The following is a 57,671-nucleotide window of genomic DNA, read 5'->3' as shown; positions in this document are numbered from 1 at the left end:
CCAGACCGCCAACCAGCCCGCCCCCGGGTTCGGGGCGGCGCCAGGAGGAACTGGAGTAGGCGTCACGGCTCCGGTTGACCTCAAGTCTGCTTCAGCATTTAGCGTCATCGTCGACGAGAGGACTGCATGATGACGACGCTGGTGACAGGTGCGACCGGCAACACTGGTCGCCATGTGGTGACAGCTCTTCGACGCCGCGGCGAGCCAGTGCGGGCGCTGACCCGCGCTCCGGAGCGAGCGGTGCGGCAACTGCCGGCCGGGGTGGATGTGGTGGCCGGCACCCACACCGAACCCGATCGGCTCGGCGGCGCGTTCGACAACGTGGAGCGGCTGCACATCACGGTGACGGCGGGCCTGGCCGAGGTCGGGCCGGACCTCGTGCGCCGGGCGGTGGATGTGGGCGTGCGGCGGATCACTGTGGTGTGGGGCGGGTACGTCGGGCCGGTCGAACAAGCGGTGGCGGACTCCGGGATCGAATGGACCCGCCTGGAGCCGCAGGAGTTCATGTCGAACACGTTGACGTGGGTCGACTCGATCCTCGCGGATGGCGTCGCTCGGGAACCGTACGACTATCCGAGCGCGCTCGTCCACGAGGCCGACATCGGCGAAGTGGCGGCAGTCGCGCTGCTGGACGATGGGCACGACGGACACGCGTACAACCTGACAGGGCCCCGGGCATTGACCCCAAGCGAGCGGATCGCCGTGCTGGCCAGGGTCCTCAACCGACCGCTGGAATTCGTCCCGATCACGCACGATCAGGCCGTCGAGCGCCTCCTTCGCACCGGAGTGTCCCGGGACGACGCCGAGTTCGTCGTCGGCTGGTACGCGGCGTCTAGCGAGGATTCCAAGACGGTCGACGACACAGTTGAACGCGTCCTGGGCAGGCCGGCGCGCACGTTCGAGCAATGGGCGGCCGAACACGCCGACCGGTTCCGGCCACACCCCTGACCGGTCAGACGACCGCCGACGACGGGCGTGGACGGCTGTTCCAGTCGGTGATTCACGCCCGATGTCGTCGCGCTCGGCGCGGCACCGGACGGCAACCCACGATGACGTGCCGGCACGCGAAGCTGTATCGACCTGGACAGGCACCAGTCGCAGGAACCCACCGTCGCCTCGGTTCGTCGATCGGTCTGCGGTCCGACGTCATCCCCGCGATCGAACGCGTCCAGGGCCACGAACGGCTGGTCGCCAGGGGCGACTCCTCCGCCACGGATCCCGTGTGGTCCGCTCGGTCGCCCGTGGTTGCTCGACGCCCACCGGATCGCCGTCCCAGGACCCGCTGACGGCCCGGCGCCCGCTCGTGGAACGACCACCGCGACGGCCGTCGTGAAGGCCGTGGTAACCCTGACCGACGAAGCCAAGGCAAACGCCACTCAGGTCGCCCATGTGTAAAGGCAGCGCGGGACGAACCCGACCCGGACCGCAGCTTTCATCTGGCCGCCCTCCGAGCCGCATGCATCAGTCAGCAACCCGGCGAAGAATCCTTTGTCGGCCTGACGCAACACGAGCGCCTGCGCGCTCAGTCTGAACCGGTCCCGGTCCGCAGCAGCGTGCGCATCGCCTGGACGAGTGCGGCGTAGTCCTGGTCGCGGCCCAGCAGGAGCGCTTCGGCGTTCAGGCCGGTGATGATGGCAACCAGCGCGTGGGACAGGCTGCGGCGCTCGTGGGCGGTGCTCTGCCCGGCGGGCTTCGCGCGGGCCGCGACGTCGTCGAAGAACGCTCGGAACCGGCGCAGCACGGGGCGCAGCCGAAGCCCCAGTTCGGGCTCGCGACGGATCTCGAAATGGGCGGTCGCCACCATCGCGGACAGGGTGGGGTCCGTCCGCATGACCTCGATCGAGCAGGCGAGCAGGCCGTCGACGGCCTCATCGAACGACGCGCCGGCCGGGACGGCTTCGCCGAACCGGTGCAGCACCTGCTCGTACACGTCCTCCACCACCGCCACGAACAGCCCGGACTTGTTCTCGAAATGGTGGTAGAGGGCCGGCGGCGTCAGCCCCGCCGCTTCGGCGATGTCGCCGGTCGCCGCGCCCCGGAAGCCCTTGGCGGAGAACTCCCGTCTCGCCGATGCCAGGAGTCGCTCGCGGGCGGACGGTCCATCGCTGGCTGGAGGACGGCCCTTGGGGCGGCTGGCTCGAACGTTCGTCGTCATCGGACCTCGACCGTACCACCGCTCTTGTCAGGCGCCGGAGTCGTTAATATAGTCCGTACTACATTACCAATGCGGGTCGGTTTCGTATCCGCGTTGAGCCTGAGGAGACAAGTCGTGGGCGAGTACGAGTACCTGAGGACGTCTGTGTCGGACGGCGTCGGGACGATCCTGTTGCACCGGCCGGAGAAGAAGAATGCCCTGGCCACGTTCGTGTGCGAGGAGATCGGCATGTGCCTGGACGAATGGCGGCGCTCGGACGACGTCGTCGCCGTCGTCATCACCGGCGGTGAGGAGTTCTTCTCCTCCGGCATGGATCTCGCCGAGTACCTCGAGCTGGAACCGACGCAGTACTACCGGCTGATGAGCAAGTACCACCGGTGCTATCGCACGCTTGCCGACTACCCGAAGCCCACGATCGCAGCCGTGGCCGGTCCCGCCTTCGCCGGCGGGTGTGACCTCCTGGCGCACTGCGACATCCGGGTGGTGGCCGAGAACGCGAAGATCGGCATGCCGCAACCCAAGTACGGCATCCATTCGCACTTCTCGCCGCTGTGGCACCTGGTGGGATTGAGCAGGGCGAAGCTGATGTTCTTCACCGGCGACCACGTGGATGCCGCCGAGGCGTACCGGATCGGCCTGGCCGACGTACTGGTTCCCGTCGGCAGTGTGGTGGAGAAGGCCACGCATCTGGCCAAGCGCATGGCGGGGCTCGGCCTCGAGACGCAGCTTCGCCTGAAGGAGATCGCCCTGCGCTCGCCCGACATGAACGCCCTCGCGGCTTGTGACTACGAGACCGCCGCCTACCGCGATGCCTGCGCCGACGTGAACGCTCGCGAACGCGTGGCGGCCGGCCTCGCCCGGCTGCGTGAACACCGGAGCCTGGCATTGTCGGGGCAGCTGTGAGCGAGCACCACGTTCCGGACCTGCTGCTGTTCGGCGTTCGGCGTACGCCGGACAAGGTCTGCGTAGCGCAGGGTGATGCCTCGCTGACCTTCGCCCAGGTTCACGGCCGGGCCGGCCGGGCCGGCGCCGTTCTGCAGGCCCATGGTGTGCGGAGAGGCGACCGGGTCGCGCTCCTCGCCGCCAACGAGTTGCAGTTCTTGGAGCTTCAGGTCGCCTGCCAACGCATCGGAGCCGCCTTTGTGCCGGTGAACTTCCGGCTGGCCCGCCCGGAGATCGAGGCCTTGGTGGCCGACTGCCGTCCCGTCGTGATGATCCACGGCCCCGGCTACGGGGCGGCCGCGGACGGCCTGGACATCCCGCACACGCTGCATCTTGGCCAGGACGGTGTCGGGACGAGTTACGACGCGGCCCTGGCCGCCCAGTCCTCGTCACCACACGACATCGGCATGTTGCCCGCCGACGGCATTGCCCAGATCCCCTACACCAGCGGTACCACTGGCCGGGCCAAGGGCGCGATCGTGCGCAACTCCGCGCTGTTCGGGCGGGTCTCGGCGCTGATGGCGACCATGGCCATTCAACGCGATGACGTCTTCCTACAGACCCTGCCGTTGTTCCACCTGGCGTCCACGGTCTCCTTCGCCTACACCGCCGCCGGCGCCTCCTGCATCACTCTGGCCAACTTCGAACCCACCCACACGCTGCGGATCATCGAGCGGGGTCAGGTCACCCACACCCTCGTCGTGCCGACGATCATCGACGCCCTCGCCCGCACGGTCCCCATCTGCGACGCCGACCTCAGCTCCCTACGGACCGTGTTCTACGGCGCCTCGCCGATTCCGGCCTCCATGCTGTCCAACGCACTCGCCACGCTGCCCTGCGGCTTCGCCCAGCTCTACGGCATGACCGAGGCCGGCATCGCCGTAATGCTCCCGCCCGAGGACCACAACCCACAGACCAAACCCGGCCTCCTGAGCGCGGCCGGCCGCGACGTCATGTTTTACCGCACCCGGGTGGTCAGACCCGACGGGACCGCCTGTGCACCAGGTGAATTCGGGGAGATCACCATGGCCGGACCGGGCCTGTTCGACGGCTACTGGAACGCGCCCGAGGCCACCGCCCAGACGCTGCGGGCCGGGCAGATGTCTACGGGCGACGGAGGCTACGTCGACGAGGCCGGCTACCTTTACCTCACCGACCGGATCAAAGACATGATCATCACCGGTGGCGAGAACGTCTTCTGCCCGGAGGTCGAGGCGGTCCTCGCGGCACACCCGGCCGTCACCGAGGTTGCCGTCATCGGCCTGCCGGATGCGACCTGGGGCCAACGGGTACACGCGGTCCTGGTCACCGCACCAGGTGCCGACACCACACCGGAAGACCTCGACGCCTGGTGCCGCGAGCGCCTTGCCGGCTACAAACGCCCTCGCTCCTACGAGTTCGTTGCGGCGCTGCCCCGCAACGCCGTCGGCAAGATCCTCAAGCGCGAGCTACGCGTCGACGTAGAGGCCCTCTGACCACTGCCAACCGAAGGGTCCAACATGGACTTCACGCTGCCTGAAGCGGCACTCGCCGTCCGGGACGGCGTCAGCCGGCTCGTCACCAAGTACCCCACGGAGTACTGGGACCGCTGCGACGCCGAACACCGCTGGCCAGACGAGCTGTGGGCCGACCTCGGATCGGGCGGTTGGCTGGGTCTCGCCGTGCCGGAGGAGTACGGGGGCGGTGGCCAGGGGCTGCTCGCGCTCGCCGTGGCGATGGATGCCATCGCCACGGGTGGCGCGGGGGTCGCCGGCGCATTCGTGCTCATGCTGACACCCACGTTCGGGACGCTGAGCGTGCAACGGCATGGAACCGCCGAGCAGAAGGCGGCCCTGCTGCCCGGTATGGCCACCGGCAAGATCCAGACCTGCTTCGCCCTCACCGAACCCGACGCCGGCAGCGACTTCTTCGCCATGACCACGCGGGCGCAGCGGCGAGGCGGCGACTACGTCGTACGGGGTCAGAAGCTGTGGACCTCGGGCGCCGACCGCGCCGACTGGATGATCCTGGCATGCCGCACCGCCGAGCACGCGACTCGGTCCACCCGCGGCTTCACCGTGCTCCTCGTCGACGTCCGAGAGGCCGTCGCCGCAGGCACGCTGGTCCTTCAAGCACTGCCGAAGATGTCGATGAACACGGTCCCGTCGTTCGCGGTCTTCCTCGACGACGTCCGAGTGCCCGCGGATCGCGTCCTTGGCGGCGTCGACGATGGGTTCAATGTCCTCTGGGACGTGCTGAATCCGGAACGGGTCATCGTCGCTGCCGCGGCCGTTGGCGCAGCTGACCTTGCCGTCCGGCTCGCTGGCGACTACGCCCGCACCCGGCAGATCGCTGGCCGGTCCCTGGGCGGCAACCAGTCTGTCGCCCATCCGCTCGCCCGGGTGAAAGCACAAACCGAACTCGCCCGACTCATGACCCACAAAGCCGCCTGGTTGTGGGATCGCGGCATGCCCGCCGCGAGCGAGGCCAACATCGCCAAACTCACGGCCGCCGAAGCCGCCTTCAATGCCGCCGACCGCGCGGTACAGACGTACGGCGGCATGGGATTCTCCTCCGAGCACCCGGTGTCACGGCTGTTCCGTGACTCGCGCGTCATGCGCACCGTGCCGGTCTCTGAAGAACTGGCGCTGTCCCACATCGCCACACAGATGCTGTCGTTGCCGCGGTCGACGTGAGCGACCGCGGCCGGCCGCTATTCAAATGGCGTCGGCGGGTCCGCGGGGCGTCGAGTCCGAGTTCGTAGTTGCCGCGCGGGCGTTTTGCATGAAGGCATGCCCGGCGATGATGTGCGTGGTCCGGTCGGTGCGCAGGCAGCGCATCGGTATGAGCCGGTGCTTCAGCCGGCTGTGATTTGCCTGGTCGGTCCCGAGCCGGTCATCCAGCCACGATCCCGCTGCCCCAGCGATCGGGATTGGGATGTTGCATCACGTCCGGGGTGAGAGCCGCGCCAAATGCCTCGATCGTCCAGCCACCCGTCCGGGTCCAGGTGGACGCGGCGGCGGGGTGCGACCATACCGTCAGCTCTGTTCCGTCGAAGGACAGTACCTGGCCGTGGAGATGCCGACTCGCATCGGACGCGAGGTAGGCGACTACCGGTGCGACTGTTTCCGGTGGCGGGAACGGCAGCCGGTGCGCCACAGTCCCGGTGTCGAAGACGGCGGTCATGTCGGTGTGGGCAACGGGCGCGAGCGTGTTGACCCGGATGCCGTGCCGAGCCAGCTCGAGGTCCATCACGCGGGACAGCCCGATGATCCCTGCCTTCGCGGCCGCGTAATTGGCCTGTCCGAAGGTCCCGAACAGCCCGGCCCCAGAGGTGACATTGACGATGCTGCCGCCGGACTTCCGCATGGCGCGTGCCGCGGCCGCGCTGCACGCCCACGTGCCGCGCAGGTGGACGGCGATGACCTCGTCGAACTCCTCGACGGTCATGCGGCTGAGCGAACGGTCCCGGGTCACGCCGGCGTTGTTGACGAGCAGTCCGATCCCGCCGAACTCCTCCACGCATGTCTCGATGAGGTGTGCGCAGAAGGCGGCGTCGGTGACCGACCCGACGCGGGGGATCGCGATGCCGCCCTCGCTGGTGATGGCATCGACCGTGGCTTGAGTTGCGTCCGGATCGGTGCCGTTCACGACGACGTGTGCGCCGGCTCGAGCCACGGCCTGGGCGAAGGCGCGGCCAAGTCCACGGGATGCGCCGGTGACGACGGCGGGCAGGCCCGTCAGGTCATCAACCATCGCGCAGCGCACTATTCGCCCGGATGCACGCGGCCTGGCCTTCGGCTGCCGCCGCGAGGCTGCGCTCGAGGCCGGCGGCGTCGACGGCGGTCTTGAGGTACGCCGGAATCGCCCGCGGCAGGCGCCCGACCGCCTCGGCGTACTCCTGCGCAGTGCTGAGTACGTCCGGCGCTGGGACCGCGCGGAGGGCGAGGCCGAGGGTGACGGCCTCGATTCCGGTGAACTCTCGGCCGGTGAGCATGAGATCGAGTGCGCGCTCCCGTCCGACGAGCCGCGGCAGCCAGGCCGTAGCGCCGAGGTCGGGCAGGAGCCCGTGGCGCACCTCGGCCAGTGCGAAGCGCGCGTCGTCGGCGACGATGCGCACGTCGCAGGCCAGCGCCAGCTGGCACCCCGCCCCGAGGGCGGCGCCGGTGATCGCGGCGACGACCAGGAACGGTGCCCGGGGGATCCAGCGGACGGACTCTTGCGCGACGGCGATGGCGGCGAGCATCGGGTCAGGATCGCCGGGCGGGTGGGCGGCCAGCCGACGGATGAAGCCGTCGGGGCGACGGATCTCTTCCAGGTCGATCCCGGAGCTGAAGGACGCGCCGTTTCCGACCAGTACCACGCAGCAGACCTCCGGGTCCGCGGAGAGCATCCGTCCCGCGGCGGCGAGCTCGGCCCACATGCGTGGTGTCTGGGCGTTGTGCCGGTCCGGGCGGTCCAGCACGATGCGTCGGACCGGGCCCAGTCCTTCGACGCGGACCTGTGGGAGGTAGTCCTCTGTGGAGTCGCTCACGAGACCAGCTCCTTGAGGACGGCCACGGACCGCACCTGCGCTGCGTGGTCCCGACCGAGCATCTGGGCGTTGACCATGGAGACGCCTGCTTCGGCGAATGCCTGCACACGTTCGGCGACGCGAGCCCGGGAACCGACCAGGCACACGCCGCGGACGAGTTCCTCGGGTAGCGCGGCTTCGGCTTCCCGCTTCCGCCCTTGCAGATACAGCTCCTGGACCTGGGCCGCCGCCGCCTCGAAGCCGTAGCGGCCGACGAGGTCGTTGTAGAAGTTGCGGCCCTGGGCGCCCATTCCTCCGACATACAGCGCCAGGTGGCTGCGCACCTGCTGCAGTGCCTGCGCCTCGGCCTCGGGGTCGTCGGTGATCAGCAACTGGGTGTCGGCCACCACCTGCAAGGCGCCGAGCGAAGGGTCGCGTTTGGCGGTGCCGGCGGCGAGCGCTTCGGCGAACGCGGCGCTGCTGCCCTCCGGGAAGAAGAACAGCGGCTCCCAGGCCTCGAACAGCTCAGCGGCGAGCGCCACGTTCTTCGGGCCCATGGCGGCGAGGACCATCGGCACCCGGTCCCGGATGGGCTTGTTGATCAACTTGAGCGGTTTGCCCAGACCGGTGCCGCCGTGTTCACGGTCGAGCGGTACGTGGAAGTGCTCCCCGTCGAACTGGAGCGATTCGCGCCGCCACACCGTGCGGCAGATCTCCACGACCTCGCGTGTGGTCGCCAGGGGAGCGGTGTAGGGCACACCGTGGAAACCCTCCACCACCTGTGGGCCCGAGGCGCCAACACCCAGGGTGAACCGGCCGCCGGACACGTAGTCCAGCCCGGCTGCGGTCATCGCGAGCAACGCCGGGGTGCGTGAGTACACGTTGAGGATGCCGGAGACCAACTCGACGGTCGTCGTCCGGGCGGCCAGGTACCCGAGCTGGCTGACCGCGTCGTAGGAGTACGCCTCCCCGACGAAGACTGCCTCCAGTCCTGCGGCCTCGAAATCCGCGATCCGGTCGGCGGTCGCCGCGAAACCGCCGCTGTAGGACATCTGCATGCCGATCCGCACGCTCGTGCCTCCGTTACGAGTTGGGAAGAGAGGCGGGCAGGTCTCAGGACCGGGCGGCGAGCCGCTCGGTCGCCTTGCTCCGGCCGGCCCGCAGACGGTCGAGGCCCTCGGCGATCCGCCGGGTGAACAGGCCACGCTGGACGAGGTCGTGGGTGACCCGCAGCTCGTAGGCGGTGGCGCCGATGTGGTCCATGTTGGAGGCCCGCAGCGCGACCTCCTTGAGCACGGTCGTCAGTTCGGTACCGTGCTCGGCGATCTGCTTGGCCAGGCGGAGCGCGCTCTCCCGTAGCCGACCTTCCGGGACGACCTCGTCGACCAGGCCGACGCGGAGGGCCTCCTCGGCATCGATCGGGTCGCCGGTGAAGAACATCCGTCGCGCCCGCTGGGTGTTCGTCTTGCGCAGCATGCCGTGGTAGAAGCCGTTCATCGCGTACTTGACCTGGGTGGAGCCGAAGGCGGCGTTCTCCGACGCGATGGTGATGTCACACATGTTGGCCACATCCATGCCGTAGCCGGGAGCAACTCCCGCAACGGCGGCGATGGTGGGCTTGCGGAAGTCGTAGATCGTCACCATGAGCTTGAGGGCGAGGTCGGTGAACCGGGTGCGGTCGTCACCGCTGGTGCCCTGCAGCACGTCGAGGGCCCACCCGGCGCAGAAGTACTGCTCGTTGCCGATGATCAGGACAGCCGCGACGTCGTCGTCGTAGGCCCAGGCGTCGAGCGCGGCGATGATCTCGTTGTGCAGCTCCCAACCCAGCGCGTTGCGCTTCTCGGGGTGGTTGAGCTGCATGATGCCGACACCGTCTTCGACGGACGTGAGGAGGTACTTGTAGTCGGGCACGGTGTTCTACCTCTCGAGGGGGGCCGCCAGGGCGGCGTGGACCAGGGTGCGGAGCACCTCGGTGATGTCGGGACGGTCGTGCCAGTGCCCGAGGCGGACGATGTCGTGGACGACGGCTCGGCCGGCATGCACGAGGACAAGGCGCTGCGGGGCGGTGAGTTCCGGCCGGACGCGCCCGAGCGCGGCGCACCAGGCGTCGATGTCGGCGTCGAGCCCGGCTCGGATTCGGCGCCCCGCCTCCGGTGGGAGGTTCACCGCCTCCCAGACGTAGACGCCGAAGAGGAGTCGCTCCCGTATCCCCAGATCGATGTAGGTGGTGATGAGTTCGTCCAGCGACGGGGATTGAGATGTTCGGGTTCGCTGCGCGGCCAACCATTCGGTGGCCCGCACGAAGGCGGCGACCAGCAGGTCGGCCTTCGTGGCGAAGTAGTAGTAGAGGCTGGGGCCGGCCATGCCGAGTTCGGCTGCGATCTCGTCCAGGCTCACCGCCTGGTAGCCCTTCTTCGCGAAGAGCCGGATCGCCGTGCCCAGCACCTCCTCGCTGCGACCGGGCGTGGGCTCGAGGGCCCGCTGCCCTCCGAACGGCCGGTCGGGCGGTGCCGGCCTGGTCGGGCTCACCCATCTCACGCGGCAGGTCGCCTCGCTGGCGGCCGCGAGGATCGCTCGCTGCTCATCCTCCGGCAGTCGCCGCCGATACACCGACGGACTCGCCAGGACGGCGAGGGCCGCCGTTGTGAGGAACTGGACCTCCGACGTACCGAGGTCGGTCCGCTCCCCTTGGATGGCCGTCGTGAAGCGGCGGACGATCGACGCGAAGCGGTCTTCGAGCGGCGCGCGCTGCTCAACGCCGAGATGGCGCATCTCACGCTGCAGGAGAATCCAGACCTCGCGCCGGGCCACCGCAACGCCGGCTGCGGCCTGCAAGAACTCGTGCAGTGCCGCGTCCTTCACTCCGGCGAGAGCCTCGTCGACCGCGTCGAGTGCTCTGCCGATCGCCGCAGCGAGCAGCTCTTCCTTGTTCCGGAAGTGTCGGTAGATCGCCGGCGCCGTGAGCTCGACCGCCGCAGCGACGCCCGCCATCGAGACCTGGTGGAACCCGTGCCGGTGAAACTGCTGCGCCGCGATTTCGGCGAGCTGGGCACGACGTTCCTCCGTGCGCCGCCAGCCCCGGGAGGGCCTGGCGGCGTCGGAGTCGCTGGAAACCATGAAGTGGCTCTATCTTTCGTCAGGCGCTGGGCTGCGCGTCGTGGCGCGGGCGGTCAGCTCCGCTCGCCCCATGTGACCAAAGCGTGCTTCTGGATCTTCCCGCTCGCCGTGGTCGGCAGTGCAGCCACCACAGTCCACTGGGTCGGGATCTTCTGCCGGGCGAGCTTGGCGTCCTCGAGGTGCTGGATGAGCCGTTCCGGGCCGGTCCACTCGACGCCCGGCGCGAGGACCACCCAGGCGCCGACGCCCTCACCCAGCCGCTCGTCGGGGATGGCCGTGACCGTGGCCGCCGCCACGTCGGGATGGGACGCGATCGCCGACTCGATGTCGAGCGTCGAGAACTTCTCGCCGCCCCGGTTGATGATGTCCTTGAGCCGGCCGGACATCCGCACCCACCCCTCGTCGTCCACCACTCCGACATCACCGGGGTAGAACCAGCCGTCGTCGTCGATCTGCTCGCGGGTGCATTCGGGGTCGGTGTAGGCCGTGAGCAGCTGCGGTCCGCGGATGCGTAGCTCGCCCTCCTCACCCACCGGCAGCGGCCTGCGATCAGGTCCCACGGCTTCGATCTCCAGGCCCGGAAGGATCTTGCCATCCCACTGTGAACGCCGTTCGACAGGGGCGTCCCCGGGCGCGGCGGCGCAGACCCCGGCCGTCTCGGTCATGCCGTAGCAGCGCATCGCGCGGACTCCGACTGCCTCCGCGCGCAGAACCACAGCGGGTGGGATGGTCGCGCCCGCACAGGCGTACAAGGTCAACCGGTGCTCCCGGCCGGCTCCGGCCTCGTAGCGCTGCACCAAGTCGGAGAGGAACACGGTCGCGCCCATCGCGAGGGTAGCCCGCTCGCGCTCGATGGCCTCGACCGCCTCGTCGGGACGCCAGGCCGGCATGATCACCGATCGGGCGCCCAGGAAGGCCGGGAAGATCACCCCGGCGACGAAACCACCCAGGTGGGACAGCGGTGTGGCGCACAGGATGACGGCGTCCTCGTCCACGCCGAGGGCAGTCTGGAAGTTGCGCAGGTGGGCGATCAGCGCTGCGCTCGTCAGCAGCGCCCCCTTGGGGGCCGACGTCGTCCCCGACGTGTACAGCAACAAGGTCGGTTCCTGAGCCGAAAGAGGCTCGGGAAGATCGACCTCCGCGACGTCACCCGGACCGGGCACCGCGGACCATCCGGGGCGTTCCCCACCGACGGCGTAGCGCACGGCAGGCGCGTGTCCGAGATCGGTGAGGATCTCCTCCAACTCCTCGACCGGTCGGCGCGTTGCCAGCTCGGCCGCGACCGCGATCACCGAGAGGCGGGCGTCGGCCACGATCTGCCGAACCTCGTGCTCCCGGTAGATCGGGATGATCGGCATGTCCACGGCACCGATCCGGAACGCCGCGACCTGGAGGACGAGGGCCTCCAGGCAGTTGGGCAGCTGCACCATGACCCGGTCACCTCTGCGGACCCCGCGGCGGACGAGGTCGGAAGCGACCGTGCGTACCCACGCGTCGAACTCGCCGTACGTGACCCGGCGCCCTTCGAAGACGAACAGCTCCCGGTCCGGGGTTCGCGCCGCCTGGTCCTTGAGCAGATCACCGACCCTTCGGTCGTCCCAGAGGCCCAGCTCGCGGTAGCGCTCGGCCCGTTCGGCCGCTGCGGTGGTGGTCATGCCGTCATCCTCTCGTTCTGATCGGAAGGCGTGGTCGATTCGAGTCGTCGGGGTCCCGTGAGGGAGAGCAGGTAGGCGCCGCCCTTCAGATCCCCGCGTGGGGGCAGGGCGCCGACTTGGCGGAGCATGTCGGTGATCTCGAAGGCGGCGGTGTAGTGGGACAGGAGCCCGTCGCGAAATTCGAGGAAGATGTCGCAGCCGTGCGTGTCGAAGCGCCGGTCCGTGCCGAGGCCGGCCGGTGCCGCGCCACGCTGCCGGAACATGAACAACGCCCGGCCGTCGTCGACCGCCGTGAACAGCTGGATCTCGGAGAGCTCGTACTCGGGCATGGCACGCCAGATCGCGTCGACGTAGCTGCGCACGGCTTCCCGGCCGTTGATTGGGTGCGGCCAGAAGATCCGTTCGTCCCACAGGACGTCGGGGTGGAGCAGTCCGAGGACGGCGTCGGTCTCGCGGCTGTTCCAGGCGGCGTGCCAGCGGTCGGCGAAGTCGCGCAGGAAAGCCGCGTCGACCGCGCTCATGACCGGCTCCGGATGCGGTCGTAGGCGCCGGAAATCCGTTCCACCACGTCGGGGTGCCAGACGATCTCGCGGTAGGCCATGGTCTCGAACGAGAGCGCCGAGATCGGGTCCATGGCCGGCGAGCGCAGCATCATCTCCTTGTTGAACATCGCCGACTTCGTTGTCGTCTCGGCGATGCTGCGCGCCAGACGGGTCGCCTGCTCCACCACCTGGCCCGCGGGGACGAGCCGGTCGACGAGGCCGATGCGCAGGGCTTCGGCGGCGTCGATCAGCTCGCCGCTGAGCGTCAACAGCTTCGCCTGGCTGAGCCCGACGATCTTCCAGAGGGGGGAGAAGTAGGGCGTGAGACCGAACTTGACTTGCGGGAACCCGAAGATGCCGTTCTCGGCACCGATGCGAATGTCGCAGAAGACCGCGATGTCGCACCCACCACCGAGGGTCGGTCCGGCGCACGCCGCGATCGTCGGCTTGGGGTAGTCGAGAAGCGTTCCGTAGACGCGCAGACACGCCTCGGCATAGGCCGCACGGGACTCTGGCGTGAATCCGGACTGGAGGTCGAGGTCCAAGCCGGCGCAGAACATCTCCTCCCCGCCGGTGAGCACCACAGCCGTGACGCTGTCGTCCCGCCGCCATCGGTCGAGGTGGTCACCGAGGGCCCCGAAGAGTTCGAGGCTCAGCGCGTTTCGACGCTCGGGCCTGTTGAACCGAATCGTTCCGACGCCGTCCGACTGCGTCGCCGTGATCGCGTGCTGAGACATCCACAACTCCCATCTGGCGTGACGGAATGTGAGCGTAGACCATAAAGTGAACGACGGCTAGACGCCCAATCCGGCGATTGCCGGAGGTCGTGGCGGGTGATGGTCGCAGGTGCGATTCATCGACCGCATGCTTCGCGGCCGGCCCGGTGGGCGGCGCCAGACAGCCATCATTCCAGGTGAGGACGCAGCGTGTAGCCGTTCATGCCTCCTGGCGGTGCAATGCGACCCTCCTCGCCGCGCTCGTGCGGACGCCATCCGAGTGGCACGCGGAAGGGTTCCGGGCTTGTCTTGTGAATGGTCACTAGATAGCCTGCGTGGTGTCACCACCGCCGACCCCTGATCGATGAGACTCCCCAGCAGGAACGGAGTAGCCGTGCCCGAATCGACTCCTCAAGCGCTCATCTACGAGGCCATCCGCACACCTCGCGGGCGAGGGAAGAGCACCGGGGCGCTGCACACCGTCAAGCCGATCTCTCTGGTGGTCGGCCTGATCGACGAGTTGCGCACCCGGCATCCCGACCTCGACCCCGGTGCCATCGACGACATGGTGCTCGGGATCGTGTCGCCGGTCGGGGACCAGGGCTCGGTGCTCCCACGCATCGCAGCTCTCGCCGCCGGACTGCCCGACACCGTCTCCGGGCTGCAGATCAACCGCTTCTGCGGCTCTGGGCTGGAGGCGGTCAACGTGGCTGCCCAGAAGGTGCGGTCCGGCTGGGACCGGCTCGTCATCGCCGGCGGCGTCGAATCCATGTCCCGGCTCCCGCTCGGCTCCGACGGCGGGGCGTGGATGAACGATCCCGAGACCAACTTCTCCACGTCCTTCGTCCCGCAGGGCGTCAGCGCCGACCTGATCGCAACCATCGAAGGCTTCGACCGTGAGACCGTGGACCGCTACGCCCTGCAGTCCCAGCAGCGGGCGGCCGCTGCATGGTCCGGCGGATACTTCGAGAAGTCGGTCGTGCCGGTCCGGGACCGCAACGGCGTCGTGGTCCTGGACCGCGACGAGCACATGCGACCGGACTCCACGCTCGAGTCGCTCGGCTCGCTGAAGCCGTCGTTCGCCGCGATGGGCCAGCAGGGCGGGTTCGACGCCGTCGCCCTGCAGCGCTACCACTGGGTCGAGCGGATCCACCACGTCCACCACGCGGGTAACTCCTCGGGCATCGTGGACGGCGCCGCGCTGGTCCTCGTCGGCGACGAGCGGATCGGGGAGGCGCACGGGCTCACCCCAAGAGGGCGGATCGTCGCCACCGCCACGTCTGGTGCCGACTCGACGATCATGCTCACCGGCCCGACCCCGGCCACTCGCAAGCTGCTCGCCACCACTGGCCTCACCGTCGACGACATCGACCTGTTCGAGATCAACGAGGCGTTCGCCGCCGTCCCGCTGAAGTACGCCAAGGACCTGAACCTCCCCGCGGAGAAGGTCAACGTCAACGGCGGCGCCATCGCGATGGGCCACCCGCTCGGCGCCACCGGGGCGATGCTCATCGGCACGGCCCTGGACGAGCTGGAGCGCCGGCAGGCGCGCCGCGCGATCGTCACGCTCTGCATCGGCGGCGGCATGGGCGTCGCCACCCTGATCGAACGCCTCTGACCCCCGCCACACCTACAGGAGTTCCAGCAGTGAGCGAGTTCGAGCACCCCATGTTCCGGTGGGACCTCGACGCCGACGGCGTCGTGACCCTCACCATGGACGACCCCGACCAGTCGGCCAACACGATGAACGAGCGGTTCCGTCGCGAGCTGCCCGTCGTCGTCGACCGCCTCTGGGCCGAGCGCGACCAGATCGGCGGCGTCATCATCGCCTCGGCCAAGAAGACGTTCTTCGCCGGCGGCGACCTCGGCATGATGATGCGCGCCCGCCCCGAGGACGCCCCCGACGTGGTCGCGATGCTCGACGGGGTCAAGGCGGCGCTGCGCCGGCTGGAGACCCTCGGCCTGCCGGTCGTCGCCGCCATCAACGGCGCCGCCCTCGGCGGTGGCTACGAGATCGCCTTAGCCTGCCACCACCGCATCGCCGTCGACGCCCCCAACGTCACCGTCGGTCTGCCGGAGGTGACGCTCGGCCTGCTGCCCGGCGGCGGCGGCACCACCCGCACGGTTCGTATGTTCGGCCTGCAGACCGCGCTGCAGGACATCCTCCTGACCGGCACGAAGTTCCGCCCCGGCGCAGCGCTGGACAAGGGCCTGGTCGACGAGGTGGTCACCGACGCTGAGCAGTTGGCCGCGGCGGCCCGCCGGTGGATCGCGGCCAACCCCGGGCCGAGCCAGCCCTGGGACCGCCCTGGGTACAAGATTCCCGGCGGTGCCCCGGCCAGCCCCGCGCTGGCCGCGATGCTGCCCAGCCTGCCGGCGCTGCTCCGTAAGCGGTCACAGGGTGCGCCCACTCCGGCTCCGCGCAACCTGCTGGCCGCTGCGGTCGAAGGCGCCCAGGTCGACTTCGACAACGCGCTGACCATCGAGTCCCGCTACTGCGCGGAGCTCATCTGCGGGCAGATCTCGGCGAACATCATCCAGGCGATGTTCTTCGACCTGCAGGCGATCAACCGCGGCGCCAGCCGGCCCGACGGCTATCCGCCGCACCGCGCGCAGAAGCTGGTCGTGCTGGGCGCCGGGATGATGGGGGCCGGCATCGCCTACGTCAGCGCGCTCGCCGGGCTGGACGTCGTCCTCAAGGACGTGTCGCTGGATGCCGCCGAGCGGGGCAAGGGGTACAGCGCACGGCTGCTGGACAAGGCGGTCGAGCGCGGGCAGACCACGCCCGGGCAACGCGACGCGGTGCTCGCCCGGATCCGACCGAGCGTCGACCCGGCCGACGCCGCGGGCGCCGACCTGCTGATCGAGGCGGTCTTCGAGGACCCGCAGTTGAAGAAGCACGTCATCGCGGAGACCATCCCGTACCTCGCGCCCGGCGCGGTGATCGCCTCGAACACCTCGACGCTGCCCATCACCGAGCTGGCCGAGGGCGTGCCTGATCCCGAGAACTTCATCGGGCTGCACTTCTTCTCCCCGGTGGACAAGATGGCGCTGCTGGAGATCGTCGTCGGGCCGAAGGCCAGCGACGCGACCCTCGCCAAGGCCGTCGACATCGCCCGCCAGATCGGCAAGACGCCGATCGTGGTCAACGACAGCCGGGGCTTCTTCACCAGCCGGGTCATCATCGAGTTCGTCCACGAGGCGGTCGCCCTGCTCGGCGAGGGCGTGCCCGCCGCGTCGGTGGAGCAGGCCGCCACCCAGGCCGGCTACCCGGTCGGTGCGCTCGCGCTGCTCGACGAGCTGTCCCTCACCCTGCTGCGCAAGATCCGCGAGGAGACCATCGCGGGCTATCGCGCCGCCGGGATCGAGAAGCCCGTGCACCCGGCGGCCACGGTCATCGACCGGATGATCGACGAGTTCGGCCGCCGCGGCCGGGCGGCAGGCGCCGGCTTCTACGACTACGCCGACGGCCGCAAGGTCGGCCTCTGGCCGGGGCTGGCCGCGGCGTTCGGTGGCCCGAACACCGACGTGCCCTTCGAGGAAATGCAGGAGCGGATGCTCTTCGCCGAGGCCCTCGACACCATCCGCTGCCTCGACGAGGGGGTTCTGCGCTCGGTGGCGGACGCCAACGTCGGCTCCATCCTCGGTATCGGCTTCCCCGCATGGACCGGCGGCGTCCTGCAGTACGTCAACCAGTACGACGGTGGCCTGACTGGCTTCGTCGCACGAGCCCGCCAGCTCGCGGAACGTTACGGCGACCGGTTCACACCACCGGAGTCGCTCGTGCGCAAGGCCGACCGCGGGGAGGAGTACCGGTGAGCATCGCGACGGGTTCACTCAATGGGCGCACCATCCTCATGTCCGGCGGAAGCCGCGGCATCGGCCTGGCGATCGCGCTGCGGGCCGCGCGTGACGGCGCGAACGTCGTCCTGCTGGCCAAGACCGACCAGCCCGACCCGCGGCTGCCGGGCACGGTCCACACCGCCGTCGCGGAGATCGAGGCCGCGGGCGGCCGGGCAGTGGCGGTCGTCGGGGACGTCCGCATGGAGGAGTCGGTCACCGCGGCGGTCGATCGCGCCGTCACCGAGTTCGGCGGGATCGACATCGTGGTCAACAACGCCTCGGCGATCGACCTGTCACCGATCGGCAAGGTGTTGCCCAAGCGTTACGACCTGATGCTCGACATCAACGCGCGCGGCACGTTCCTGCTGACGAGCGCGGCATTGCCGCACCTCTACGAATCGGAGAACCCGCACGTCCTGACGCTGTCCCCGCCGCTGAACCTCGACCCTGGGTGGTTCGCGGCCCACGCCCCTTACACGGTGAGCAAGTACGCCATGACGATGCTCACCGTCGGGCTGGCCGGTCAGCGCCATCCGCGTCCGGTTGCCGCGAACTGTCTGTGGCCGCGCACCACGATCGCCACGGCCGCCGTGCAGAACATCGTCGGTGGAGACGCCGCGATGGCGGTCTCCCGCCGCCCGGAGATCATGGCCGATGCCGCACATGCGCTGCTCGTGCGGCCGGCCGCTGAGGTCACCGGCCAGTGCCTCATCGACGAGGACGTGCTGCGCGCGGTAGGCGTCACGGACTTCGCGTCGTACCGCTACGGCGCCGCAAGGGAAGCCGACCTCAAGATCGACCTGTTCCTTCCCGGAGGGCAGCATGGCTGACCGCATCCCGCGCACCGTCTACGACGACGATCACGAGCTGTTCCGCGAGACGGTCCGCTCGTTCATCGCGGCCGAGGTGGCGCCGCACGACGAGGAGTGGGAGCGGCGTGGGATCGTCGACCGCTCGCTCTTCCACGCCGCCGGCGACGCTGGCCTGCTCATGTTCCCCACCCCGGAGCGGTACGGCGGGGCCGGCGTCGACGACTGGCGGTTCAATGCCATCGTCGACGAGGAGTTCGGCCGCGCGGGCTACGCGTCTGCCGGGCTGAGCCTGGCCTTGCAGAACGACGTCGTCGGCCCGTACTTTCTCGACCTGACCGACGACGAGCAGAAGGCCCGCTGGCTGCCCGGTCTCACGTCCGGCGAGCTGGTCGGGGCGATCGCCATGACCGAACCCGGGACGGGCAGCGATCTGTCAGGCATCGCGACCACGGCGGTCCGCGACGGTGATCACTACGTGCTCAACGGCGCGAAGACGTTCATCTCCAACGGGCAGAACGCCGACGTGGTCGTCGTCGCGGCGCGGACTTCCCCGGACCGCCATCGAGGGCTGACCCTGTTCGTGGTCGAGCGGGGCATGCCCGGCTTCAAGCGCGGGCGCAACCTCGACAAGCTCGGCCTGCACGGCCAGGACACCAGCGAGCTGCACTTCTCCGACGTCCGCGTCCCCGTAGCGAACCGTCTGGGCGCTGAGGACGGTCAGGGTTTCTTCCAGCTGATGCGCAATCTGCCGCAGGAGCGGCTGTCGCTGGCGGTCACGGCCGTCTCCGCCGCTGAAGGGGTTCTCGCCCGTACGCTGGAGTACGTCACCGAGCGCACGGCCTTCGGGCAGCCGATCGGCAGCTTCCAGAACAGCCGGTTCCTGCTTGCCGGGCTGTTCACCCAGGTTGATGTCACGCGGGTCTTCGTCGACCGGTGCGTCGAGCTGCACGCCCGCGGCAAGCTCACTGCGGTGCAGGCCGCCGAGGCGAAGTGGTGGGCCTCCGAGCTGCAGGTGAAGGTGGCCGATCGCTGCCTGCAGTTGCACGGGGGCTACGGGTACATGCGGGAGTACCCGGTCGCTCGTGCCTTCGTCGACGCCCGGATCCAGACCATCTACGGCGGGACCACCGAAATCATGAAGGAGATCATCGGCCGGGACCTGGGTCTGTGAGCGTTCTCTGCCGACTGCCGAGGGAGGAGTACCGGTGAGCCTGGTGGCCTACGAGGAGCGGGACGGCGTCGCCCGGATCCGGCTCAGCGATGGGGAGCGCGGCAATCCGCTCGACCAGTCCCTGGCGGACGCGCTCGCCCGGGCCGTTCGCCGCGCTCGCGCCGACGACGTCCACGTCGTCGTGCTGTCCGCCGAGGGCCGGGCCTTCAGCGTCGGCGGCAACATCTCCGCCTTCGCCGCCGCCGAGGACATCGAGCAGATGGTCGACGACTTGGCTGAGACCCTGCACCGCGTCGTCAGTGACCTGCATCGGATGGACGCGATCATCGTCTCGGTCGTCCACGGGGTGGCCGCCGGCGCCGGCGTGGCGCTTGCCGCGGCCGCCGACCTGGTCATCGCCGGTGCGTCCGCTCGGTTCACGCTGGCGTACACCGGGATCGGCTTCTCGCCGGACGGCGGTAGCTCATTGCTGACCGCGTCCGTCGGCCTGCATCGCGGGCTGCACCTGGCGCTGCTCAATCCGCGGGTCACCGCCCACGAGGCGCACGCGATGGGGCTGGTCGCCCAGGTCCATCCGGACGACGAGCTCGAGGCCGCCGTCGACCGCGTGGTCGACGACCTGCGGTCGGGGTCACGGACGGCGCAGGTGGCCGCGAAGCGGCTGATGCGGGAGGCTGCCGTTCCGGGCGCGGAGGCGGCGTTGCGCCGGGAGACCCTGTCGATCAGACAGCGCGCGGCCGATCCTGACGGTCGCGAAGGCGTCGCGGCGTTCCTGGCGAAGCGGCCGCCCCGGTTCCCGAGTGCCCGCCACACCTTCGCCATCGAGGAGGGGAGTTGACAACAGCACACCACGGACCGCCCGCCGGTCCATGCGTCGTGGAATTGGCCGGCGTCGGGCCAGGTCCGCATGCGGCGACGCTGCTCGCCGACCTGGGTGCTGACGTGGTCCGGATCGACGATCGTCGCGCCCGCCGGTGTTCGGCAGGTCGCGCCGGGGCCCAGGTTTTCGCGTACCGCCCCGCGCTCCGGCCACCACTCGAGGAGGCAGAAGACATCGATGCCGTCCTCGCCCATTGGCGCTGACTCCGGTGCGGTCGGACAGCCCTCTGGTGACGCTCCAACCGACCACCGAGCAGGTCGGGACCGCCGAAGCGGAGCATTCCGTGCCCGGCTCGTGCAGGCAGGGCCGGGCGAGCGGGCCATCCAGGTCCGATACGGTTGATCATGGGTTCGGGGGAAGTTCGCGAAGGCGGGTTGGGGACGGCAGATGGTAGGTGCAGCAGCAATGCGGGTCGAGCCCGATGATGTGAGGTCGGACTGGACGCGTCCGGGCGTGTTCGAGGTGGCCGCCGGGGTGTATCGCATTCCGCTGCCGTTACCGCACGACGGTCTGCGATCGGTGAACGTGTACGCCCTGGCCGCCGATGACGGCCTGGTGATGGTCGACTCGGGCTGGGCCATCACGGAGGCCAGACAGGCACTGGATGCGGCTCTGGCCGCCCTTGGCGCGGGCCTTGGGGACGTACGGCGGTTTCTCGTGACGCACGTGCACCGGGACCATTACGCGATGGCGGTGGCCGTGCGGCGCGAGTTCGGCACGGCAGTGAGCCTCGGCGAGGGTGAGGAATCCGCTATCCGTGCGCTGTCGACTCCCGGCAATCGACCGATGTCCGGATTCTGGCAGACGCTGGTTCGTTGCGGCGCAGACGAGATCGTCGAGGCGCTCCGCGCCCGGGCTGAGCTGGCGCCGCATGATCCGGCGGACTGGGCGGCGCCGGACGACTGGCTGGCTGGGGGGACGGACGTCGCCTTACCGACCAGGACCCTCCGGGTGGTGGCGACCCCTGGACATACCCGTGGGCACGTCGTCTTCATCGATCGCGACGCGCAGCTGATGTTCGCCGGCGACCACGTCCTTCCCCACATCACGCCGTCCATCGGCTTCGAAGCGGTGGCCGCGGCGCTCCCGCTGGGGAACTATCTGGACTCGTTGCGGCTGGTCCGGTCGCTGCCCGACCATCGGCTGCTGCCGGCGCACGGTCCGGTCGGCCCGAGCGTCCACGCGCGTGTCGACGAACTCCTACACCATCACGCCGAGCGACTGGACCATGCTTGCACGGTCGTGCAAGACGGAGTGACGGCTTACGAGGCGGCGCGTCGGCTGACCTGGACCAGGCGCCAGCGTTCGTTCACCGACCTCGACCTCTTCAACCAGATGCTCGCCGTCGCCGAAACGGCGGCCCACCTCGATTTGCTTGTGGCCCAGGGGCGGCTGAAGGCCACCGACGCCGATGGAGTGCGCCGTTACGACCCGGCGTGACCGCCCGCGGACCGACATGCGTTCCAGGAGGCCGCCTTTCATGACTTGGACACTTCGTTACTCATGAACACAGGACCGAGGCTGATGATCAACACTCCGGCCGCGAGGTTCCCGCCCCACAGCAGCAGTAAGCCGGCGCCGATACTTCTGGACCGCAGCCGATGATCATTGCACGGAGCAAGAGCCTGCTGTTCCTCACTGCGGACGCCCCGAAACCGATGACCAATCCGCCAGCAAAGTGGTCACCACTCCGCAGCACGGATGCCCCGCGGCAGACAACCCGCCAGCCCGAAGCCAGTGAATGCTGCGCCGGTCAGGACCATCGGCTCGGCTCGGTCCATGCCGGTCGGTAGCCGAAAGAGTGACTGGCGGGTGGCTCGCACAAGCCGTGCGTCGCCAGGTTCGTCGATCGGACGTGAATCGACAGGGCAGCAACTCTTGCCCGTCGATCGGAGCGGCTCAACGATCCCGACCTGTTGACCCACTGGATCAGTCGAACTCGGCGGATGAAGAGGTCGCGCCGCCGACGGCCGGACGAGCTCGGCGCGTTGCGGTTCGCCTTCTACGGGCGGGTGTCCACGGCTGATTTCCAGGAGCGCGATTCGTCGCAACGCTGGCAGGGGATGTCGCCGAGGACCTTGTCGCTGGTCATGGCCGGATCATGACGGAGTTCTTCGACGCTGACCAGAGCCGGCGGTTGCCGTGGCGGGACCGGCCGCAGGCGTCGCTGTTGCTGGCGTCGGTCGCCGATCCCGGCCGGGACTTCGACGCGGTCGTGGTGGGGGAGTACGAGCTGGCGTTCTGCGGCGATCAGGTGTTGTCGCTGCTGCCGTTCCTCGAACAGCACAACGTGCAGTTGTGGCTGCCGGAAGCGCACGGTCCGGTCGATCCCGCCGAGCCGGCGAATCGGGCGTTGCTGATGCTGCTCGGGGCGCAGTCGAAGCGGGAGGTGTTGCGGGCGCGTTCGCGGGCGCTGGCGGCGATGCGGGCGCAGATCCGTGATGAGGGCCGGTTTCTCGGTGGCCGGCCGTTGTACGGGTACCGGTTGGTGGACGCGGGTCCGCATCCGAATCCGATGCATGCGAAGTGGGGCCGGCGGTTGCAGCGGTACGACGTGGATCCGGTGACCGCGCTGACGGTGCGGCGGATCTTCGCGGAGCGGTTGCGTGGCCATAGCGTGTCGCGGATCGCTGCGATGTTGAACGCCGAGGGTGTGCCGAGCCCGTCACAGGCTGATCGGGTGCGAAATCGGAACAGGAATGGCTGCGGGTGGGGCCTGACGACGGTGCAGTCGAAGCCGGCGCCGCGGGCCAGCTCCAGGCCCCGGAGCAGCGCCTCGTCGGACGGGGCGGTGTGGCCGCCCTCGGGCCAGAAGCCCTGGTCGAGCACGCCGCGCAGGAAGGCGGGCGGCCGTTGAGGCGCACGTGGGTGTCGTGCCACTCGACCCGGCGCAGGCTGGTGTAGCCGGCGACCACGTCGACGCCGGCGGGCGAGGTCAGGGTGGCGGTGAGGTGGTACAGGTGCGCGTCCTCGGGCGACCATGTCCGCGGCTGCGGGATCGGCAGCGTCGCGACCGGGCCCGCGTGTTCGGCACCGTCCACTGTGAACAGCACAATGGCATCCGACGGGCCTGCGACGGTCACCGCGGCCTCGATGGCATCGAGGCGCGGGGATGGACGCAAATCAGATCGGTGATGTAGGGTGATCGGCCGTGGCTTGGGTCACACACTCTGCCAGATGCCACTGGAAGGCGCGAACACGCAGCCGTCGTGGTCGTCGCGGGGGAGTCTGTGCTGCTTGCTGTGCGGGATGAAGCGCTTGTCGACCGGCGCGTCGACGCGCACGACCAGCGAACCGGCCCTACCTCGATATCTGGATGGCCAGCCGGGGGCACCCCTCGGCGGCTCGCTCCACGAGCGGCCGATGCTCGTCCGGCACCGAGCCGTCAGGAGCGACGACGTCGTCGATCACCCGTGCCTGGGCACGGTCGTCGAGTTCGAAGACCATCGGCGCCAGGGCCTCGCAGACGGCGTTGCCCTCGCAGGCGCCGGGGTCGATGCCGATCCGCATGCCTCAGGCCTCCTGGGGAAGGCTCGCCGGGACCGAGAGGTAGAAGTACCCGAGTCCCATGTGGTCCGAGCGCACGGCGGCGTCGAGGTCGATGCGGTACCCCGGCAGCAGGTCGAGCACGGCTTCGACCTCCAACCGCAGAATCAGCCGGGCCAGGTGCAGCCCCAGGCAGCGGTGGACGCCCCAGCCGAAGGCGACGCTCTTGGCCCGGTTCCGGTCGAGGTCGACCCGCTCGGGGTCGGGGAAGGCTCCCGGGTCGTGGTTGGCCGCCATGTTGACGAAGAGCGTCCAGTCGCCCTGCTTCATCGTGACGCCGCCGAACTCCGTGTCCTGGGTGACCTTCCGAGCGTGGGCGGTGGCGGGGGAGTAGATCCGCACGATCTCCTCGATCGCGTGCGGGATCAGGCTGCGGTCCTGGTCGAGGCGCTGCTTGTCGTCGGGGTGCTCCTCCATGTGGACCAGCAGCGCCGTGAGGGCACCGCTGGTGGTGTGGAAGCCGGCGAGAATGAGCAGGACGACCATGTCGGCGAGCTCCTCGTCGGTGAGCGGCTGGCCGTCGACGACGGGGTCGTTCGCGAGCACCGACATGAGGTCGTCGCGCCGGTTGGCCCGTCGTTCATTCGCCTCGCGCAGGATCTGCTCCCGGAACCACACATTCCGTTGGGCGTTCTGCTGCTGGACCTCGGGGTCAGGGTTCGCCTGGTTGCGCAGGGACTGGGTCATCACGTCGAGCAGTTCGAGGCGTTGAGCGACATCCCAGCCGAGGATCCCGAGGGTGACCGCCCCCGGGGAGACGTTGGCCAGGTCGGAGACGAAGTCCCAGCTCCCTCGCTCCCGCAGTCCGGTGACGATCTCCGCGACCATGGCCTTGATCTCGGGCTCACGCCGGGCGATCTCAGCCCTGCTGTACCACTCGTTGAGCACCTTTCGGTACAGAGCGTGCAGCGGGGGATCGAACGCCACCGGGATGTGGCGGGTGCCGAACGGGTTGGCGGGGATGGCCGGGCCCGCTGTGGAGGAGAACGTGGCGTAGTCGGCCAGGCCCTCGACCACGTTCCCGTGGTCGGTGATCACCCAGAAGCCGCCGTGCGCCGTCGACCAGGCCACCGGGGCGGCGTCGCGCAGCTCCGCCAGGACCTCGAACGGACGGGCGGCGAACTTCGCCGAATGGTGATCGAAGTCGGTGACGACGACGTCGGTCGGCGCGCTCATGCCAGCTCCTCACTGCCGGGGGACCGTAAGCATGTTCGCACACGACTGTGGCACAACAAAGACGCGTCGTCAATCTAGAAAGTCCTGGCCAGAGTGGTCCATCTTGTGGTCTTGGATTACTGTGTTGTCTTCTTGTCCAAAGGCTTTCAACGACCACGGAGACCACCGCCGATGACGTTCGTGATCTCGAAGGGCTGCTGCAACGACGGTTCGTGCATCACCGTCTGCCCGGTCCAGTGCATCCGTCCGAGGCCTGGGGACGCAGACTTCAACACCACCGAGCAGCTCTACATCGACCCGGCCACGTGCATCGACTGCGGGGCGTGTTTCGACGAGTGCCCGGTCGAGGCCGTGCACACGGACTGGGGTCTGCCGGAGCATCTCTCGGAGTACCTCGAGATCAACGCCGAGTACTTCGCCACCAACCCGCTGGTCGGCGTCGGCACGCCTTCGTTCACCCGCAGGGTGTTGCCGGCCCACCGGCCCGAGCTGCGCGTCGCGATCGTCGGCACCGGGCCGGCGGCCTGCTACGCGGCCGGGGCCCTGAGCGACATCAAGGGCGTCTCGGTGACCATGCTCGAGCGTCTGCCCACGCCGTTCGGTTTGGTCAGGGCCGGCGTCGCCCCCGACCACGCGACCACCAAGAAGATGGCCGACCGGTTCGGCAGTGTCCTGTCCCGGCCAACCGTGACGAGCTATTTCAACGTCGAGGTCGGCCGGGACCTCACCATCGAGGAACTGCTGCGGTACCACCACGCCGTGCTCTGGGCCGGCGGCGCCCCCGACGACCGCAAGCTGGGCGTCGACGGGGAGCACCTCGCCGGCGTGCACGCCGCCCGGACCTTCGTGGCCTGGTACAACGGGCATCCGGACCACGTCGGGGAGAGCTTCGGGCTGGACGGCGACCGAGTCGTGGTGATCGGTAACGGCAACGTCGCCCTGGACGTGGCCAGGATCTTGCTGCGGCCGGCCGACGAGCTCTCCGCCACCGACATGGCCCAGCACGCCGTCGACGCTCTGGCCTCGAGCAACGTCTCCGAGGTGGTGGTCGTCGCCCGGCGGGGCCCGGAGCACGCGGCGTACTCGCAGGGCGAGCTGCTGGCGCTCGACCAGGTCGAGGGGATCACTGTGCTCGCTGAGGCCGACGAGGTCGGCGAACACGACGGCGATCGCAAGCAGGCGTTCCTGCTGCGCGCGGCCGGTCGTGGCGGCGCCGCGGGCAAGGTGATCCGGTTCCGGTTCGGGCTGGAGCCACTGGCGATCGAGGGTGAGGAGCGGGTCGAGGCGGTCGTCTTCCGCCGTCCAGACGGTGGCACCGAACGGCTCGAGACCTCGGTGGTGCTACGGGCCATCGGGTACCGCGGCGCCCGCGTCGACGGCCTGCCGTTCGACGAGGTCACCGCCACGCTCCCGCACGAGGCCGGCCGGGTGGTCGACCCGGAGCGTGACGAGGCGGTGGACGGGGTCTACTGCTCCGGATGGATCAAGCGAGGCTCGCGGGGCGTCATCGGCAGCAACAAGCAGGACGCCGAGGAGACCGTGGACAGCATCCTGCAGGACCTGGGGGCGGACCGGCTGGCCGACCCGACCGGATCGGCCGAGGACTTCGGGAAGCTGCTGCGCGACCGCGTCGAGGATCTGCTCGACAAGACCGGCTGGGGCCGGATCGACCTGGAGGAGAAGCGCCGAGGGCGGGAGGCTTCGCGGCCCCGGCAGAAGCTGGTGACGATCCAGGAATTGCTGAACGCCTCGCGACCCGCATCGTGAGAGCCGTTCGATGACGCTCGCCGCCGACGGCGGGGCGGCCGGGACAACGATTCGCCGCGGCGACCGGTACAACGGTCGCCGCGGCTTTCGTTGTGGCTCCCCAGGTGTCGCCGCACGAGACCACCTACGGCACAGAAAGGTCCGCATTCTCCTGCTACGTGCAGGAAGAACACGGACCCTTGTGCGGTGCGAATTGGGCGCCCGGAGAGGCACCCAGGACGATCGGAGCGTCAGTACCCAACGCAGGTGCTGCCCAGGTCCCCGCTGGCGTCGTTGCCCGGCTTGCCCTTGTTCGCAATGCTCTTCGGGTTCTTGTCCCCGGCGTTGTAGGTGAACAGCCAGCTGCACGAGACGGGCTTGGACGGCTTGCCCTTGGTGAAGGTGACCGGCTCAGGCAGCAGACCACCCAGCGTCTCGTCCTTGACCGTGTACATGGCCTCCAGGATGCTGGCTCGATCGATCGTCGCCGGCTTGGCGGTCTCCATCGCCTTCTTGAACAGTTCGAGCATCGCCCAGACGGAGGTGGAGTTGCCACCCTGCCACTGCACGTCCGGCGAGTACTTCTGCATCGCGCTGCGGTACGCCTCGACCTTCGGGTCGTCGGCCCACCACGGGAAGCCCTGGGTGCTGCCGGCGGTCTGAGCACCCGAGACCGCGGCAACCTTCGCCTGGTCGAAGCCGGAGTTCATCATCGACCAGGTGCCCCGGTAGCCCTGCTGCAGGCAGTCCGCCATCACGCGGGCGCCGGTCGCGATGCCGATGTTCATCGCGATCACGTTGACGCCTTTGTTGACGTACGACAGGCACTCGGCGGTGTAGTTGGCGGCCGATGCGGAGAAGAGCTGCACGTTCTCCGTGTCCAGTCCGATCTGTTTGGCGTACGCGATCGCCTTGCCGCCGTTCTCCTGGCAGACGGCCACCTCGGCGCAGGCGGCCCAGGCGAACTTGGTGCCCCCGGCGGCCTTGGCGACCTCGACGTACGCCTTGACCGTGTAGTTGGAGCCGGAGACGGGCTGGAACACACCTGGCACGGTCGACCAGAGCAGGTCGCTCGAGCCGCCGCCGCTGAGGATGGGGGTGTTGACGTCCGTGAGCATCTTGCCCATCGCGCCCTCGGCGACCAGGTCGGTGAGCAGGATCGCGTCGATTGTCTTGTCGTTGAGGAACTTCTGCACCACCGAGGTGGCTCCCGGAACGGTGTTCTTGGTGTCCACGATGTCGAACTCGACCGGGTGCCCGGCGATGCCGCCGTTGGCGTTCGTGTACTTCGCCCAGGCCTTCGCCACGCCGGCGCCGGTGAGGCCGTTGGTCGCCTGCGCGCCGGACTGCGAGGCGGCATAGCCGATCTTGATCGGTTCCCCGGTGAGGTTGCTGCCGTTCCCCGCGTCGTCGGACGACGCGTTGCCGTCGTTGCCGCATGCGGTCAATGCCAGACAGGCGGCTGCACCGAAAGCGGCGAGCCGCGTTGCCCGCTTGTGAGCGTGAAGACTGCGTAACACCTGTGTGCTCCTAGTGTGATGCCGAACCCCGCCGTCTGACGGGCAGCTGACCGAGCAAGTACACCAAGCGCCACAGCATTTGTCCATTACTAGGCCAAGGTTAGAACACGAGAGCAACGCAAACGAGACCCGGCGGGTCAGGACCCCGCGCCAGAATGACCGGTGACCTCCGCCGAGGGTCGCCCGCCACCGGGTCCTGGGAGGGTGCTGCCGCGCGCGGGCTCGGTCGAGGAGCGCCTCAGCCGCGCGGACTTATGGGCGTGTGCACAGACGGAACGGACGGCTCTCGCCAGTTCCTAATTGTGCTGGAATTCTGGGTAGATGATGCTAGGCGCCGCAGGCTCAGCGCATGAACGTGCGGATCTCCTCCGTGGCGAGCGCGAGGCTCTCGTCGCGGGGAAGGGCCTGCCCGCCATGCTTGACGACACGCGCGACACCGCGGCGGATGTCGTCGCGGTAGCGGGCGTCGATCACGTCGAACTCGAGGTTCTTGACGTAGATACGCAGGCGGTCGCGCAGCGAACCGTCGGAGTCGGCGGCCTCCACGACCTCGGGCAGCATGCTGGTCTCCACGAGCAGCGCGTGTGCCGTCCGGCGGGAGCGTTCGTCGCGCAGACCGATCAGGATCTCCCGTGGCGAGGCCCGGATGATGTGGTCCTTCCACCAGTCGAAGTGCTCCTGCTCGTCGATGACGGCGAGCTCGATGTGCGGCTGGCTGAGGGTGCGGGCCAGCGTGTCGACCGCGCACTGGAGGTACGTCCTGCGTTCGGCCGCCGACAGCGACCGCGCGTAGGACCGCAGCTCCTGGCCGGCGTCGACGGCCGGGAAGCAGTAGCGCCGGATGCCGTGGATGGTGGTGTCGAGCAGTCCGTGCTCGTAATGGAAGGCGCGGAACGGGCTCTCGCCGCTGGGTAGTTGCGCCGGCCGGCCGGTCGTGGCGGCCTTCTGGGAGAAGCGCCACGTCGTCGAGTCGTCGCGGCGCCCGTCGAGGATGTCGCGCAGGATCGGCGCGCCGTAGCAGCGCTGCGGAAGGATCACGCCGGGGCCACGGGCGTACGCGATGGTGACGCCGGACGACTGCGCCTGACGCAGGAACCGGTTGTAGTCGAGGTAGGTGAGCGACGCCGTGTAGCGGGTCAGCGGCGTCGGGCGCAACTGACCCACGTGGAAGGCGACGTCGTACAGCCGCAGCGGCCACTCGTGCCCCCACACCTCCTGCGCGGCGTGGGCGATCTCCCGCCCGCAGTCGGCGTCTTCGCCGTCGTAGAGCGCGCCGACGGTACCGGCACCGAGCAGGCCCAGCACCGCGGCGGCCGGGGAGTCGAATCCGGCTGCGCCGTGTGCCGATCTGATCAGCAGGCCGAGCGACTCGGCGAGCCGGCCGAACGGGCTGGTGCGGTCGACCTCGAACCGCGGATCCAGGTCGGCCAGCAGCTTGACCCCGGCCGCGTTGAACTCGTGCTGCTGGTCGCCGACACCCATCGAGGCGATGACGAACTCGCGCAGGACCCGCAACTGGTCCTGCGACCGGCCGGAGAACGAGTCGTCCTCGATGGAGTCGCGGATGTCGCGGACGATCGACGCGGTCGAGGCACGCTCGATCAGCCCGAGGAAGTCGAGCAGCTCGCGGCGGCGGCCCTGCGCAAACGGGACCTCACGCGATCGGCGGTTGGCCGCGATGGCGACCTCCGACAGGGACACCTCGGGCCCGTAGCGGCTGCTCGCGCCGGACCGGACGTATGCGCGCAGCACCCCGTTGCGGACCCATTGGTTCACCGCCTGGCGGCTCACCCCGATCGCCCGGGCGGCCTCCGCCTGGGTTACCAGATCCGTGGGCGCTTCTTCGCTGACGTTACGGGTGCGCAGCCGCTCCGCCGCGCGCTCCAGCGCCCGTACGAGCTCCGGCACCGGCACCGCTCCGCTCTCGCCGAGTGTCAGGGCCAGCCGCTCCAGCGCCGTGGAGATCGAGTCCTCGGGATTGCTCGTCATAGTGCCCCAGAGTGTACGGGCATCGTCAATAGCATCGCTTGACGTACCTCCCGACCGCGGGCCTCATTCCGGGTTTCGACGGCCTGGAGCGCGAGCTGCTGGCGGGAACGCTCTGTCCACCAAGGGTAGGCCGACGTCGAGGGTACGCAGGCCCGTGACCGAGGCGAGCTGCAGAACCTCGAGGATCGCACGGGGCGCGACGCCGATCTGGAGCGCCTCATGGATGTGCTTCCGCAGACCGTCCACGTAGTGCTGAGGGCTGACGGCGTCGATCGCGATGGATACAAGGTGCTTGACTGCCGGATCCAGCACCTCCAGCCGTTCCCACGGCAGGTCGATGAAGCGGATGCGATGCGCGAAGTAGTCCGGGTCCATCCGTAGGATCGCCGCATAGATCGAGTTGAGCGGGCGTGGCCGCGGGCCGGTCGTCTCGATGCGCTCCTTCAACTCGGCATGTCGCGGCGTCTCGGCAGGCAGGTCGATACCCTGCTTCGCCATTTCCTCGAGGAGGATCGGGAGACCGACCGACACGGTGTGCAGACCGATGGAGCAGGCGATCTCCAGAACGCACATCACCTCGTCGACGGTTGCGCCCTCGGCCGCCGCCCAGCCGATGGCGGCCGTCATCCGATCCTCGTCGGCCTGCGGGATGACGGCCTCAGCAGCCAGGACGACGAGCGCTCGTACACGGCCGCTGAGGGATGCGTTGCGGTGCGGATGCCCGAACAGTGCTTCGGCGGACGCTGTGAACTCCGGGTCGAGCGCCCGGCAGCGCTCGATGGTCCGCAGGTGCCAGCCCAGGCGGGGCTCGGCCGATCCTGCATGAACGACCACAGGATGCTCCTTTCGGCTGATGACGCGCCAGCCAGCAGGACCACACGCGACCAGGTCAGAGATCGAGGACCGGGCGAGGTGTGATCGACCGCCGCGCGCGGATCAGCGTCGTGGCTCTTCAAAGACGGCGAGGATCGATCGGCGAGTGCCGGCCCGCAACAGCAGTTCCCCCCACGGCAACGCACCGGGCGAGCGAAACACATTAGTAACACGATACTAGCGGCTGGTGGCGACCCGGCAAGCGGAGCCCGGTCCGGGAACGGTCGGCATGAGCGGGTCGAGGGTCTCGCCGGAGCTGACAGGCACCGCCCAGGTCGCCCTTGACATGTGACCTGGGCCATTCCTACCATAGCGATTTCATAGGAGTGCCATAACTTCGACACTATTGCGGGATCCTTTGGCGACATGATGCCGACGTTCGGCCTCAACGGTCGCGCCATCATCACCGCTGCACCCTGGCGCGCAGACCATCCTGGGGCGCTACCACCGCCGCAAGCTTTCAACTCGACGAGCTCATCCCGCGGACCTTCGCGCTCGCCGAGATGACCATCAAGGAGAATAGTGATCACAACCAGCCCCAACCTTCTTGACCCGGCCCTCTACCTGGATGGCGTGCCACACCGCCATCTTCGGTGGTTACGCGAGCACGATCCGATCCATTGGCATGAGGAGCCAGATGGTGGCCCGGGCTACTGGGCGCTGACCCGGCACCGGGACGTGAAGGCAGCGGAGGTCGACTCGGAGACATTCTCGTCCGAGCCCTCGACCGTCATCGTCGACACGGTCTCGATGTCCGACACCGGGACCGCCAAGCATCTGCTGATGTCCGATCCTCCGCATCACACGGCACACCGCAAGACCCTGGGCGTGGAGCTCAACCCGATCCCGGTCCGCGGCATGCGCGACCAACTCCAGATCCTCGTCGACGAGATCATCGACGAGGTTGTCGAGACCGGCGAGTGTGACATCACCAGCGACCTGGGCCAGAAGCTCGCGTCGTACGTGACAGCCGACCTGCTGGGTCTTTCCCGGCCCGAAGCCATCGAGCTCTGCGACGCGGCGGACATCCTCACCCGCGGCGGCAGCAAGGAGGAGGGCCCGGGGCTGGAGGCGGTCCGGACGATGTTCCGGCACGCCTCGGCCGCGTGGGAGCAGCGGCGGACCGCGCCCGCCGACGACCTGCTCGGCCGGCTGGCGTACGCCACCGTCGGCGACATTCCCATGGATCTCACGCAGTTCTCGATGGACTTCCTGCTCCTGGTCGCCGCGGGCAGCGACACGACCCGCAACGTGGTTGGCGCGGGCATGGCGGCGTTCTTCGAGTTTCCGGAGCAGCGAAGGCTGCTGCTCGACGACCCCAGCCTCATCGCCGGCGCGGTCGAGGAGATCCTGCGATGGTCGACCCCGATCCTCTACCAGCGTCGGACAGCGACCAGAGACACCGAGATCGCCGGCCAGAAGATCGGCAAAGGGCAGAAGGTCGTCTCGTACTACGCCGCGGCCAACCGCGACCCCGAAGCCTTCGTGCATCCGGATGTCTTCGACATCCGCAGGTCGCCGAACCCGCACCTGGCGTTCGGCGCGGGCCGGCACTTCTGCCTCGGCTCGCACCTCGCGCGGCTCGAGCTCACCTTGATCTTCCAGGCAATCATGCAGAGGATGCCGGACATCCAGCTTGCCGGTCCGGTACAGTATCGGCGCTCCCCGATTGCGCCTTCGGTGCTGGGGCCGGCGTCCGTGCCGGCGACCTTCACGCCAGGACCGCGCGTTCGGTCGTAGGCCCGGGGCGCTGATCAGACGGATCACACCAACCCTGCGCCACGTCAGCGCATCAGCGTGCGGATCTCGTCGGAGGCCCGCTCCAGGGCCTCGCCGCGGCTCAGCGCATGCCCACCGGGCTTGACCAGCCGGGCGACGTTGAGCCGCAGGTCGTCGCGGTAGCGGGCCTCGATGACATCGAACTCGAGGTTCTTGACGTAGATGCGCAGCCGGTCGCGCAGCGAGCCGTCGGCGTCGGCGGCCTCGACGACCTCCGGCAGGATGCTCGTCTGCACCAGGAGAGCGTGCGCGGTCTTGCGGGCCTGCTCGTCGCGGAGGCCGATCAGGATCTCCTGCGGCGAGGCCCCGATGATGTGGTCCTTCCACCAGTCGAACCGGTCCCGCTCGTCGATCGCGGCGAGCTCGATGTGCGGCTGGCTCAGCGTCCGGGCCAGCGTCTCGACGGCGGTCTGCAGATAGGTCTTGCGTTCCCGCGCCGACAGCGAGTGTGCGTACGTCTGGAGCTCGTGCCGGGCGTCGGTGGCGGAGTAGCAGGAGCGCCGGATGCCGTGGATCGTGCTGTCCAGCAGTCCGTACTCGTAGTAGAAGGCACGGAACGGGCTCTCGCCGCTGGGGAGCTTTGCCGGCCGGCCGATCGCGGCAGACTTCTTCGAGAACCGCCAGGGCGCCGATGCATCCCGGCGATTCGCCAGGATGTCCCGCAGGACCGGCCCGCCGTAGAAGCGCTGGGGGAGGATGACCCCCGGCCCACGCGCGTAGGCGATCGTCACGCCGGACGACTGTGCCTGGCGGAGGAAGCGGTTCTTGTCCAGATACGTCAGCGAGGCCGTGTACCGCGTCAGGGGAGTGGGCCGCAGCTGCCCGACGTGGAATGCCGCATCGTGCAGCCGGATCGGCCACTCGACCCCCCACACCTCGGCGGCGGCGTGTGCGATTGCCCGGCCCGCGTCCGCGTCGTCGCCCTCGTAGAGCGCGCCGATGGTCGCGGCCCCGAGCAGGCTCAGGATCGCCGTCGCCGGGGAGTCGAACCCGACCGCACCCTGCGCGGACCTCACCAGCAGACCCAGCGAGTCCGCCAGCTGACCGAACGCGCCGGCCCGGTCGACCTCGAATCGGGGATCCAGGTCCGCCAGCAGCTTGACGCCCGCGGCGTTGAACTCGTGCTGCTCGTCGCCGATCCCCATCGACGCGATGACGAACTCGCGCAGCACGCGGGACTGGTCCTGCGAGCGGCCCGAGAACGACTCGTCCTCGATGGCGTCGCGGATGTCACGCGCGACTCGGCCGGTGGGGCCCTTCTCGATCAGTGCGAGGAAGTCGGTCAGCTCTCGCCGGCGGGTGTTGGAGAAGGGCACCTCCCGCGAGCGCCGATTCGCCGCGATGGCCACCTCGGACAGCGAGACCTCGGGGGCGCCACCGCGGACGTAGGAAGGCAGTACACCGCTGCGTACCCACTGGTTGACGGCCTGACGGCTCACACCGATGGCCCGCGAGGCCTCCGCCTGGGTGACCAGATCGGTTGGGAGCTCGACGTTGACGGTTCGGGTCCGCAGCCGCTCGGCGGCGCGCTCCAGCGCCCGGACCAGCTCCGCGACGGGCACAGCGCCGCTCTCGCCGAGGGCCAGGGCCAGGCGCTCCAACGCCTCGGAGATCTTGTGTTCGTCGGGGCTGGTCATAGTGCCGAGAAGTGTATCGCGGTCGCGTCAATAGCGTCGCTTGACGACGCTCGACGGAGCGCCTACGGTGTCGTGACGGGAGTAACACAAGAAGGCTCGGGAGGATCGAAATGCTGAACGTGCATGACGCGACCGAACTAGCCAGACGTGCGGCAGACCTGCTCCCCGAGCCTCCCCGCGCCGGCGACGCGGACGGCTACCGGGCCTGGCGCGACCTCGTCCTGTCGACCGCGGCGAGGATCGCCGCCGTCGCCGACCTGCGTGGTCTCGACATCCCCGCGTCACACGCGGGACTCAGCCGATACTCCCGCGTTACATGGCAGACCCTGCTCGCGCTCGCCGCGACCGCTCGCCCGTCACAGCACCAACCCGCATGCGTGCACGCCCTGACGCTGCTCTCACCGCGACGTCCGGCGATCGGCCGCCGGGCGCCACGACACCCCGGCGCGGTTCGTCGCACGCCGACCGTCGCAGTGGAGCTCACCCCGACGTCGGTCGCGGCCCGTCGGACGGACTGACCAGCAGAGCCCCCAAGCTAAGAACACCCCCAAGGTAAGAACACCCCAAGGTAAGAACACCCAAACAACTCGACTGATAGCGCGCCCACAACTTGTGGGTGCGCTATAGTGGTTGGCGAAGAGAGCGGGCCAGGTCCACAGGACTGACGACGATTGTGGCCCGCCGTCAACGGAGCACGAACACAGTTTGGAGTGGGTGGACACCGTGGCTCGCGATCGCACCGCCCGGACGCGCATCCGTCGTTACCTGGTGTCCGCCGGTCCCATCGAGGATCCGTCGGGCTACGCGACCAGCGTGCTGAAGGACGCCATCGACTACGAGGGGTCCCAGGTGGCCTTCATCCAGCTCATCGCCGCCATGGACCGGGAAGGCGAGATCGTCCGGGACATTCGGGGCAAGCGGACCTACCGGATCGACGCGGGGCCCGCGATCGACGCCGCCGCCGTCGCGCCGGTGACGCAGGCGGCGCCCGCCGTCGACGCCGCCGTCGTCCCGGCCGGTGCCGGCAACGTCGTCATCGACTACGACCGGCTCGCCCGCGCGGTGGTGCGCGAGTTCTGGAGCTTCGCCATGACCCAGAACGTCCCGCCGGCGCCGCCCGCCGAGCGCAACGTCGAGACGTTGAAGGCCGACCGTGACCGGATCGCCGCCGAGCGCAACGACTACGCGCAGCGGCTCGAGCAGGCGCGGGCCAAGCTCGACGAGCTCCTTGGCGGAGCGTCGGTGCAGCAGGCGGCCACCAGCGACCGCTGAGCGGCGCCGCGGCGGCCCAGGGTCCCGCGTGGAGTGGGGCCGGAGTGAGCGGCGTTGGCTGGGGCTCGGAGCGCTGCGAGGCGGCCTCCAGGGTCACCCGATTTCGCGCGTGATGCGGGCAGTGTCTGCCCGGGGGCCGGCGCGGCCGCGGCCGGAACGTAGTCCGCCGCGGAGCGCTTGATGGAGAAGCCGGCGACCTCTGCTCCCGCATCGCGCGGGCCGGTGCCTGTTCATGCCTGAATGCCGTGCGCGGGTCCGCCACGACCGCGCCATGGAGCTTGCTGGCGACGAAGGCCGCCTCCCACTCCGCGATGTACCGGGGTCGCTGAAGCTGAGTGGGTCCACGGCCATGCCACGGGCCGGGACCTGTGGGTGGTCGAAGACCTCCGCGATGGTCAGTACCTTGCCGGCCACCACGCCGGCCCGAGGAACGCGGTCCGGGGCTCATCCGCGCCACGGTTGAGGAACTCCTTCTGGTGGCCCACGGGCACGAGATCACCCGGTGGTCGAACACCAACACAATTATCAAACACCATATAGCGCGCGGGCGCTGAAGACCATTATGGGCAGCGCGCCGGGAGTTCGCCGTGCCGTGATCCAGCGCCGCGCCGGTCGGCCGGGAGGCGAGCCGCGCAGGGCAATGTGGTCCTGGACCATTACAGAGTAATGCTGATACGTTGTCCGTAACACAATTTGGGAGCGCCATCAGGCCTGCCGCCTGGCGTGGGAAGGCGTCATCTGACACCCCGAAAGGACGGACATGAGCACTGCCGACACGGTCGCGGACAAGATGGAGCTGACCGAGCTCGTCGCACGCATCGCGCGCGCCGTCGACCGGACCGACCGCGACGCGATCGTCGCCTGCTACGCGGAGAAGTCGTTCGACGACCACGGACGGTTCCGGGGCAGCGGCGTGGAGTTCGCGGAGTACATCTGCAACTCCGACTTCACGAACGCGTCGCCCTTTCTGTACCACCTGCTCGGCCAGTCGATCTGGGACGTCGAGGGCGACGAGGCGTTCGGCGAGACGTACTTCGACTTCTACATGCAGTCCGAGGAGTCGTCCCTGGTGCGTTCGTTCGGCCGGTACCTCGACTACTGCCAGCGGATCGACGGCAAGTGGCTGCTCACCTACCGACGCGTGGTCATGGACTACCGCGGGACCCATCCGTCGACGAACGCGCCGGCCTCGGCAGGCCACTTCGAGGGCACGCGCGATCGCAATGACCCTGTGTACAAGCGGCTGCGCTGGCCCGAGCATCCGTAGGCGTGCAGCTGTCAGCCGCCGCCGGGTAGCTGCGGGTGGACCCGGCAGCCGCGGGTGACGGCCGTGCGGAGCCCTCTGCCGCGACTGCGGACGTGTGGCGTCGACGGAGCGGCCACGATCAGGGCAACCTCGAGCAGGGTCCGCGAGATCGGATCGACACCACCGTTGTGCTCGACACCGACCGCTCGGCGCAGGAGGTCGCCATCGAACCTGGCGGCGGCGGCGATACCGGAGCCGGCGTCGAGCATGAGATCCGCCCAGGCCCGCCTCGAAGGGGCGTCGCCGTGCAGTGGCTCGCCGGGAAGCGGGATGATGGACGCTACGTGCCTGGCGAGTTCGATCAGTGTCTCGATGGCGCCGTTCGGGGAACCCACCGGGTGCCGGCCTTCGGGGCATTCCGGAGCTCGGTGTCCAACATCCCTGTCCCGATCCGTCACGGTTCGCTCCTGTGTCGTCCTTGTTACGTGATTGCTAAGGCTCGACGAACGGGCCTCCGGAGGCATGCGTAGAACTACCGATGCCGGTACCGACGTGGATTGCGTCACAGTGTGTTCGGAACGTGACGCAGTGCCGCCGGTGGGTCCGGTGCGGCAAGCCGTGCCCCTTTCTACCTGCCCAATCGCGCTGATCACGGCTTAGGATGAGCGCGGATCTGCTCGGTGGTCGCTGCTTGCACCATCACCGTGGATGTGGCCGGGGCGAGGCGGTTTGTATGGTTCGTGGAGCGTCGCGCGGGGTCGGGAATCTGCCGGCGGAGGTCACCAGCCTGGTCGGGCGACGATCAGAGGCCGTGGGGGTCAAGCGGCTGCTGTCGCGGTCCCGGCTGGTCACATTGACCGGGCCCGGAGGGGTCGGCAAGACCAGGCTCGCACTGCATGTGGCCCGCAGTGCGCAGCCGCCGTTTCGAGACGGGGTATGGCTGGTGCCCCTGGCGGAGCTGACGCAGCCCGACCTGCTCGTCTCGACCATCATGTCGACGTTCGGAACGCCGGGCCCCGCCAGCGCTGCGATCGCGGAGCTGGTCAAGCACGTCGGCGATCGGCAGATGCTACTGGTTCTGGACAATTGCGAACATCTTGCCCTGGCATGTGCGGGTGTGACGACAGCGCTCCTGCGGCACTGTCCGAACCTGCGCGTGATGGCCACCAGCCGTGAACCCCTGCGCATCGAGGGCGAGGCGCTGTTCCCGGTGCCGCCGCTGTCGCTGCCGGAGCCCAGCGAGGGGCCGCGCCCCGGAGCGGCCCAGCGGTACGACGCCGTTGCCCTGTTCGTGGAGCGGGCCTCGATGCTCAACCCCGACTTCGCTGTTCCTGAGGCAGACGAGCAGGCGGTGATCGAGCTGTGCCGGCGTCTGGACGGCCTGCCGCTGGCGATCGAGCTCGCGGCGGCCAGCACGCGCTGGCTCCCGATCGAAGCCCTGTCGATGCAGGTGAGCAGCCCACTGACGCTGGAGTCAGGCAACCGTACCGCTCCGTCGAGGCAGCAGACCCTGCGCGCCACCATGGACTACAGCTACGAGCTGTGTTCCTCACGCGCGAGAACCCTGTGGGCGAGGATGTCGGTGTTCCGCGGCGGCGCGGATCTCGACGCCATCGAGCACATCTGCGCCGGCAAGGATCTCCAGGTCGACGACGTGTGGCCCGCGTTGGCGGAGCTGGTCGACAAGTCCGTCGTCCGGCTCGACGGCCGGCGGTACCGAATGCTCGAGACGGTCCGGCACTACGGCGAGGACCTTCTCCGTGCCCGTGGCCAGGAGCAAGCCGTGCGCCGGGCCTACCTGCGCCACTTCGCCGGGCTCGCCACCGCTGTCGAGACCGGCTGGTTCGGCCCGGACCAGCAGGCATTGCTCGGTCGGGTGCTCGACGACCAGGCCAACGTACGGGCAGCACTGGAGTTCTGCCTCACCGAGCCCGGTCAGATCCGCGTCGGGTTGCGCATGGCCAGCGCGCTGTTTGGCTTCTGGATCGGCAGTGGTCGTCCAGGCGAGGGGCGGCACTGGCTCGGCCGGCTGCTCGCCGCCGATGACGAGCCGGCCCCGGAACGCGTCCCCGCATTGTGGACCAACGGCTTCTTCGCTGCCGTCGGCGGCGAAACGTCGGCCGCCCGGGCACTGCTCGGCCAGTGCGTTCAGCTGGCCCCACTGTTCCATGACGAGGCCAGCATCGCCCATGCCACCGTGAGTCGTGGCGTCGCCGAGCTGTTCGAGGGCCGGATCGAGGAGGCCATTGCCCACCTCGAAGAGGGGGTCCGGCTGGAACGCCGGCTGGGCGGCATCAACCCGCACCTGGCCGACGCGTGTCTCAAGCTCGGTCTGGCGTTGTGCTACTGCGGCCAGGTGGACCGTGCCGTGGCCGTTCTCGAGGAGGCACAGGCGCTGTGTGCCGGGCAGGGCGAGCATCTGCTGCGGTCGTGGTGCTCGGTGTTCCTCGGGCTGGCGGCGCTGCTGGACGAGCGCATACCCGACGCGGTGGTACTGGTCAAGGCCGGACTCGCCGGCAAGCGCGAGATCGAGACCGAGCACGGCATGATCTGGGCCGTCGAGATCCTCGCCTGGGCAACCCTTGCCGGCGGCGACGCCGAGCGCGCAGCACGGCTGCTCTCGGCGTGCGAGACCAGGTCCGACGAGGTCGGTCCGCTGCTGGGCGGCAGCAAGGGCCTGCTCGAGTGGCACCACCGGTACCTGGGCCAGGCCCGCGAAGCGCTCGGCCGGCGCGCCTTCGACGCTGCCGTGGAGCACGGGTGGCGGCTCACCATCGACGAACTCGTCGCCTACGCGCTGGGCGAGAAGACCACCGAACCGGCAACGACGACCGGGCCTGCGGCGGATCTGCCGCTGACCCCACGTGAACGCGAGGTCGCACAACTCGTCGCCAGTGGCAAGAGCAACAAGGACATCGCCGCGGAGCTGGTGATCGCGGCGCGAACGGTCGACTCCCACGTCGAGCACATCTTGATGAAGCTCAACTTCACCTCGCGCACCCAGGTCGCCGTCCTGTTCGCCGCACAACAAGCGTCGAGCTGAACATCGGCGCCCAGGAAGATCAGGGTGCCGCCTGGACCGGGCAGACCACCATGTCACGCCGCCGCAGGCGCCAACCGGTCTCGTCGCGGACGAACACGTCCTCGTAATGGCCCATCGTGTACGGGTGCATGCTCGAACCGGTGAAGCGGTAGGCGACGAACTCGGCAAGCCCCGAAGCGGTGTCGCCGTGGACCTCGATGACGTGGTTGCCGGCGAGTCGCAGGTTGCCGCCGCGGTCCGGAGTTGACGGAGCCCTCCCCGGCCGGCTGTCGTAGTACGCCAGAATGGCTGCTTTGCCGACGAGTTCCAGACGCAGCTCGGCACAGAGCCACACCGCGTCCTCGGACCAGACGGACGCGAACCGGGCGCGGTCGCCTCGGTCCATGCCGATCGCGTAGTTCGAGTACAGGTCCAGGATCTCGAACCTGTCCTGTAGCGCCCGTAGGTCTGTCATGCCTTGCACCCCTCCGCGCCTGGCGAAGCCGCCTCGGAACCATCCGATACTACGACCACTGCGCTCTGCTGTTGTGGCTGTATTATGTCACGACATAACTAGGCTACGGCAATACATGGGGGCCGGGCGGCCCGCTTCGTGGAGCGCAGCACAGAGGGGATCCGCATGGCGGGCTCGAACGACAACCAGCGCGTGATCGCCGTGGTGGGAGCCGGGCTCGCCGGGCTGCGGACGCTCGAGGCGCTGCGCCGGCAGGGCTGGCAGGAACGGGTCGTCGTGGTGGGTGAGGAGACCCACATGCCGTACACCCGCCCTCCGCTGTCGAAGAAGCTGCTCATCGACGGGGGCACGCACGCCGATGTTGCGCTGCGCATGCGTCCGTCCGAGCACGAGACGCAGTGGCGGCTGGGTCGCGGCGTGGTCGCCAGCGACCTCGCGAACCGCATGCTGCGGCTGGATGACGGAACCACGCTGAGGTACGACGGGCTGGTGGCGGCCTCGGGCGTCCGTCCCCGGCGGCTGCCGGACTCGGTCGGAGGCCCACGCCAGGTGATCCGCACGGTCGACGACGCCCTTGCCGTGTCGGCCCGGCTGACCCCGGGGACGCGGGTCGTCGTCATCGGGGCGGGATTCATCGGCTGTGAGGTCGCGGCGGCCGCCACGGTGCGTGGCTGCGCGGTGGCCGTCGTCGCCGTGGACGCCGTGCCGATGCAGACCCCGCTGGGCCGTCTCCTCGGGACCGAACTGCGTCGGCGGCATGCCGCGGCCGGGGTCGAGTTCCATCTGGGCACCGGCGTGGCACGGGTGGACGGCGAACGGGTTCGGCTCGCCGACGGGTCCGTGCTCCGCGCCGACGTCGTCGTGGAGGCCATCGGCTCCGTCCCCAGGACCGAGTGGCTCGCCGGCAACGATCTCGACCTGACGGACGGGGTCCGCTGTGACGGCTGGCTGCGGATGGGCGGCCGGCGGGGCGTGGTCGCCGTCGGCGACGTCGCCCGCTTCCCCAACCCACTCTTCGGCGACGATGCCCGCAGGGTGGAGCACTGGCAGGTCGCGGCCGACTCCGCGGCGCACGCCGCGACCACGCTGGTCCACGACCTCGAGGGGGTCGCCCCGGCGCCGGGCCCCTTCACCACAGTGCCGACGTTCTGGTCCGACCAGGGCGTGGTGCGCATCCGCGCGTTCGGGCTGCCGAGGCTGGGTGACCGCTGTGCGGTCCTCGAAGGCGACCTGACCGGCGAGGCGGCCATCGGCTACCACAGCAACGACGCGCTCGTCGGGGTGGTGCTGCTCGGCATGGCCCGGCAGAGCAGCACCTACCTTCGCCACCTGACCGAGGAACTGGCGAAGGCGAAGCCGGGCAGCGAGGCGCAATGATCCGGCCCTTGTCGCGTTTGGAGGAGACAGCATGGTGACCGAGCAGACGGTTCTGGACCGCGTCCCCCGGGGACTGTTCGTCGCAGGGACGTGGCGTGCGTCCGCGTCCGGCGCCGCCATCGCCGTCGAAGATCCGTCGACGACGAAGACCCTGGTGGACGTGGCTGACGCCACGGTCGACGACGGGCTGGCGGCGCTCGACGCGGCGGCCGGCGCGCAGACGCAGTGGGCGGCCACGCCGCCTCGCATGCGCGGCGAGCTGCTGCGCGCGGCGTACGAACTGCTCATCCAACGCGCCGAGGAGTTCGCGCTGCTCATGACGCTCGAGATGGGCAAACCCCTGGCGCAGTCCAGGGGAGAGGTCGCCTACGGCGCCGAGTTTCTGCGCTGGTTCTCGGAGGAGGCTGTCAGGATCGCCGGTCGATGGTCCACCGCGCCGGACGGCGCAACACGGTTGCTGACGATGAAGCAGCCCGTCGGCCCGACGCTCATGATCACGCCGTGGAACTTCCCACTCGCCATGGGGACCCGGAAGATCGGACCGGCCATCGCCGCGGGCTGCACGATGGTGGTGAAGCCCGCGCGACAGACGCCGCTGACCATGCTGGCGCTCGCCGGCCTGCTGCAGGAGGTGGGCGTACCTTCGGGCGTGCTCAACGTCGTGACCACCACGCGGACCGGTGAGCTGGTGCGAGCGCTCATGAGCGACCCGCGGCTGCGGAAGGTGACCTTCACCGGCTCCACCCCGATCGGACAAGGCCTGGTGCGGCAGTCCGCCGACCAGATGCTACGGGTGTCGATGGAGCTCGGCGGGAACGCCCCGTTCCTGGTGTTCCCCGATGCCGATCTCGACGCCGCCGTCGACGGCGCCATGCTCGCCAAGATGCGCAACATGGGGGAGGCCTGCACGGCTGCGAACCGGTTCATCGTGCACGAGTCGCTGGCCGACGACTTCGCGTCCAGGTTCGCGGCGCGCATGGCGAGCGAGGTCGTCGGCCGTGGTACCGAGGATGGCGTGACCGTCGGCCCGTTGATCGACGGCCAGCAGTTGCGCAAGGTGTCCGACCTCGTCCACGACGCGACGTCACGGGGCGCCACCGTCGTCACCGGCGGGTCGACCACCCGCGACACCGGGTACTTCTACGAGCCGACCGTCCTGACCGGCGTACCGGCGGACGCCGACCTGTTCCGCGAGGAGATCTTCGGCCCGGTGGCACCCATCACGACGTTCGCCGACGACGAGAAGGCCGTCGAGATGGCCAACGACACCATGTACGGCCTCGCGGCCTACGTGTACTCCGCCAACGTCAGCCGCGTGATCCGGGTGTGCGAACGACTCGACTTCGGGATGGTCGGGGTCAACCAGGGGATCGTCTCCAACCCCGCTGCCCCGTTCGGCGGCGTGAAGCACTCCGGCTTCGGGCGCGAGGGCGGCCCGGAGGGCATCGAGGAGTACCTCGACGTCAAATACGTCGGCATCGCTCCCTGAGCCGGAGGCGAGCGTGGAGGATCTCAACACCCGGATCGTGCTGGCCAGCCGGCCCTCCGGAGCGCCGACCGCCGACAACTTCGCCGTGGAGACGGTGCCGGTGCCGTCTCCGCGTGCCGGCGAGGTGCTGCTGCGCACCGTGTACCTGTCGCTCGACCCCTATCTGCGCGGGCGGATGGGCTCGTCGGCCTCGCACAGCTCGTCCACGCCCCCGGTGCCGATCGGCGCCGTGATGGAGGGCGGTACGGTCGCCGAGGTCGTGGCCAGCGAGGATCCCGCCGTGCGACCCGGCGACATCGTCGCGGCGGCCACCGGTTGGCAGCGGTACGCCGTGGCCCCGGCGGACGCCGTGCGCCGCCTCGACCCGACGCGCGCTGCAGTGTCGACCGCGCTGGGCGTGCTCGGCATGCCCGGGCTGACGGCGTACGCGGGCCTCCTCGAGATCGGCCGGCCGCGGCCCACGGAAACCGTGGTCGTCGCGGCGGCGACCGGTACTGTCGGGGCGACCGTCGGCCAGCTCGCGCGGATCAAGGGAGCCCGTGCGGTCGGGATCGCCGGCGGCGGGCGGAAGGTCGCCTGGCTGCGAGAGGCCGGCTTCGACGCTGCCGTCGACCACCGCGCCCCGGACTTCGAGGACCAGCTCGCGGCGGCGACGCCCGACGGCGTCGACGTCTACTTCGAGAACGTCGGCGGCAAGGTGTGGCGGGCCGTCGAGCCCCGGCTCAACCGGTACGCCCGGGTCCCGGTCTGCGGCGTGGCCTCGGCGTACAGCGCCACCGGTGCCGACAGCGGCGGCGACATCGCCGCGCTGATGTCCGGCATCCTGACCCGCAGCATCACGGTGCAGGGCTTCGTGTACCGCGACTACGAGCAGCTGCGGCCGAGGTTCGAGGAGGAGATGAGCGCCTGGGTGCGCTCGTCCGAGATCGTCTACCACGAGGAGGTGCTCCCAGGCCTGGAGCAGGCGCCCGCAGGCCTGGTCAGCCTTCTCGAGGGCCGGCACCTCGGGAAGCTGCTCGTCCAGGTGTAGGTGCAGGTGCAGGGGCAGGGCCGACGCGGCCCGGCACCTGGCGGTCGTCAGCGCACGGCCTGCCCCACCCGCTCGTACACACGGTGGCTCAGCCGCCACCGGCAGGCTGGAGGATGCCCGCGACCTGCATCTGCTGGGCGATGTCACGCTTGACGATCTTGCCGCTCGGCGTCCGCGGCAGCATCGAGCGCGAGAGCGCGATGCGGGCCGGGACCTTGAACCCGGCGAGCCGGTCGGCGAGGAACGAGCGCAGCTCGTCGGGCTCGACCGTGCTGGCGTCGTGGACCCGGACGATGGCGACGAGCTCCTCGCCGAGCGTCGGGTGCGGTGCGCCGAACGCGGCCGCCTCCACGACGTCCGGGTGCGCGTTGAGCGCCGCCTCCACCTCGGCGCAGTTGATGTTCTCGCCGCCGCGGATGACGATGTCCTTGAGGCGGCCCACGATGTAGATCAGACCGTCCTCGTCGATCCGCCCGAGGTCGCCGGTGCGGAACCAGCCGTCGCGGAACTCCTCGGAGTCCGGCATCCGGTAGTAGCCGCTGACGACCTGAGGGCCGCGGATGGCGATCTCGCCCTCCTCGCCCTGGCCCAGCACCTGTCCGTCCTCGCCGAGCAGTGCGACCTCGGCCGTTGGAAGCGGACGGCCGACGCTGTCGGGGTGCGCGGCGAACTCAGCCGCGGAGATCGACACGACACCGGACGTGGTCTCGGTCATGCCGTATCCGGTCCGCGGGGTGACGGCGGTGCCGAACCGGTCCGCGATCTGCGTGATCAGCCGTACCGGTGCCGCGGAACCGCCCATGCCGAGGATGCGCAGGGAGCCGAGGTCGCGCGTTGTCGTCGCCGCCGCGGCCAGGAACGTCTGGATCACGAACGGGGGCCCGGCCAGCTCGTTCGCTCCCTCGGCCTCGATCAGCCGCAGGGCCTCTTCGGCGTCCCACTTGTACATCAGCACCAATGCGTGTCCGGAGTACGCCGCCGTGTAGAGCGTGTTCAGCCCCGCGACGTGGAAGAACGGAAACGTCACCAGCTTGACCGAGGGCGCGGGCGGGGCCACCCGGGGCGCGCCGCCGTCGGTGGACGGGATGATGCGCACCGCGCGGATGTACTTGTTCAGCAGGGACGCCGTGTGGTTGCGGTGGGTGTGCACGGCACCCTTCGGGCGTCCGGTCGTGCCCGAGGTGAACAGGAGGGTCGACGGATCGTCGGGGCTGATCGTGCAGGCGGGCGGCTCGACGAACGCGCCGACCCCCGTGAGCAGGTCCGCGAAATCCACGAACGAACCGTCGTTCGCTGCGCAACGGACTCCGACGACGCGGCGCACACCGCTTGCGGCGAGGTCCACGTCCCGCAGGAGCGCGATGCGCTCGCGGTCCGCGAAGAGCACGGTCGGCCTGGCCTCCGCGACGAGATCCGCGAGCTCAGGGGTCTTCAGCCAGCCGTTGAACGGGACAACCACGGCGCCGAGCAGCTCCAGAGCCCAGAACGCGAAGACGAACTCCGGGTAGTTCCGCATGGCGATGCCGACATGGTCGCCCTTGACGACCCCGAGATCGTCACGCAGCGCGTGGGCCAGGGCGACCACGATGTCCCACTGCTCCGCGTAGGTCCAGCGTTCGTCTCCGTACACGACCGCCGGCCGGTCCCCGTGCGCGAGCGTGGCGAGGAACGCATCGCGCATCGTCCTCGGGTCACGGTCGAACATCTCGAGCCGGATGCCGTCGACGACCCGCTCGGTGAGGGGAAAGGGACCGCCCGGAGCGGTCAGGATGCGGAGCCGGGACGTCTCGTCCAGGGGCATGAGCGCTCGTACCTTCCGTCGTGTGCTCACGAAACGTGAGAAGTCGCGCGGCTCTGTGCTTGAGCGCTGCGATGGTGTTCCATAATAGCAAGACAAGTTCAACCTCGCTGCGGACTGCCTCACAGGCGAGCCGTGGGACGAGACGAGAGGAGTGGCGCGCCGTGGGTTCATCGGACCTGATCGTCGTCGATGCACAGATCCACGTCTGGAAGGCCTCCACGCCCGAGCGGCCGTGGCCCGCCGACGCGATCGAACCCCAGCGCGCCGAACCCCTCGAGGTGCCCGAGGTCCGGCGCCGCATGGATGCGGCCGGCGTTTCCGGCGCCCTGATCCTGGGCCCGACGTGGGAGGGTTCCCGCAACGACTACGTGCTCGAGACGGCGGCGGCGCAGCCGACCCGCTTCGGCGGGATCTGCCGCTTCCCCACGTCCGACCCTGCCGAGGTGGAGCAACTCGCGCACTGGCGCGAGGTCGAAGGGATGCGTGCGATCCGGCTGTCGCTCAATCGCGGAGACGTCGACGGCATGGTCGCCGGCGCGGTCGACAGCGGCTTCTTCACGACAGCCCAGGCCTGCGGCATCCCGATCTGTGTCTATGCCCCGGGGCGGTACGCCCTGTACCAGCGGCTGGCGGAGGACTTCCCTGGGCTCAAGGTCACCGTCGACCACGCGGCCGTCGACAGCGACGAGCTGCCGCTGCCGGAGGCGGTCAAGCCGCTGCTGGCGCTGGCCAGGCATCCCGGCATCGCCGTCAAGGTCTCGGCCCTGCCCTGCTTCGTGCGCGAGACGTACCCCTTCCCCTCGATCGCGGAAGCGGTCTACCGGCTCGTCGAAGCGTTCGGCCCCGAGCGCGTCTTCTTCGGCTCCGATCTCTCCCGCCTCCCGGTGCCGTACCCGGACCTCGTCGACGTGTTCGTCAACCACCTGCCCCGGCTCGACCACGCAGAGCGGGCCCTGGTTGCCGGCCGGGCGCTCGCGGCCTGGATCGGCTGGCCCGAGGTACTCGGCGGCGGTACCGCCTCATGAGCGGGACTTGCGGTCCCAGGTCTGGTGACTGTTGCCGCGTTCCCGCAGGACGTGCTTGGTCACCTTCTGGGTCGCCGTCACCGGCATCTCGTCCACCAGCTCGAAGTAGCGCGGCACCATGTAGTGCGGCATGCGCCGGGCGAGACTGCTCGCCATCGTCTCGAAGTCGATGCTCGTGACGCCCGGGGCCGGAAGGATGAAGACTTTGACCTCGACGCCCACGTCGTCGTCAGCCTCGACACCGACGCACGCGACCGAGGAAACCCCGGGCTCGAGGAGCACCTCACGCTCGACCTCGAAGCTCGAGATGTTCTCGCCGCGACGGCGAATCGTGTCGCGGTCCCGGCCGGCCCAGAAGTACTCCCCGTCGGCGTTCCTGCGGAAGAGGTCGCCCGTGTGGAACCAGCCGCCCTCCCAGGCCTGGGCGGTGGCGTCGGGATCCTTGAGGTAGTGTCCCTCGAACACCGCGGGGTGTGATGGTCGCAGCAGCAGCTCGCCGACCGCACCGTCGGAGACCTCCGCACCGTCGCCGTCCACCAGCTTGTAGTCGCCGTAGCCGGGGCGCGCTCGCCCGGCGGAGCCAGCGGTGGGCAGTCTCGTGTCGGCGCCGGACCCGATGGGCCCACCGGTCTCGGTGCTGCCGAAGGACGTGAGGATCCGGGGGATGCCGAACCGCTCGACGAACCTGGGCAGGTCCGGCGGCAGCGGCGCGGCGACCATGACCCGCATGCGATGCCGGCGGTCGTCCGGTGTCTCCGGCGTGGCGAGCAGCTTCGCGGACATCGACCCGACGAGGAAGCCCGCGGTCACGTCCAGCTCTCGCGCGATCTCGAAGTACCGGGACAGGGAGGGGCGGGCGCGCATGACCGCGACGGTGCCCGAGCGCATGCATCCCGCCGTGACTCCCAGACCGGCTGTGTGAAACAGGGGAAGGTCGATCAGGAACCGGTCCGCCCCGGTCAGGTTCCCGTCGCGGACGTACGCCCCCGTGGTGGACGCCTGCATGACCGTGGATGACCAGACCTTGGAAGGTCCGGTCGTTCCGGAGGTCATCAGGATCACCTCCGGGTCGGTGACCTCGATCGGTCGCCGTAACGGCGGTTCCTCAGCGACTCCCTCGCGCAGAGCGGCGGCCTCGAGCTTCCGGTAGGGGTGGAACTCCTCACGGAGGGCGGTCATCTGGTCGGGCGTGGTCACCACCACGTCCGGCCCGGCCAGGCTCAGGGGGTGGACGAGCATCTGACCCTTGAGCGCCGGGTTCATGGGCATGATGGCGGCCCCCAGGCAGCGGGCGCCCAACCAGGAGCGCACGAAGTCCGGCCCGTTCGGCAGCATGATGCCGACCCGGCCGCCCTGTCGGATGCCGTGCGACGCCAGGACGTTGGCGGCCCGGTACGCCTCCGTCATCACCTGGACGCTCGTCCAGGTCTCGCCGTCGTCGAATTCGATGACAGGGCGGCTGGGGCGCTCGACGGCGTTGCGCTCGATGACGGTGCGCAGCACAGCGCTGTCGCGGTCAAGCCACATGGGCGCCTCCGGCTGGTCGGTACACGTCTGCGCCACCGCGGCTGGGAGCGCGTTCGAGGAGCCCTCGGCGGACGAGCACCTCGAGATGGGCGGCGGTCTCCGTCGAGGCGAGGAACCGGTGCCACGGGTCCAGGTCGCGGAAGGGCCGGTCGTGGTTCGTCCAGGTGAGCCGGCGGGCGACCTCGAACGGGGTGGAGCCGCGGTCCCGTACCGCGTCGAGGGTGTCGGCCAGACGGACCTCATGATGCTCGATCAGCTCGCGCGTCCGGGCATGCAGCGAGGCCGAGGTCGGTCCATGGGCCGGCAGCAGCATGCCGTCAGGCAGCGTGAGCATGCGACCCAGGGAGTCGAGGTAGTCGCCGAGCGCGGTGCTCACGGGCGCGGACTCGAACCCGATGGACGGCGTGATGTGCGGGAGCACGTGATCGCCGCTGAAGTGGAGGCCCTGTGCCCGCTCGTGGTAGACGAGGTGTCCACGGGTGTGCCCCGGCGTGGCGATCGCGGTCACGACGCCCTGCCCGGCGCGGATCTCAGCACCGTCGACGGTCCATACGTCCGGTTCCTCGAGGACGTCGCCGCGCCGGGACACGCTGAGCCGCGACGGATCGAGCTCCTCGGCAAGGGCGGTGGCGCCGACTCGTTCGAGGTCGGCGACGATCTGCACCTCCCGCTCACCGCGCAGCAGCCGGTTCAGCTGCCGGACGTTCTCCTGTTCGCCGCTGCCCAGATGCACCGTGGCGTGCGAACGGCTCCGGATCGGCGGCGCCAGGGTGTAGTGGTCGGGATGCACGTGTGTCACGAGCACTCGACGTACGTCGTCGACACGGGAGCCGATCCCGCGCAGCGCATCGTCGAACGTGGCGACGTCGACCCTGCTCGCGTCTCCGGCGTCGATGAGGTCGACGGCACCGTCGCTGTCCCGTAGGACGTAGACGTTGACCGCGTGCAGCTCCTTGACACCGACCGGCATCGGGATCCTGAAGACCGTCGGGGCGACTTGCTCGGGACCGTTGCGGTACCAGGACTGACGCTCTGCTGTGGTTGTCACGGTGTCTCAGTACACCCCGTCGAGGCGGCGGTGGTCCCAGCTGCGGAGGCGGACCGGCTCGATGTAGACAGCGACGCGCCTGGGGGCGTGGCGCGCGATGTCGATCTCCGGCGTGCCTTGGTGGTCGCTCATCTCGGCGTGCTTCGCCCGCATCCGCGTGGTGACGTCGACAACGGTGTCCACATCGGACACGATCCTGGTGTTTCCCGTGATCATGACGCCCTGGATCTGATGGTACGGCCAGGGGATCTCGACGAGGAACGTCGCGACCGCTGCGCGCTCGAGGTTCTTGACCTTCTGCGCAGCCGCGAAGGACGTGACCACGATGCGCCGGTCATCGACGAGGTAGCCGACGTTGACCATGTGCGGTGCCCCGTCGGGTCCGACCGTGCCGAGCACGCCGAAGCGCTGCGACTCCAGGAAGGCGTAGGCCTCTTCCGCCGTCATTCGGATCTGGTCACGTCGCGACACTGCGGCTCCCGCCTTTCTTCGTGCCCACTGTTCGCCGGGAGAGGCGGCGAAGCCCCATTTCCACCCCGCCCGTCGCCGCTCAGCGGTAGCCGACGCCGACGACGGAGTACATCGGCTCGCCGACCACGACCGCACCCGAGGAGATCAGCTGCTCGATCTCCTCGCGGTCCAGGCCGGCCGCGGCCAGGATCTCCCGGCTGTACTCCCCGTGGCCGGTCGCGGTCATGATGTCGGGTCGGCGGCGCCGGCTGAACGTCGCGAGCTCATGCGGCAGGAAGGTCGAGTTGCCGTCCGGCCAGACCAGCTCGCAGATGTGGCCGCCGGCATGCGTGAGCGGGTCGGAGACGAGGTCGCGGTAGTCGCGGGCGCGCGTCGCCACCCCACCGGCGGACGCGGCCAGCTCGCGAACTCGGTCCCGGGTCAGCCCGCCCAGGGCCCTTTCGAGCCGCGCCGCCAGCTCCTCGTCCGGCGCCGCGGCGTCGCCGATCAGCCCGGCGGCAACGGCGTCCTGTGCCGAGCGGAGGTGGATGCGTACCCAGCCGTCCGTGCAGCGGTAGAAGCGCGACAGTGCCGAGGGCCCGGGGTGGTCGCGGCCGCCGATCTCGGCCGGCGGGCGCCCGGCGTACCGGACCAGTTCGCCGCTCTGCATGAAGGTGGCGGCGGTCGCAAGGGACGACGAGACGCGCTGGCCGCCCCGCCCCACCGCGCGCTGGTAGAGCGCCGCGCAGGTACCGAGGGCGGCGAGGCAGGCAACCGTCACGTCGTTGATCGCCAGGGTCGAGAACACCGGCTCGGCCGGGCCCCCCTGCCCCTGCATGATCCCGGCGAGGGCCTGGACCACCGGATCGTAGCCCGGGTGACCGCCGAGCGGGCCGCTGTCGCCGTATCCGGTGATCGACGTGGTGACGATGTCCGGCTGCGCCCGCCGCAGCGTCGCGTCGTCGAGGCGGAGCCGCTCCAGCACGCCGGGCCGGTAGTTGTCGAGCACCACGTCGCTGGCGCCTACCAGTCGCAGGAACGCGTCGTACCCCTGTGGGTCGCGCAGGTCGATCCCCAGGCCGCGCTGGCCGCGGGCGATGCCGTAGCCGCGCACTCGCAGTTCGTCGCCCTTGACGGTCTCGACCTTGACGACGTCGGCGCCGAGCGCGGCCAGCAGCATGCCGGAGTAGGGGCCTGCCAGGACCGTGCCCAGGTCGAGCACGCGGAGCCCGCCGAGCGGTCCGCCCCCGGAGGTCGCCGTCGCCTGCGCGGGAGGCGTCTCGTTGCCCGGCCGCTCCTGCCACGTCGCGCTCGACGCGAACGTGCGAGCCCGGTGTACCGGCCGGGCACCACGGGAAAGGTCGACCGGCACACCGACGGTGAGGCTCGGTCCGACCACCGGGTCGTCGAGCTCCATCCGCTGCCCGAGCGCGGCGACCTGGGGATGGTCGAGCCAGTCGTCGCGGTCGCCCACCGGGCTCGCCGGGCAGCCGGCGTCCGCGAGCGCCGTGAGCCATTGCTCGCGCGGCTTCAGCAGGAATGCCTCGGTCAGGCGGGCCCGCACCCAGTCGCGGTTGCCCGGTGCGTAGAGCTGCTCGCGGACGCCGGCGATCCGGGGGTCGTCCAGGATGTCGGTCGTGCCGAGCAGCCCGAAGGCGATGTCCTGGAACTTCGAGCCCAGTGCGCCGAGGAACAGCCACTCGTCGTCGGCGCAGCGGTACGTGCCGAACGTCGGGTTCGGCCCTCCCGGCCCGACGGTGGTCGACGGCAGCGGCTCGGTCGGGCTCACCATCATCGTGGTGATCGCGGCGACCATGGTGCCGTGCAGCGCGTCGACGACGACCCGCTGGCCGTGCCCGGCGCGGGCGCGCTCGACCAGGGCGGCGATCCCGCAGGCCGCGCCCCAGGCTCCGTGCATGTAGGAGAGGAACGGGTAGACCGAGTCGATCGGCCCGCCGCCGAACGACGTCTGCCGTCGCGCCACACCGTAGTCGGCCGCCACCATCCGGTCCCGCGTCAGCGGGTCGAGGTCGAGTTCCTCGTGCCAGTCCGGCAGATGCAGGTGGACGAGCCCGGCCGGCGGCTCGTGCCGCAGGCTCAGACCGATCGCCTCGGCCGTCGCGGTGTCGGATGTCAGCACGACGTCGGCCGACGCGACCAGCCCGGCCGCCTCGGATTGCGGGACGATCGTCTTGTTGCGGTGCCACACGACCGCGCCGGGCAGCTCGTCCGCCCAGTCGCCGGGCTCCTGGACGCGGATCACCTGTGCGCCGAAGTCCCCGAGCAGCATGGCCGCCACCGGGCCGGCGATGCCCGTGCTGGCGTCCAGGACGCGGACGGAGTCGAGGGCCGGCCGTTCGGTCTGCTGGTCCACCTGGTCTCCGTTCCGGCAAGCGTTGCTCTGGTGTGGGGCGCTTTGGGATCGCGCCTCCAATGGTGTTATATCAAAGATGGGCGCCGTCAGCACTGCTCTAATTATGGTAGTGGTCGATTGCATGATCGTTTGGGGCCCTGGCGGGGCCGCCCGGAACCGGTCTTTGGAGGCAGGCATGGTGCGCGAGCTCGATCACTGGATCTCGGGAACGTCGATCCCGCGGGACGCTCAGGAGACGCTCCTTGTCGAGGGCCCGCTCGACCGCAGACCGGTGGCGCGGGTGACGCTCGGCGGCCGCGAGCACGTTGCCCTGGCCGTCGCGGCGGCGAGGTCCGCGGCGCGTGACTGGGCGGACCGGGCGCCCGTGCAGCGCGGCCGGCTGCTCGCCGAGGTGGCCCGGCGGCTGCGCGACCGCGCGGAGGAGTTCGTCGCGGTCGAGGTCGAGGAGACCGGGAAGCTCGTGGCGGAGATGCGCGGCGGACTGCACGTCGCGGCCGACTACTTCGAGTACTACGGCGGCGTCGTGCGCGCCCTCTTCGGCGAGACGATCAACCTCGGCGCGGGCGACCATGCCTTCACCAGTCGCGAGCCGTACGGCGTCGTCGGCATGATCACACCGTGGAACGGACCGCTGACCCAGGCCGCGCGCGGCATGGCCGCGGCCCTGGCGGCCGGCAACACCGTGGTGGTGAAGCCGTCGGAGTTCACGTCCAGCACCACCGTCATGCTCGCCCGGCTCTGCGAGGAGGTCGGTGTACCGCCGGGCGTGGTCAACGTCGTGCTCGGCACCGGTACCGAGGCAGGCAAGGCCCTGGTCGACCACCCCGGCGTTCGGCTGGTGGCCTTCACCGGGTCGGTGGTGACCGGCCGCACCGTGGCCGAGGCGGCCGCCCGGCGGCTGGTCCCGACCATCCTGGAACTCGGCGGCAAGTCCGCGAACGTGGTGTTCGCCGACGCCGATCTCGACCGCGTCGTCGACAGCGCGCTCACCATCTGCACCGGCGCCGGCCAGCAGTGCGCGGCGCTCAGCCGGCTGCTCGTCCAGACCGACGTGTACGACGCGGTCCTGGCCCGTGTCGGCGAGGCGATGGCCGCGCGCACGCCGGGCGAACGGCTGGCCCCCATGACGACCGAGGCCCAGTTCGAGAAGGTGGTCGACTACTTCGAGGTCGCCAAGGACGAGGGAGCCCGCGTGGTCACGGGCGGCCGCGCCGTGACGGGGGAGCTCGCGGCCGGCCGGTACGTCGAGCCGACCGTCTACGCGGACGTCACCCGCGACATGCGGATCTTCCGCGAAGAGGTCTTCGGCCCGGTCCTCGCGGTGACCCCCTTCGAGACCGAGGCGGAGGCCGTCGAGCTGGCGAACGACTCGGAGTACGGCCTCGTGGCGAGCGTGTGGACGGCGGACTCCGCGCGTGCGCTGCGGGTCGCGTCCCGCCTCGACGCGGGCCAGGTGATCGTGAACGGCGGCCGCACCGGCATCGAGACGCCGTTCGGCGGGTACAAGTCGAGCGGTATCGGGCGCGAGAAGGGCTTCGAGTCGCTGCTGTACTACACCCAGCTCAAGACGACGGTGGTCAGCACCCGGTGACCGCGGCCTCGCGACGGCGCGCGGTCAGGCCTCGCGGCGGGCCTCGGTGAGCAGCGGCCGATCGTAGGAGGTGTCGGTGCGATCGCGTGCGATCGTGCCGTTGCGCTTGCGGTCGACCGGTGCCAGATCGGGCTCGGTGACACCGCCGACCCACTCGAGCATCGACACCCGGTGGGCGATCCGCCACGTGCCGTCGCGCCGCTCGAACTGGTCGATGTAGCGGCCGCCGTGCAGGGTCACCGGCGTGCCCGCCGTGTTCTGCCCGACCATGACGAAGTAGGTCTCGGTGTGCGCGACGTCGCCGTCGATCTCGCAGGTGTGGTTGGTGACGTAGTGCTGCTCGCCGTGGTGGTTCCTGCGGTGGCCGTCGAACGCCCACCGGATGAACTCCTCGACCCCGCCCCGGAAGATGCCGTGGTCGTCGATCGCGTCGGGGTGATACGCCGAGCGCAGCAGGTCCTCGTCGAGACGGTCGACGCCGCGGGTGTAGCGCAGGAGGCAGTCGAGGATGTCCTGCCGATCGATCAGCTCCCGCACTCGCAGCGGGTCGGGAGTCCATGCCTGGTCACTCATGAGCTACACGCTAACGATGCTTCAGTTGTCATGCAATGATGGCCAGGAATGCGCTGCCGGCCGCTCGGTCGCAGTGGCGTGCGGGTGTCCGACCTCGGCCTTGTTGCCTGCGATCTGTGGTGACGTCGGCGCGTGCGGGGTGCGGTCGCCGGCTGCGCAATGAAGTTCGTCTCGGATCCCGCCGCCGGAGGACCGTTGGGCGGTCTTCAAGTTATGGTAGAACTATGGTTGAGAACCGTTGTGGTGGAGCGGAGGTCGTCCGGTGAGAGTCGGCATCATTGGCGCGGGCATGTCGGGGCTGTTTCTCGCCCACCACCTCGCCGAGGCCGGCATCCCGTACCGGATCTTCGAGAAACGCGCGGCCGTCGGCGGCACCTGGCACGACAACACGTACCCGGGCCTGCATGTCGACGTCATCACCCGCAGTTACGAGTTCCCGTTCGCGCGCAGGAACTCCTGGTCGAAGCGCTACGCGCCGGGGGAGGAGATCCGCCGGTACCTCGTCGAGTTCGCCCGCGAGCGCGGCATCCAGCCGAACATCCGGTTCAACACCGAGGTCCGGGCCGCGACCTGGAATGACGGCGCCTGGACCCTGACCCACGACGGTGGCACCGAGGACTTCGACGTCGTCGTCGCCGCCACCGGGTTCCTGCACGTCCCCAAGCGCCCGGCGTTCCCCGGCACCGACACCTTCGCCGGCGCGAGCTTCCACTCCTCGGAGTGGAACCACGCCGTCGAACTCGAGGGTCAGCGGATCGGTGTGGTCGGTACCGGGTCGAGCGGCATCCAGATCGTGAGCGAGCTCGGCAAGCGCGGCCACGACGTCAAGCACTTCATCCGCACGCCGCAGTGGATCCAGATCAAGGAGAACCCGAAGATCTCGGCGATCGAGCGGCTGCTGCTGCGCGTCCCGGCCCTCGCCGGCTACTGGGACCGGCGCATGGCCCGGCTGCGGCTGACGACCGACGGTTCGGAGACCTGGCGCCTCGTGCCCGGTCGCGAGCGCGAGGAGATGAACGAGCGGTTCCTCCGTACGCTGCGCGAGGAGATCCCGGACCCGGCACTTCGGGAGAAGCTCACCCCGAAGGAGCCGCTGGGCTGCAAACGCATCCCGAAGTCGCCCGACTACTACCGGGTGGTCCAGCTCCCGAACGTCGAACCTGTCTTCGGCGGCGTGGGGCGAGTCCAGCCGGAGGGGATCGTCGACCAGGACGGCAAGCTGCACGAGCTCGACGTGATCGTCTACGCGACCGGTTTCGACACCCACGCCTACATGCGTCCGATGAACGTTGTCGGACCCGGCGGGAAGACCGTCGACTCGGTCTGGAACGAGGGCGTCTACTCCTACAGGGGCGTTGCGTTGCCGCACATGCCGAACTTCTTCCTGCTCAACGGCCCGTTCGCGCCGGTCAACTCGATCGCGATCCCGACCTGCCTGCGCGACGAGGTCGGCTTCCTGATCCGGCTGCTGCGCGTCATCGCGGAGGACCGGCACGCACTGGCGCCGACAGAGCGGGCGACTCGCGAGTTCTGCGACACCGTCCGGGCCGCCCTGCCGGACACGACGTACTCCCTCTGCGACAACTGGTACACCGACCAGGGCGGGACGCCGATCATCTGGCCGTTCACCCGGCAGCGGCACGTCGACCAGTACGCCACGCTCGACCTGGCCCACTTCGACCGGTACCCCGCCCGCAGCGGTGACGTGCTCGCCCAGTCCTCGGCCGGCGACCCGGCATGAACGCGTCGTGCAACTGACCGACGCCGCCCGCCGTTCCGACCCCCGAAGAGAGCTGAGTTCGTGATGGACGCATCGGAAGACAACCTGAAGCCGGGGGCGCTCGCCGGCGTCCGGATCGTCGAGTTCGGCGACCGGATCGGTGAGTACTGCGGGCTCGTGCTCGGCGGACTCGGCGCCGAGGTGATCAAGGTCGAGCCGCCGGCGGGCAGCACCAGCCGCCGGATGGCACCGTTCGTCGATGATGTGCCCGATCCCGAGCGTTCGCTGCACTTCTGGGCCTACAACCGCGGCAAGAAGTCGATCGTTCTCGACCTCGACACCGGCGACGACCGGGCGGCCTTCGAGGATCTCGTGGCCGGCAGCGACGTGCTCCTGGACGCGAGCGTCCTCGGTTACCTCGACGGGCGCGGCCTCGGCAGTGCCGAACTGCGCGGCCGCCACGCTCACCTCGTGTACGCCCGCATGACGCCGTTCGGGGAGGAGGGCCCGCGCAAGGACTGGAAGGCGTCGGACCTCGTCCACCTGGCACTCGGCGGCCAGGTCATGAACAACGGCTACGACCCGGACCCCTCCGGCCGCTACGACCTGCCGCCGATCGCGGCCCAGCTCGACCACTCCTACGCGGTCGCCGGCGAGCAGCTGGCGTTCACCATCATCGCCGCCCTGATGGCGCGCCGGCGTACCGGACGCGGGCAGCACCTCTCGTGCGCCGTCCACGAGGCCGTGGCGAAGAACACCGAGGGCGACCTCATGTCCTGGGTCTGCCTGCGGACGCCCTTCCACCGCCAGACCTGCCGGCACTCCGCGCCGGAGGTCTCGCTACACCGGTCGATCTTCCAGACCAAGGACGGTCGCTGGATCCTCGCCTCGACCCGCAACGCCAAGCTCCTCAAGCCGTTCCTCGACCGGTACGGCCTCGGCGGCGACGTCAGCGACGGCAGCGACGAGGTCGGCACGAAGGACTCCCGCGTGCTCCCGGGCATGGAGGGCGGCGCGGCCCGCAACATGGACGCGGTCGAACACACCATCCGGCGCTACC

General features: G+C 69.6%; 48 protein-coding genes and 2 pseudogenes (1 of these 50 running past the window's edge). 25 read left to right on the top strand and 25 right to left on the bottom strand.

Annotation, left to right across the window (positions count from 1 at the left end; genetic code table 11):
• Window positions 1-129 precede the first annotated feature (129 nt).
• A complete protein-coding gene (locus ABZS66_RS00925; protein WP_354753865.1) occupies window positions 130-948 on the top strand; it encodes an NmrA family NAD(P)-binding protein in 819 nt (272 codons plus the stop codon).
• Window positions 949-1,522: 574 nt separating this feature from the next.
• Here ABZS66_RS00925 and ABZS66_RS00920 read toward each other — a convergent pair.
• Window positions 1,523-2,155 carry a TetR/AcrR family transcriptional regulator gene (locus tag ABZS66_RS00920; RefSeq protein ID WP_354753863.1) on the bottom strand — a complete coding sequence of 211 codons (633 nt, stop codon included), beginning with the start codon at window positions 2,153-2,155 and terminating at the stop codon, window positions 1,523-1,525.
• Window positions 2,156-2,269: 114 nt separating this feature from the next.
• Between ABZS66_RS00920 and ABZS66_RS00915 the strand changes: the two genes are divergently transcribed.
• Genes ABZS66_RS00915 through ABZS66_RS00905 form a run of 3 tightly spaced genes read left to right on the top strand, consistent with a single transcriptional unit; the run spans window position 2,270 to window position 5,772 of the window.
• Window positions 2,270-3,058, top strand: coding sequence for an enoyl-CoA hydratase/isomerase family protein (locus tag ABZS66_RS00915; RefSeq protein WP_354753861.1), 789 nt, complete (start codon window positions 2,270-2,272; stop codon window positions 3,056-3,058).
• Entirely contained in the window at window positions 3,055-4,572 is a 1,518-nt protein-coding gene (locus tag ABZS66_RS00910; RefSeq protein ID WP_354753859.1) for an AMP-binding protein, read from the top strand. The genes ABZS66_RS00915 and ABZS66_RS00910 overlap by 4 nt, the downstream gene beginning before the upstream one ends.
• Before the next feature lie 24 nt (window positions 4,573-4,596).
• Entirely contained in the window at window positions 4,597-5,772 is a 1,176-nt protein-coding gene (locus tag ABZS66_RS00905) for an acyl-CoA dehydrogenase family protein (protein WP_354753857.1), read from the top strand.
• A 199-nt stretch (window positions 5,773-5,971) separates the two neighbouring features.
• Here ABZS66_RS00905 and ABZS66_RS00900 read toward each other — a convergent pair whose 3' ends face one another.
• Genes ABZS66_RS00900 through ABZS66_RS00865 form a run of 8 tightly spaced genes read right to left on the bottom strand, consistent with a single transcriptional unit; the run spans window position 5,972 to window position 13,640 of the window.
• A complete protein-coding gene (locus ABZS66_RS00900) occupies window positions 5,972-6,832 on the bottom strand; it encodes an SDR family NAD(P)-dependent oxidoreductase (RefSeq protein WP_354753856.1) in 861 nt (286 codons plus the stop codon).
• Window positions 6,825-7,610, bottom strand: coding sequence for an enoyl-CoA hydratase/isomerase family protein (locus ABZS66_RS00895; RefSeq protein WP_354753854.1), 786 nt, complete (start codon window positions 7,608-7,610; stop codon window positions 6,825-6,827). Before ABZS66_RS00895 ends, ABZS66_RS00900 begins: the two co-directional genes overlap by 8 nt.
• On the bottom strand, window positions 7,607-8,659 hold the full coding sequence (locus ABZS66_RS00890; RefSeq protein WP_354753853.1) for an LLM class F420-dependent oxidoreductase: 1,053 nt from the start codon (window positions 8,657-8,659) through the stop codon (window positions 7,607-7,609). Before ABZS66_RS00890 ends, ABZS66_RS00895 begins: the two co-directional genes overlap by 4 nt.
• 43 nt (window positions 8,660-8,702) lie before the next feature.
• The gene (locus ABZS66_RS00885) at window positions 8,703-9,500 is read right to left on the bottom strand and encodes an enoyl-CoA hydratase/isomerase family protein (protein ID WP_354753851.1); all 798 of its coding nucleotides are present in this window, start codon (window positions 9,498-9,500) and stop codon (window positions 8,703-8,705) included.
• 6 nt (window positions 9,501-9,506) lie between these two features.
• Window positions 9,507-10,706 (bottom strand): helix-turn-helix domain-containing protein, encoded by a 1,200-nt coding sequence (locus tag ABZS66_RS00880; protein ID WP_354753849.1) that lies wholly within the window; start codon window positions 10,704-10,706, stop codon window positions 9,507-9,509.
• Window positions 10,707-10,759: 53 nt separating this feature from the next.
• A complete protein-coding gene (locus tag ABZS66_RS00875) occupies window positions 10,760-12,361 on the bottom strand; it encodes an AMP-binding protein (RefSeq protein ID WP_354753847.1) in 1,602 nt (533 codons plus the stop codon).
• Complete coding sequence (locus tag ABZS66_RS00870; protein WP_354753846.1) at window positions 12,358-12,882, bottom strand: nuclear transport factor 2 family protein; 525 nt, start codon at window positions 12,880-12,882, stop codon at window positions 12,358-12,360. Before ABZS66_RS00870 ends, ABZS66_RS00875 begins: the two co-directional genes overlap by 4 nt.
• Window positions 12,879-13,640, bottom strand: coding sequence for an enoyl-CoA hydratase/isomerase family protein (locus ABZS66_RS00865; protein WP_354753844.1), 762 nt, complete (start codon window positions 13,638-13,640; stop codon window positions 12,879-12,881). Before ABZS66_RS00865 ends, ABZS66_RS00870 begins: the two co-directional genes overlap by 4 nt.
• A 373-nt stretch (window positions 13,641-14,013) precedes the next feature.
• On the opposite strand from ABZS66_RS00865, the gene ABZS66_RS00860 reads away from it, so the two are divergent.
• The 8 genes and pseudogenes from ABZS66_RS00860 (at window position 14,014) to ABZS66_RS00825 (ending at window position 23,182) form a co-directional block, all read left to right on the top strand.
• Window positions 14,014-15,237, top strand: coding sequence for an acetyl-CoA C-acetyltransferase (locus tag ABZS66_RS00860; RefSeq protein ID WP_354753843.1), 1,224 nt, complete (start codon window positions 14,014-14,016; stop codon window positions 15,235-15,237).
• Window positions 15,238-15,266: 29 nt separating this feature from the next.
• On the top strand, window positions 15,267-17,438 hold the full coding sequence (locus ABZS66_RS00855) for a 3-hydroxyacyl-CoA dehydrogenase NAD-binding domain-containing protein (RefSeq protein ID WP_354753841.1): 2,172 nt from the start codon (window positions 15,267-15,269) through the stop codon (window positions 17,436-17,438).
• Window positions 17,435-18,292 carry an NAD(P)-dependent oxidoreductase gene (locus ABZS66_RS00850; RefSeq protein ID WP_354753839.1) on the top strand — a complete coding sequence of 286 codons (858 nt, stop codon included), beginning with the start codon at window positions 17,435-17,437 and terminating at the stop codon, window positions 18,290-18,292. Before ABZS66_RS00855 ends, ABZS66_RS00850 begins: the two co-directional genes overlap by 4 nt.
• A 4-nt stretch (window positions 18,293-18,296) precedes the next feature.
• Window positions 18,297-19,445, top strand: coding sequence for an acyl-CoA dehydrogenase family protein (locus tag ABZS66_RS00845; protein WP_354753929.1), 1,149 nt, complete (start codon window positions 18,297-18,299; stop codon window positions 19,443-19,445).
• A 34-nt stretch (window positions 19,446-19,479) separates the two neighbouring features.
• Window positions 19,480-20,283 (top strand): enoyl-CoA hydratase-related protein, encoded by an 804-nt coding sequence (locus tag ABZS66_RS00840; protein WP_354753837.1) that lies wholly within the window; start codon window positions 19,480-19,482, stop codon window positions 20,281-20,283.
• Window positions 20,280-20,402 (top strand): annotated as a pseudogene (locus ABZS66_RS00835) (CoA transferase); the annotation flags it as partial. The gene ABZS66_RS00840 and the pseudogene ABZS66_RS00835, both read left to right, overlap by 4 nt.
• 328 nt (window positions 20,403-20,730) lie before the next feature.
• Window positions 20,731-21,765 (top strand): MBL fold metallo-hydrolase, encoded by a 1,035-nt coding sequence (locus tag ABZS66_RS00830; protein WP_354753836.1) that lies wholly within the window; start codon window positions 20,731-20,733, stop codon window positions 21,763-21,765.
• Window positions 21,766-22,426: 661 nt separating this feature from the next.
• The gene (locus ABZS66_RS00825; protein ID WP_354753834.1) at window positions 22,427-23,182 is read left to right on the top strand and encodes a recombinase family protein; all 756 of its coding nucleotides are present in this window, start codon (window positions 22,427-22,429) and stop codon (window positions 23,180-23,182) included.
• Window positions 23,183-23,264: 82 nt separating this feature from the next.
• Here ABZS66_RS00825 and ABZS66_RS00820 read toward each other — a convergent pair.
• From ABZS66_RS00820 to ABZS66_RS00805, 4 genes and pseudogenes are all read right to left on the bottom strand, one after another.
• Window positions 23,265-23,366 (bottom strand): annotated as a pseudogene (locus ABZS66_RS00820) (hypothetical protein); the annotation flags it as partial.
• Between the two features lie 120 nt (window positions 23,367-23,486).
• Complete coding sequence (locus ABZS66_RS00815) at window positions 23,487-23,609, bottom strand: hypothetical protein (RefSeq protein WP_354753832.1); 123 nt, start codon at window positions 23,607-23,609, stop codon at window positions 23,487-23,489.
• 16 nt (window positions 23,610-23,625) lie between these two features.
• Window positions 23,626-23,835 (bottom strand): ferredoxin, encoded by a 210-nt coding sequence (locus ABZS66_RS00810; RefSeq protein ID WP_354753830.1) that lies wholly within the window; start codon window positions 23,833-23,835, stop codon window positions 23,626-23,628.
• A 3-nt stretch (window positions 23,836-23,838) separates the two neighbouring features.
• Entirely contained in the window at window positions 23,839-25,047 is a 1,209-nt protein-coding gene (locus ABZS66_RS00805) for a cytochrome P450 (RefSeq protein WP_354753829.1), read from the bottom strand.
• Window positions 25,048-25,218: 171 nt separating this feature from the next.
• Here ABZS66_RS00805 and ABZS66_RS00800 point away from each other — a divergent pair, with 171 nt between their 5' ends.
• A complete protein-coding gene (locus ABZS66_RS00800) occupies window positions 25,219-26,814 on the top strand; it encodes an FAD-dependent oxidoreductase (protein WP_354753827.1) in 1,596 nt (531 codons plus the stop codon).
• A 230-nt stretch (window positions 26,815-27,044) separates the two neighbouring features.
• Here ABZS66_RS00800 and ABZS66_RS00795 read toward each other — a convergent pair whose 3' ends face one another.
• The 3 genes from ABZS66_RS00795 to ABZS66_RS00785 all read right to left on the bottom strand — a co-directional run bounded on the left by ABZS66_RS00795 (window position 27,045) and on the right by ABZS66_RS00785 (window position 31,136).
• A complete protein-coding gene (locus tag ABZS66_RS00795; RefSeq protein ID WP_354753825.1) occupies window positions 27,045-28,241 on the bottom strand; it encodes an ABC transporter substrate-binding protein in 1,197 nt (398 codons plus the stop codon).
• Between the two features lie 414 nt (window positions 28,242-28,655).
• Window positions 28,656-30,302, bottom strand: coding sequence for a hypothetical protein (locus ABZS66_RS00790; RefSeq protein ID WP_354753823.1), 1,647 nt, complete (start codon window positions 30,300-30,302; stop codon window positions 28,656-28,658).
• A gap of 63 nt (window positions 30,303-30,365) precedes the next feature.
• The gene (locus ABZS66_RS00785) at window positions 30,366-31,136 is read right to left on the bottom strand and encodes a hypothetical protein (RefSeq protein WP_354753822.1); all 771 of its coding nucleotides are present in this window, start codon (window positions 31,134-31,136) and stop codon (window positions 30,366-30,368) included.
• A gap of 717 nt (window positions 31,137-31,853) precedes the next feature.
• Between ABZS66_RS00785 and ABZS66_RS00780 the strand changes: the two genes are divergently transcribed.
• Window positions 31,854-32,915, top strand: coding sequence for a cytochrome P450 (locus ABZS66_RS00780; RefSeq protein WP_354753820.1), 1,062 nt, complete (start codon window positions 31,854-31,856; stop codon window positions 32,913-32,915).
• Window positions 32,916-32,959: 44 nt separating this feature from the next.
• Here the strand turns inward: ABZS66_RS00780 and ABZS66_RS00775 are convergent, their stop codons facing one another.
• Window positions 32,960-34,591 carry a hypothetical protein gene (locus tag ABZS66_RS00775; RefSeq protein WP_354753818.1) on the bottom strand — a complete coding sequence of 544 codons (1,632 nt, stop codon included), beginning with the start codon at window positions 34,589-34,591 and terminating at the stop codon, window positions 32,960-32,962.
• A 110-nt stretch (window positions 34,592-34,701) separates the two neighbouring features.
• Between ABZS66_RS00775 and ABZS66_RS00770 the strand changes: the two genes are divergently transcribed.
• The 3 genes from ABZS66_RS00770 to ABZS66_RS00760 all read left to right on the top strand — a co-directional run bounded on the left by ABZS66_RS00770 (window position 34,702) and on the right by ABZS66_RS00760 (window position 37,130).
• Window positions 34,702-35,109, top strand: coding sequence for a hypothetical protein (locus tag ABZS66_RS00770; protein WP_354753816.1), 408 nt, complete (start codon window positions 34,702-34,704; stop codon window positions 35,107-35,109).
• Window positions 35,110-35,359: 250 nt separating this feature from the next.
• Window positions 35,360-35,863, top strand: coding sequence for a hypothetical protein (locus ABZS66_RS00765; protein ID WP_354753814.1), 504 nt, complete (start codon window positions 35,360-35,362; stop codon window positions 35,861-35,863).
• A 760-nt stretch (window positions 35,864-36,623) separates the two neighbouring features.
• On the top strand, window positions 36,624-37,130 hold the full coding sequence (locus ABZS66_RS00760; protein ID WP_354753812.1) for a nuclear transport factor 2 family protein: 507 nt from the start codon (window positions 36,624-36,626) through the stop codon (window positions 37,128-37,130).
• Window positions 37,131-37,141: 11 nt separating this feature from the next.
• On the opposite strand, the gene ABZS66_RS00755 is transcribed toward ABZS66_RS00760, so the two are convergent.
• Complete coding sequence (locus ABZS66_RS00755; RefSeq protein ID WP_354753810.1) at window positions 37,142-37,504, bottom strand: hypothetical protein; 363 nt, start codon at window positions 37,502-37,504, stop codon at window positions 37,142-37,144.
• 416 nt (window positions 37,505-37,920) lie between these two features.
• Between ABZS66_RS00755 and ABZS66_RS00750 the strand changes: the two genes are divergently transcribed.
• Window positions 37,921-40,152: a LuxR C-terminal-related transcriptional regulator gene (locus ABZS66_RS00750; protein WP_354753808.1), complete on the top strand. Its 2,232-nt coding sequence runs from the start codon at window positions 37,921-37,923 to the stop codon at window positions 40,150-40,152.
• Window positions 40,153-40,171: 19 nt separating this feature from the next.
• Here the strand turns inward: ABZS66_RS00750 and ABZS66_RS00745 are convergent, their stop codons facing one another.
• Window positions 40,172-40,606: a nuclear transport factor 2 family protein gene (locus ABZS66_RS00745; protein WP_354753807.1), complete on the bottom strand. Its 435-nt coding sequence runs from the start codon at window positions 40,604-40,606 to the stop codon at window positions 40,172-40,174.
• Window positions 40,607-40,771: 165 nt separating this feature from the next.
• Between ABZS66_RS00745 and ABZS66_RS00740 the strand changes: the two genes are divergently transcribed.
• From ABZS66_RS00740 to ABZS66_RS00730, 3 genes are read left to right on the top strand one after another with little or no spacing between them, the layout of a single operon-like run.
• Window positions 40,772-41,983 (top strand): FAD-dependent oxidoreductase, encoded by a 1,212-nt coding sequence (locus ABZS66_RS00740; protein WP_354753805.1) that lies wholly within the window; start codon window positions 40,772-40,774, stop codon window positions 41,981-41,983.
• Between the two features lie 31 nt (window positions 41,984-42,014).
• Entirely contained in the window at window positions 42,015-43,472 is a 1,458-nt protein-coding gene (locus ABZS66_RS00735; protein WP_354753803.1) for an NAD-dependent succinate-semialdehyde dehydrogenase, read from the top strand.
• A gap of 13 nt (window positions 43,473-43,485) precedes the next feature.
• Window positions 43,486-44,502 (top strand): NADP-dependent oxidoreductase, encoded by a 1,017-nt coding sequence (locus ABZS66_RS00730; protein WP_354753801.1) that lies wholly within the window; start codon window positions 43,486-43,488, stop codon window positions 44,500-44,502.
• 88 nt (window positions 44,503-44,590) lie between these two features.
• Here the strand turns inward: ABZS66_RS00730 and ABZS66_RS00725 are convergent, their stop codons facing one another.
• Window positions 44,591-46,303: a class I adenylate-forming enzyme family protein gene (locus ABZS66_RS00725; RefSeq protein WP_354753799.1), complete on the bottom strand. Its 1,713-nt coding sequence runs from the start codon at window positions 46,301-46,303 to the stop codon at window positions 44,591-44,593.
• 161 nt (window positions 46,304-46,464) lie between these two features.
• Here ABZS66_RS00725 and ABZS66_RS00720 point away from each other — a divergent pair, with 161 nt between their 5' ends.
• Window positions 46,465-47,328 (top strand): amidohydrolase family protein, encoded by an 864-nt coding sequence (locus tag ABZS66_RS00720; protein ID WP_354753797.1) that lies wholly within the window; start codon window positions 46,465-46,467, stop codon window positions 47,326-47,328.
• Here ABZS66_RS00720 and ABZS66_RS00715 read toward each other — a convergent pair.
• The 4 genes from ABZS66_RS00715 to ABZS66_RS00700 all read right to left on the bottom strand — a co-directional run bounded on the left by ABZS66_RS00715 (window position 47,323) and on the right by ABZS66_RS00700 (window position 52,727).
• Window positions 47,323-48,855, bottom strand: a complete 1,533-nt coding sequence (locus ABZS66_RS00715) for an AMP-binding protein (protein WP_354753795.1) — start codon at window positions 48,853-48,855, stop codon at window positions 47,323-47,325. The two genes, ABZS66_RS00720 and ABZS66_RS00715, sit on opposite strands and share 6 nt — an antisense overlap.
• Complete coding sequence (locus tag ABZS66_RS00710; protein ID WP_354753793.1) at window positions 48,845-49,903, bottom strand: MBL fold metallo-hydrolase; 1,059 nt, start codon at window positions 49,901-49,903, stop codon at window positions 48,845-48,847. The genes ABZS66_RS00715 and ABZS66_RS00710 overlap by 11 nt, the downstream gene beginning before the upstream one ends.
• A 6-nt stretch (window positions 49,904-49,909) precedes the next feature.
• Entirely contained in the window at window positions 49,910-50,350 is a 441-nt protein-coding gene (locus ABZS66_RS00705) for a pyridoxamine 5'-phosphate oxidase family protein (protein WP_354753791.1), read from the bottom strand.
• Between the two features lie 103 nt (window positions 50,351-50,453).
• Window positions 50,454-52,727: a CoA transferase gene (locus ABZS66_RS00700; protein ID WP_354753790.1), complete on the bottom strand. Its 2,274-nt coding sequence runs from the start codon at window positions 52,725-52,727 to the stop codon at window positions 50,454-50,456.
• Window positions 52,728-52,902: 175 nt separating this feature from the next.
• Between ABZS66_RS00700 and ABZS66_RS00695 the strand changes: the two genes are divergently transcribed.
• Window positions 52,903-54,318 (top strand): aldehyde dehydrogenase family protein, encoded by a 1,416-nt coding sequence (locus tag ABZS66_RS00695; protein WP_354753788.1) that lies wholly within the window; start codon window positions 52,903-52,905, stop codon window positions 54,316-54,318.
• A 24-nt stretch (window positions 54,319-54,342) separates the two neighbouring features.
• On the opposite strand, the gene ABZS66_RS00690 is transcribed toward ABZS66_RS00695, so the two are convergent.
• Window positions 54,343-54,891: a nuclear transport factor 2 family protein gene (locus ABZS66_RS00690; protein WP_238005746.1), complete on the bottom strand. Its 549-nt coding sequence runs from the start codon at window positions 54,889-54,891 to the stop codon at window positions 54,343-54,345.
• Between the two features lie 262 nt (window positions 54,892-55,153).
• On the opposite strand from ABZS66_RS00690, the gene ABZS66_RS00685 reads away from it, so the two are divergent.
• A complete protein-coding gene (locus ABZS66_RS00685) occupies window positions 55,154-56,632 on the top strand; it encodes an NAD(P)/FAD-dependent oxidoreductase (protein WP_354753786.1) in 1,479 nt (492 codons plus the stop codon).
• Window positions 56,633-56,695: 63 nt separating this feature from the next.
• Window positions 56,696-57,671, top strand: the start of a protein-coding gene (locus tag ABZS66_RS00680; protein ID WP_354753784.1) for a CoA transferase. It continues 1,589 nt past the right edge of the window; only the first 976 of its 2,565 coding nucleotides appear in the window; it begins with the start codon at window positions 56,696-56,698; its stop codon lies beyond the right edge, outside the window.

Origin of the sequence: Dactylosporangium sp. NPDC005572 (assembly GCF_040605515.1) — a bacterium.
Classification (GTDB): Bacteria; Actinomycetota; Actinomycetes; order Mycobacteriales; family Micromonosporaceae; genus Dactylosporangium.
This window is presented reverse-complemented; position numbering and strand designations above follow the sequence as displayed.

Coding starts and splice junctions, on each gene's coding strand:
- ABZS66_RS00865 (WP_354753844.1), bottom strand. CDS start 13,640: ATGTCTCAGCACGCGATCACGGCGACGCAGTCGGACGGCGTCGGAACG.
- ABZS66_RS00705 (WP_354753791.1), bottom strand. CDS start 50,350: ATGACGGCGGAAGAGGCCTACGCCTTCCTGGAGTCGCAGCGCTTCGGC.
- ABZS66_RS00905 (WP_354753857.1), top strand. CDS start 4,597: ATGGACTTCACGCTGCCTGAAGCGGCACTCGCCGTCCGGGACGGCGTC.
- ABZS66_RS00925 (WP_354753865.1), top strand. CDS start 130: ATGACGACGCTGGTGACAGGTGCGACCGGCAACACTGGTCGCCATGTG.
- ABZS66_RS00875 (WP_354753847.1), bottom strand. CDS start 12,361: ATGACCACCACCGCAGCGGCCGAACGGGCCGAGCGCTACCGCGAGCTG.
- ABZS66_RS00775 (WP_354753818.1), bottom strand. CDS start 34,591: ATGACCAGCCCCGACGAACACAAGATCTCCGAGGCGTTGGAGCGCCTG.
- ABZS66_RS00825 (WP_354753834.1), top strand. CDS start 22,427: ATGACGGAGTTCTTCGACGCTGACCAGAGCCGGCGGTTGCCGTGGCGG.
- ABZS66_RS00740 (WP_354753805.1), top strand. CDS start 40,772: ATGGCGGGCTCGAACGACAACCAGCGCGTGATCGCCGTGGTGGGAGCC.
- ABZS66_RS00920 (WP_354753863.1), bottom strand. CDS start 2,155: ATGACGACGAACGTTCGAGCCAGCCGCCCCAAGGGCCGTCCTCCAGCC.
- ABZS66_RS00810 (WP_354753830.1), bottom strand. CDS start 23,835: ATGCGGATCGGCATCGACCCCGGCGCCTGCGAGGGCAACGCCGTCTGC.
- ABZS66_RS00800 (WP_354753827.1), top strand. CDS start 25,219: ATGACGTTCGTGATCTCGAAGGGCTGCTGCAACGACGGTTCGTGCATC.
- ABZS66_RS00695 (WP_354753788.1), top strand. CDS start 52,903: ATGGTGCGCGAGCTCGATCACTGGATCTCGGGAACGTCGATCCCGCGG.
- ABZS66_RS00830 (WP_354753836.1), top strand. CDS start 20,731: ATGCGGGTCGAGCCCGATGATGTGAGGTCGGACTGGACGCGTCCGGGC.
- ABZS66_RS00725 (WP_354753799.1), bottom strand. CDS start 46,303: ATGCCCCTGGACGAGACGTCCCGGCTCCGCATCCTGACCGCTCCGGGC.
- ABZS66_RS00770 (WP_354753816.1), top strand. CDS start 34,702: ATGCTGAACGTGCATGACGCGACCGAACTAGCCAGACGTGCGGCAGAC.
- ABZS66_RS00900 (WP_354753856.1), bottom strand. CDS start 6,832: ATGGTTGATGACCTGACGGGCCTGCCCGCCGTCGTCACCGGCGCATCC.
- ABZS66_RS00880 (WP_354753849.1), bottom strand. CDS start 10,706: ATGGTTTCCAGCGACTCCGACGCCGCCAGGCCCTCCCGGGGCTGGCGG.
- ABZS66_RS00735 (WP_354753803.1), top strand. CDS start 42,015: ATGGTGACCGAGCAGACGGTTCTGGACCGCGTCCCCCGGGGACTGTTC.
- ABZS66_RS00715 (WP_354753795.1), bottom strand. CDS start 48,855: ATGTGGCTTGACCGCGACAGCGCTGTGCTGCGCACCGTCATCGAGCGC.
- ABZS66_RS00790 (WP_354753823.1), bottom strand. CDS start 30,302: ATGACGAGCAATCCCGAGGACTCGATCTCCACGGCGCTGGAGCGGCTG.
- ABZS66_RS00870 (WP_354753846.1), bottom strand. CDS start 12,882: ATGAGCGCGGTCGACGCGGCTTTCCTGCGCGACTTCGCCGACCGCTGG.
- ABZS66_RS00805 (WP_354753829.1), bottom strand. CDS start 25,047: ATGAGCGCGCCGACCGACGTCGTCGTCACCGACTTCGATCACCATTCG.
- ABZS66_RS00745 (WP_354753807.1), bottom strand. CDS start 40,606: ATGACAGACCTACGGGCGCTACAGGACAGGTTCGAGATCCTGGACCTG.
- ABZS66_RS00690 (WP_238005746.1), bottom strand. CDS start 54,891: ATGAGTGACCAGGCATGGACTCCCGACCCGCTGCGAGTGCGGGAGCTG.
- ABZS66_RS00760 (WP_354753812.1), top strand. CDS start 36,624: ATGAGCACTGCCGACACGGTCGCGGACAAGATGGAGCTGACCGAGCTC.